Raw genomic sequence first — 44,406 nt, 5'->3', positions numbered from 1 at the left:
CGGGAAGATCTCCACGCCCAGCGCCTCGGCCTGCTGGCCCAGCCAGCGCGTGACGTTCGCGAGGCTGATCACGTAGTTGCCGTGGTTCTTGAAGTTGTCCGGCAGCGCCCAGTTGGGCACCGCCTTCGCGCCGCCTTCCGTGAGGAAAAGGAATTGATCTTCGGTCACGGGCACGTTCAGCGGCGCGCCTTGCTCCTTCCAGTCGGGAATGAGCTCGTCGATGGCGCGCGGGTCCATGACCGCGCCCGAGAGGATATGCGCTCCGATCTCCGAGCCTTTCTCCAGCACGCATACGCCGATCTCGACGCCCTTTTCTGCTGCCAGCTGCTTCAGGCGGATCGCCGCGGACAGGCCTGCCGGGCCGCCGCCTACGATCACCACGTCGTATTCCATCGACTCGCGTGGGCCGTATTGCGCGATCAAATCATTCGAGTTCATGCTGCGGTTTCCGTTTCAGACGGCATCGGGCCGATATCAGAACTGCTCTTCGGCGAGCGCGAGCACGCCTTCCCCGCCCCGTGCGCCCACCACCGCAGTCGCGAAGCCGTTGGCCTGCGACAGGACATGTTCGGCATAGAACTGCGCCATCGCGATCTTGGCGCCATAGAACGACGGATCGTCGGCGAGATTGCGCTGCGCGACGAGCAACGCGCGCCCAAGCTGCCAGCCGCACAGCACGATGCCCGCGAGTTTCAGATAGGGAACGCTCCCCATGAAGGTCCCGTTCGGATCGCGCTTGACGTTCTCGATCATGAAGTCCACGGCGCGCGCGAGCGCCTGTGCGCCCTGCTCCAGTTGCGCGCGCATCGAAGCGGCCGCCGCGCCGTCGACTTGCGCGAGCGACTCGGCCGTCTTCGCCACTTCTTCAAGCAGCGCCTTCGCGACCGCGCCGCCGTCGCGCACCGTCTTGCGGCCGATCAGATCGTTCGCCTGGATCGCCGTCGTGCCTTCATAGATCGCGAGAATGCGTGCGTCGCGATAGTGCTGCGCCGCGCCCGTTTCCTCGATGAAGCCCATGCCGCCGTGCACCTGCACGCCGAGGCTCGTGACCTCGTTGGCCATCTCGGTACTCCAGCCCTTCACGATGGGCACGAGGAACTCGTAGATCGCCTGATGCCGCGCGCGCACGCTTTCGTCCGGATGACGATGCGCGATATCGCAATGGCCTGCCGCCACATAGGCGAGCGCGCGTGCGCCCTCGGTCATCGAACGCATGGTGGCGAGCATGCGGCGCACGTCGGGGTGATGCATGATCGTCACCGACTCCTTGGCCGAGCCGTCCACCGGGCGGCTCTGCACGCGCTCCTTCGCGAACGCCGCCGCCTGCTGGTACGCGCGCTCGGCAATCGCCACGCCCTGCGTGCCCACGCCGAAGCGCGCCGCGTTCATCATCACGAACATGTACTCGAGGCCGCGGTTCTCTTCGCCCACGAGGTAGCCGATCGCGCCGCCGTTATCGCCGTATTGCAGCACGGCCGTCGGGCTCGCCTTGATGCCGAGCTTGTGCTCGATCGACACGCAATGCACGTCGTTGCGCGCGCCGAGCGAGCCGTCCTCGTTGACGAGGAACTTCGGCACGATGAACAGCGAAATGCCCTTCACGCCTTCGGGTGCGTTCGGCACGCGCGCCAGCACGAGATGGACGATGTTCTTCGCCATGTCGTGCTCGCCCCAGGTGATGAAGATCTTGGTGCCGAACACGCGGTACGAACCATCGGCCTGCGGCTCGGCGCGCGAGCGCACCATGGCCAGGTCGGAGCCGGCCTGCGGCTCGGTCAGGTTCATCGTCCCGGTCCATTCGCCCGAGATGAGCTTCGGCACGTAGCGGGCCTTCTGCTCTTCGGTGCCCGCGGTCAGCAGCGCCTCGATCGCGCCATCGGTCAAGAGCGGGCACAGCGCGAACGAGAGATTCGCCGCGTTGACCATCTCGTTGCACGGCGTGCCGATCAGCTTCGGCAGGCCCTGGCCGCCGAACTCGGCCGGATGTTGCAAACCTTGCCAGCCGCCTTCGGCGAACTGCTCGAACGCGGCCTTGAAGCCCGGCGTTGCCGTGACTTCACCGTCACGCCAGCTACTCGGCGCGCGGTCGCCTTCCACGTTCAGCGGCGCGAGCACTTCCCCGCACAGCTTCGCGGCTTCGTCCAGCACCGCCTGGGCGGTCTCGAAGCCAGCATCCTCGAAGCCGGGCAAAGTGGCGATTTCGTCGATGCCGGCCAGCTCTTTGAGCACGAACAGCATGTCCTTGACGGGGGCGTTGAAGTTCATGGCGAACCTTTCTATCAAGCGTGTATCTGGGGCCACGGTGCCGGGCGGCTGTCGGGCCGGCACGGCAGGGGCGATGTGCGATTGATCGTAGCGGCAAAGCCGGCCCGCGGAACTGTCCAAACCGGACCATCTAGTGACAAATCTGGCCACGCCGTACCTGACATCGGCGGCAAAAGCGCGAGCTATCAGGGTTGAACCTGGTGCGTTCAGCGCATCGCCCCCCCGGTGGTGGGGGTGGCGCCGCACGCGCGCGAGCGCTAGCGAAGCCGGGCGGGAATCAGCGCTGGATCGAACACGCCAGACACACGCTCGAGCATGAAGCCAGAAGCAAATTCTGGCCACCAGGGGCGCGATGCTCAGGGGCGCCCGCGATAAGTGCCGGGCGTGCTGCCGGTCCAGTGGCGGAAAGCGCGATGAAAGGCGCTGGGGTCGTCGAAGCCGATATCGGCGCCGATGGCGGCGATGGTGTCTTGCGTGTCGGTGAGGCGCTGGATCGCCACGTCGCGCCGCAAGTCGTCCTTGAGCACCTGAAACGAGGTGTCTTCGGACGCGAGCCGCCGGCACAGCGTGCGCACCGAACAGTGCAGATGCGCGGACGTCGCCTCGATCGTCGGCAAGTCGGGCAGCGTGCTGGCGAGATACTGGCGCACCTGATGGCTGACCCGTTGCTCACTGAACGACTCGAAGATCCACTCGCCGGGCGAGCGCGCGAGAAACTGGCGCAGATTGCGCTTGCTCTGCCGGATCGGCATGTCGAGGTAGGCAGCGCTGAAACGGAACAACGCGGTCTCGCAGCCAAAGCGCACCGGACACGAGAAAAAGTAGCGGTGATCAAGCGCGTGCGGCTGCCGCTCGCAGGCCAGGTCGACTTGAAGCAGCGGAATCTTCTGGCCGATCAACCAGGACGAAACGCCGTGCGCGAGCTTGAGCATCAGTTCCTGGCCGAGCGGACCGATGGGGCCGAACGCAGCATGCGGGCGCAGCTCGACCTGGGCCACGAGCTCGCTGCGGCGCGATTCGAGCCGCAAGTCGTCAATCACGATATGAAAGAACTGCCCGAAGCGATGCAGCGCCGTCTCGAGATTGCGCGCGTCCAGCAGGCTCAGGCAAAGGAATTTGAGCGTGCCGCTGCGTAACGGGCGGCTGAAGATGCCGGGCATTTCGTCGTCGAGCTCGATCGCCAGCAGGCGGTAGAGCGTGGAGAACTGCTCCTCCGTCACGCGTGCGCCCGGTTCGTCGAGCAACTCCTCGGGAATGCCCGCCTGCTCCAGATAGCGGCCCACGACTTCCGGCCGCGCGCGCGCAGCGGCAAGAAAGCCGCGTACGAGAGAGATGGGAACCGTCGAGCCGGTGAGTTGCATGCCAGGGTAACCGGCCGGATAGCCGAAACAGAATCGTTATTCGGAGTTGTGCTGCGGGGCGCGATTCGGCGCAAAGCGACATGATACGCCACCGCGAGCGGGACTCGGCCGGCCTCGTGATCGGCAAACTTAATCTGTCATGCGGAAAAATGCTGAGTCGTGATATTTTATCGACGCCTGTTGATATACGCTAAAAACCGATATTCAAAATGAATTTCCCGCCCACACAAATGCCCGCCAGCCAATAATTTCCGATATTCGAATGCGAAATCGATTCAACGCCGGTAAAAATAACATTCACATCGATAAATCAAAATGAAAAAAGGCGTCAATCTCCATCTTTATCTTCTGCTTGCGGTTATCAATACCGCCGTTTTTATATTCCTCTGGCACGGCGCCGGCCCGGACGGGCTCGATAACTTGCGCCTGCTGGACTGGGGAGCGAATTTCGCGCCGCTCACGCTCACAGGCGAGCCGTGGCGGCTGCTGACCAGTGCATTCCTGCACGGCAGCTGGACGCATCTGCTCCTCAACATGTACATGCTGATCGTGTTGGGAAGCGTGCTCGAGCGCGTGGTCGGCTCGCTCCGGTTTGCGTCGATTTATTTGCTTTGCGCGCTGGGCGGCAGTCTCCTCAGTGCGTTCTGGCATGGCTATCACGAGGTCCATGGCTTTCAGACCGTGTTCGGCGTCGTGGCCGCTAGCGCCGGCATTCGTCCTGTTGTGAGCGTGGGCGCGTCCGGCGCGCTCATGGGCCTCGCCAGCGCCGCCGGCGTCTGGGCGCTTTGCCAGTCTTCGGGCACGGCCAACGCCGCGAACGAGCAAAACGTGCGCATCCGCTTCAGCGCCATCGCACAGGTCATCGTGATCAACCTGATGTCCGGATTCGTCACCTCCGGCATCGATCAGGCCGCGCATGTGGGCGGCCTGATTGCGGGCCTGCTTGCCGGCGTCGTGCTTTACCCTTATGCGTCGATGCCCTCCTGGCTGCGCGGCGCCGTCTTGCCCGTGGTCGTGGGCGTGGCAGGCAGCGCCGCCATGGTCTGGGCCGCCCAGCATGGGCAAAGCGAAGACCTGCTCGACTGGAAAACCGAGGTGAACGCGCAGCGCGCCCAAGCCGTACAAGAACGCGTGGCCGCGGCGGCCAAAGTAGCGGCGCGGCAAGCGGCCATCAAGGAAGCGCAAACCATCGCCGAAATCGTGAAGGAAGACGCGCGCACGGCGCCCAAGCCAGTCTCAGCCGAGATCGCGGCAGGCACCGTCGTAAAGAAGCTCGGCAACCAGCCCGATGCCATGGTGGTTGGCGCATCCGGCAAGTATCTCTATGTCACGGACAACGGCGCGAACACGCTCAACGTCATCGACATCGAAAAGCATGAAGTGGTCAAGACGATTCGCGGTGGAGCATTCGACACCCGCCACGACAGTTGCACGGACAACTACTGCCGGGGCGTCGGCGCGACCGGCGTGGTCGTGAGCCCGGACGAACGCTATGCCTACGTGGCCTCCCTGCGCGCGGACAGCCTCGTGCGCATCGACCTGCAAAGCGGCACTGTCGTGGATGCCGTCGAGCTCGGCCGCTTTCCGCGCGCCGTGGTGGCGTCCTCCAGCTTCGACCGGCTCTATGTGCTCAACAGCGTCGACGACACAGTGTCCGTCGTCAGCCTCTCCCAATGGCCGAAAGTCATCGCCACGATCGCGCTTTCGAACCCGGAGGAGCGCATGGTCGGACCGTTTGGCCGCAGTCTGACGATGTGGCTGTCGCCGGACGACCAGCACCTCTTCACGAATACGACTGCGAAGAACGCGTTGCTCGAATTCGATACCAGGACGTTCCAGCAGGTTCACGAATATCCGATGGACGAACGCTTCGATCGCGCGATCAAGACGCACACGGGCGTCTGGCTCTATGGCGGCGGCACGCTCAAATGGGCAGACGCCTCGACGCTGGAAGTGCGCGAGACCTACCCGATCTGCGGATCGAACACGCGCATGATCGCAGCGAGCCGCGACGGCAGCTTCCTCGCCGTGGCCGACCCGGACGGAACCACGATGCGCGTGGTGAAAGTTGCCACGCGTCGTAGCATCGGCGCGTGGCCGATTGCGCGCGGCACCTATGAGGCGGCGTTTTCGAAAGATGGACAAACCCTCTTCGCCCTCGGCGCTGACTACAACACCAAGGGCTCCGGCTCGGTTTCGATCCTGAACAAGGCCAAGACCATGGAAGTCAGCAGCGCCCAGCAACAGGACGAATTCCTGTGCCCGCTCTCGACCGGCGAAGACTCGGCCGGGACTCCCGACACGTCGGACAATTGAGGCGCTGCCAGAAAATCAGCCACGAGTCTGGACGCCGGGTCGTGTCCAGATTTCCCGCCGCAGTTCATGCCGCAGTTCATGCCGCAGTTCATGCCGCCGTTCACACCGACCGGCCGGCGTTTCGCGACGCCAGCCGGCCGTTCGTCGCAAGGCGCTCGCATGTGAGCGCCGGCGCTCCGACCATAGGCGACATCGATTCGCTCGCTGAGCCAATACGGAGGTCGCCGCCATGTACGCCAGCCTGTTGCAACACGCGCCCCATTGGGTTTGGGGCGCGCTCGCCGCCCTGACTTTTGCCGGAATCCGCCAGTCGGTCCCGCGCCGCCGCTCGATCCGCAGTGCCACGTCCCTGCCGCTGCTGGTGACCGCCCTGTCGTTCTACGGCGTGGCGTCGGACTTCGCCCATCAGCCGCTCGCTCTCGCCGCGTGGGCACTCGGCGCCGCTGCGCTGTGCGCACTGGCGACACTGCGCGGCGCGTGGCGAGGCGTGCGCTGGTCGCCGGCCCACGACAGCCTCATCGTGCCCGGCAGCTGGCTTCCGCTCGCGCTCTACCTCGGCCTCTTCGGGGTGAAATTCGCCGTGGGCGTCGCGCTCGCGTTGCATACGGCCCTCATCGATGAAGCGCATTTTGCCTGCATGACGGGCTTCGTCTACGGCGCGTTCAGCGGTGTATTTCTCGCCCGCGGCTTTGCGATGATGCGTGTCGCGCGCGAGGTATTGATGCGTGGAGCCGCTCCGCTCTGACACCCCGTGCCAATGCATCGCTCGCCCGCGCCATGGCGAATTCGCGCATCGGCGCAAGCGCTACAATCCGCTGCATGCGGCAAGCGCTTGCCCGACCGCCCCGCCAGCGCCCTGCTTCAGAGCAAATCCGCGCCGAAACCACACCGCTTCCGGAAACCGATATGCACCCGTACACCAAAGCGCTCGCGTGGCTGTGGCGCGAACTGCGGATCGCCATTCCGATCGGCGCGCTCAGTACGCTGCTCTTCAGCACGCTCGCCGAGAACTCGCTGGTGTCGAACCTGAAGTACTCCTTCAGCATCACGCTCTGCATTCAGGCGCTGATCGAGAGCGGACGCTACGGCCTCGCGGCCCTCGTGAAGCGGCGTGGCGATGGCGAGCACCCGCAGGCAGGCGCGCAGCGCGTCTGGCCGGGCTGGCCACTGATGGCGCCCTGGCTGGTGTTTTCCGTGATCGTCGGCTACTTCGCGGGGCACGCGCTCGGCGACCGGCTCACGGGCGTGCATCGCGACGCGTTCGCGTTCTTTCGTAACACCGATGTGCTGCTGCCCGCCTTCGGCCCCACCTTCGCGCTATCCATCGGCTGCACCTGGTTTTTCTACACGCGCGGGCGCCTCGCGGCAATGGAAGCGCGCACGCAGACCGCGCTGCGCACCGCGGCCGAGAATCAGCTCAGGCTGCTCGTCTCCCAACTCGAGCCGCACATGCTCTTCAACACGCTCGCCAATCTGCGCGTGCTGATCGGCAGCGATCCGCCGCGCGCGCAAGCCATGCTCGATCACCTGAACGCCTTCCTGCGCGCGACGCTCGATGCCTCGCGCTCGGACTCGCACGCGCTTTCCGCCGAGTTCGCCCGGATTCGCGATTACCTCGACCTGATGCAGGTACGCATGGGCGCGAGGCTGAGCGCCACGCTCGATCTGCCCGAGGCCTTCGCCGCGCTGCCGGTGCCGCCGCTGTTGCTGCAGCCGCTGGTGGAAAATGCGCTCAAGCATGGGCTCGAGCCGAGCGTGGCGGGTGGTCAGATCGAAGTCTGCGCCCGACGTGAAGGCGATGCGCTGATCCTGAGCGTGCGCGATACGGGCGCGGGCCTCGCGGACGAACCCATGGACGGCTCGCAACCGGGTACGCACTTCGGCGTACGCCAGGTGCGCGAGCGGCTCGCCGCGTTGTACGGCGACGCGGCGCAATTCGAGCTCACGTCGCCCACCGACGGACGCGGCGGCGCGCTCGCAACCGTGCGCCTGCCGATCGCGCCTGCATGCTGATCAACGTGCTAATGCACTTGCCGATGAGCGCCGATATACACGCCGATGCATGACCCAGCCACCGAAACTGCGAACCGATCCATGCACGCCACCGCCCTGATAGCCGAAGACGAACCGCTGCTGGCCGCCAGCCTCCAGGCCGAGCTGCAGCGGCTCTGGCCGCAACTGAGCATCGTTGCGATGGTGGGCGATGGCGCGTCCGCGGTGCAGCAGTGCCTGGCCCTGCGCCCAGACCTCGTGTTTCTCGACATCAGGATGCCGGGGATGAGCGGGCTGGATGCCGCTCAGGCCATTGCGGAGGACTGGCCCGACGCAAACGGCGCGCCGCCGCTGCTGGTGTTCGTCACCGCATACGACGAGTACGCGGTGCGCGCGTTCGAGCGGTCCGCGCTCGATTACGTGCTCAAACCGGTGCAGTCCGAGCGCCTCGCGCAGACCTGCAAGCGGCTGCAGGCGGCGCTCGGTGTACGCGCGCAGCCGGGCACGGGTGATGCAGCGCTGCGCGCTACGCGCACGGCCGATCCGCAAGATCCGCACGAACCTCCCGATGCATTCGAGCCGCTCGTCGCGCAACTGCGCACGCTGCTGGGCATCACGGGCCCCCATGCGGCCCCCGCCGCCGAACCCCTGCGGATGATTCAGGCGAGCGCCGGCAACACCATCACCATGGTTCCCGTCGACGATGTGCTGTATTTCGAAGCGGCGGACAAATACGTGCGCGTGGTCACGGCTCAGCGCGAGCACCTGATCCGCCTGTCGCTGCGCGAGCTGCTGCTGCGGCTCGACCCACAGCGGTTCTGGCAAATCCATCGCGGCACGGTCGTGTGCGCGGACGCCATCGTCAGCGCGTCGCGCGACGAGGCCGGCAAGCTCACGCTCGAGCTACGCGGCCATCCGGCGTTGCTCAGCGTGAGCCGCCTTTATGCGGAGCGCTTCAAGGGAATGTGAGCCGGCAAACAGATCGATGCGCACGCATCGATCTGCGACGCCGGGAGGCCGCCCGGATCAGTGGCGCCTATGCGGCAGATGCAGATGCGGCAGACGCAGATGCGGCACCTTCGGCGCGTGCAGCTCGTCTTCCAGATACGCCTGCACGATGGCGTGGTACGAGGCGTCGGCCGGGAAATGGAGCGTTCGCGCACGCTTCGTGTTCCAGCTTGCCGGCCAGCTGCAGACGATCCGCTCCACGGTCGCGTCCGGCTCCCATTCGACGCGCGCGACGGCCGCCGGGCCGCCCACCTGGCTCAGCGTCTCCACCATCTCGTCGACGCTCGTCGAGATCCCCGGCAGATTGACGATACGCCGCTCGCCCAGCGCGGCCGCGTCGATCTCGCTGCCCGCCACGAGGCACTGAATCGCCATGCGCGGCGAGATCAGCAGCACGGGGGTCGCGCCGCTCACGGGGCACACCGTGGTCTCGCCGTTCAGCGGCTCGCGCATGATGGCGCTCGCGAACGACGATGCCGCGCCGTTAGGCTTGCCGGGCCGCACGCTGACGGTGGGCAGGCGTAGCGCACGCCCATCGACGAAACCACGCCGCGAGTAATCGCACAGCAGCAGTTCAGCGATGGCCTTTTGCGTGCCGTACGAGGACTCGGGATTGAGCGCGGTGTCGTCCTGGACCTCTTCGGGCAGCTCGCCGCCATACACCGCGACCGAGCTCGTGAACACCACGCGCGGCTTGTGTCCGCGCGCGCGACACACATCGAGCAGCGTGCGCGTGGCATCGACATTGATGCGCATGCCGAGTTCGAAATCGGCCTCGGCCTCGCTGCTGAGGATGGCCGCCAGATGAAAGATCACGGCCGTTTCGGCGTCGATCACGCGCTCCAGCACATCGCGCTGCGTGATGTCGCCGACCTCGATGCGCACGCGGGCGTCATCCGGTCTGGATGCCTGCGTCACGTCGAGCAGCACGAGCTCGGTGATCGGCTCGGGCGCCGCGCCCGCGCCTTGTGGCGTCATGCGCAATGCGCCGCGCGCAAGCAGCTCGCGCGCCAGACGCTGGCCCAGAAACCCCGCACCGCCGGTGATCAGCACTTTCATGTTCGAACGCTCCGTTCATGCATCATGGGACTCACAAAGGACATTCCCCGCGACGCGCGGCGCCGCTGCGAGACGTTCGAGAAGCGCGTGCTCGTTGTACGTCGTCGTCGGATTGGCGGTGAAGCGGGGCCTCGAAAAACTCCAGTCTAAAACGTGGACCGCGAGTGAGCCAATGATAAACCCGGATCGCGCTCGCGCCACGCCTTACGAGCTTCAAACGATCACATCCACGCTTCCTTACGAGCACATTCGTGCTCAGCGCGAAATTCAGCCCGAAGGCTCGCGCCTCGCCGGCGAGCGCATCGCACACTGGCTCAACGGCTCGCTGCGCGGATGCACGCTCTCGCCATGCGTCCGCAGCGCGCGATTCAGCAACGCACCACTTCCACCCAGTTTGCCCCCTTGCCGACCGGATACTGCCCGGCCTCGTGCAGAGCACCGGTCTGGGCGTCAATGCGGTAGACGCTCATGACTCGCGACAGCTGCCCCACTGCGAACAGATAGCGCCCGGACGGGTCGATATTGAAGCCGCGCGGCTGCTTTTGCGTGCCATACGTGCCGATGCGTGCGAGCTTGCCCGTGTCCGCCTCCACGCGAAACGCCGCGAGCGTGCTGGACGTGCGCTCGGATGCATAGAGGAAGCGCCCGTCCGGCGTGAGATGCAGATCGGCGCCCCAAGGCTTGTCGCCATGAAAATCGGGCGGCAGGATCGACACGGACTGGATGGGTTCCACGGCACCGCGCTCGGGGTCGAACGCGAGCGCGTGCAGCTTGCCATCGAGTTCGTCGAGCAGGTAGACGAAGCGCCCATCCGCCGGGAACACGAAATGACGCGGACCCGACCCGGCCGGCAACGCCCACGCAAGTGCCGGTGCTTCGGCGAGTTGCCCTGTCGATGCATTGAAATCGAGCCGCACTAGCTGATCCGCACCGAGCACCGCGGCGAACACGAAGCGATTGTCGGCCGTCGCGCGGATCGCATGCGCGCACGGCCCCGTGCCGACGATCTGCTGCACGCCGGCAGCCACGCCGTCGTCTTCAATGCGGTTCACCGCGAGCAAATTGCCGCCATACGAAGCAGCCAGCAGATAGCGCCCCGCGGCATCGACGGCGATATACGCCATGCTCCCGGCAAGTGACGCGCGCCCGAACTCGGTGAGGCGCCCGTCGAGCGGATCGATCGCGAAGCTCACCACGCAGTACGGTTGCGAGCGCAACGCCGCGTAGAGCCGGCGCCGGTCGGGCGAGAGCGCCATTGGCATGATCGCCCCGCCTGCCGGCACCGTCTGGACCGCGACGAGCCTGCCTGCCGCCTCGTCCATGCGGTCCATGCGGAACACCGAGATGTCCTCGCTCTCCGAGTTCGACACGTACACATACGTCGCGCCCGCCATTTGCTGCTCACCGTTGCCAGCCATGTTGTCCTTTTTGTCGTATTTGCCTCAACCGCCCGCCGGACGGCGCCGCCGCGACCGGCCACACCGCAAAGTTGCCCGACAACTTTTCAAACAATCCCACAACCACCGCGCCGCAACAATTCCACGTTTACCCGGAATTCACGCGTTAAATCGCGCAACCCAGTTGATCCAGCGATGAGCGCCATTGTAGGATGGCCACTGACAAGCCGACAACACGTCTTACAACATAACCCCGCAAACGGGCCATTCGCTCACTTTCGCTCACCTACCAAGGTCCATCCCCATGCCGTTGAGCCGCACCGCAACCCCGGCCGATGTCGCGACGCGTACGAAGGTCCGTTACCTCATCCTCGCGCTGATCTTCATCATCACGACGCTCAATTATGCGGACCGCGCCACGCTCTCGGTCACCGGCTCAGCGATGCGCACGGAGTTCGGCCTCGACGCCATCCGCATGGGGTATATCTTCTCGGCGTTCAGTTGGGCCTACGTGCTCTCGCAGGTGCCCGCGGGCTGGATCCTCGACCGCTTCGGCGCGCGCCGCGTCTATGCCGCCAGTATCTTCTTCTGGTCGCTCTTCACGTTGCTGCAAGGCGCGATCGGCGTGCTGGGCAGCGCGGCCGCCGCCGTCGCCGCCCTGTTCGTGCTGCGCTTTGCAATGGGCGTCGCGGAATCGCCCGCCTTCCCCGCCAACGCGAAAGTGGTCGCGAGCTGGTTTCCGACCCAGGAGCGCGGCACCGCGTCGGCCATCTTCAACTCGGCGCAGTACTTCGCGGCCGTGGTCTTCACGCCGCTGATGGCCTGGGTCACGCACGCATACGGCTGGCATCACGTGTATCTCATGATGGGCGTCGGAGGCCTCGTGCTCGCGTTGGTGTGGCTCAGGGTCATGAAGCATCCAGCAACCCATCCGCATGTGAACCGTCAGGAGCTGGAATACATCGAGCAAGGCGGCGGTCTCGTGTACGGCCATCAGCCGAAAGCGCGCGGCGAACGCACGACTGGCGACGGCTGGCAACGCGTGCGCCAGTTGCTCACGAACCGCATGCTGGTGGGCGTCTATCTCGCGCAGTTCTGCATCAACGTCCTCACGTATTTCTTTCTCACGTGGTTCCCGATCTACCTCGTGCAGGCGCGCGGCATGACGATCCTGCACGCGGGCATGGTGGCCTCGCTGCCCGCGGTCTGCGGCTTTCTCGGCGGCGTGCTCGGTGGCGTGATCTCCGACGCCTTGATTCGCGGCGGCCTTTCGCTCACCATGGCGCGCAAGGTGCCGATCGTGGGCGGCATGGCGCTTTCGGCCTGCATCGTCGGCTGCAACTACGTGCACAGCGACTGGATCGTGGTGGCGTTGATGTCGCTCGCGTTCTTCGGCAAGGGCGTGGGCGCGCTCGGCTGGGCCGTGGTCGCCGACACGGCGCCGAAAGAAGCCATCGGCCTCTCAGGCTCGATCTTCAACATGTTCGGCAACGCGGCCGGCATCGTCACCCCCATCGTGATCGGCTACCTCGTGGCGAAGACGGGCTCCTTCGACGGCGCGCTCGCGTTCGTGGGCGTCAATGCGGTGGTCACCGTGCTCAGCTATCTCGTGATCGTCAAGGAGATCAAGCGGGTCGAGCTGGTTTGAGCGGCGAATCCGTGACACCGGTGGAGCATCGCTGCACGAGCGCGCGCTTCCGAGCCCGCTTGCCGAATCAATTCACGTTGAAATGAACTCGGACGTCCTGATGGCTTTCCACAGGGTGGCCGTTCTCCATGGCAGGAAAGAAGCGCCACTGCCGAAGCGTGGTGAGCAGGATCTGATTGAGCCGCGGAATCTGCGTGGGCTTCAGGAGCTCGACGTCGAAGGTGCCGTCCGCATGGACGGCAAAGCGCGCGACAGCCACCGCCTGATAGCCCTGCTCGCGCAGATCGTCGGGCAATTCCGGCAGCGGTTGTGCCAGCAGCCACGCCTGCTGGCTGATGCCCCCGGACGAACTGGGCGCATGCTGGGGCTCACCCGACGCCGCCGTGCCGCCGCTGGTGGGCGGCATGTCCGGAGTCCCGGGCGCGGCTTTGGCCACGGGCGTTGCCGGTGCGCTCGCGTCATGCTGCGCGGGCCTCGTGTCCCGCGTAACCTCAGGCGCTGGAAGTGACGGCCGTATCGCACGCGGCACGTCGTGCACGGTGCTGCTGCGCGGCGTCTGCGATGAGCGCGCAGACACTGGCTTGCGATGAGACACAGCAGGTGCATCATCGTGCGGGACGCTCGGCTGCGCCGTCTCACTCGCGTGCGGCGCGCCCGGCAATTCGATCACCTGAAGCTCGATCGGCGGGCGCGGCGAGGCCGCGGACTGTTCACCGCCAATGAGCCAACGGGCATGCGCGAGAAAGAGCCACCATGCGGCGGCGGCGAACATCGCAGCAACGATGAAACGCGGCACGCTGCCATGCCCGCTGTCGTTGCCGGTCGCGTTGCCGGTCGTGCCGCCGGTCGTGTTGCCGCTATCGTGGCGACGTGACATCGGCGCGCTACTCACGATGCACGGCAACCAGAAAATGCTCTGCACCCGCCTTTCGCGCTTCGAGAATGGCCTTCACCACAACGCCATGCGAAGCGCCATCGTCCGCGGCCACGATCACATCGCCATCCTTGCGAAGCAGCTTCGCCACAGCGCGGTCCACCTCATCGAGCCGCACAGGCTGCTGATTCACGAAGACCTGATTGGCGCGATTCACGGCCAGCGTGAGCGGCTTGTCGGCTTGCATCGGCTGCGCCTGGCCGCTGGGCAGGTCGATATGCACCGCATCGAGCCTTTGCATCGCCAGGGTCGTGAGCATGAACGTGGCGAGCAGAAAGAACATCACGTCGATCATCGGAATGATCTCGATGCGGCCACGCCTCGATGTGCGCGCGCGACGCAGCTTCATGCGGCCGCTCCCGAACGTTCGCGCGCGAGCCGCATGGCCCCGAGCCGCGTGTTGGCGAAGCTCTCCAGCTCGTCCATGAGCCGGTCCATGCGGCGCGAAAAGTAGTTGAACGAAAAGAGCGAGACCAGCGCGATCACGAGCCCGATTGCGGTGGCCACAAGCGCCTGCGCGACGCCCCCCGACACGCCCGTGGGATTGACGAGACCATCGCCGCCGATGAGCCGGAACGAATGCATCATGCCGACGATCGTGCCGAGCAGCCCGAGCAGCGGCGCGGCCGTCACGATCGTCTCGAGCATCCAGAGGCCGCGGCTCATGTCACGCTGGATCTGCGAGGCGGCTGTGTCGACCTGCGTCTCGATGAACCAGATGGGCGCGCCGCGAGGGGCGAGCGCCTCGTCGAACAGCGCATCGAGGCGCCGCAGCACATGGCCATCGGGCAGCGCTCGCGCCGCTTCGTTGCGCGGCACGCTGGCGTAGCGCCACCACACCCAGGCACGATCGAACGTGACCGCAAGCGCGACGATCGCCAGCAAGCTCAGCGGGTAGACGACCCAGCCGCCGAGCTTCAATGCCTCGGCAACACTGTTCCAGTCGCTCATCATGGGGCTCCTTTACCTTTAAGCGGAAAGCAATCGATCAAAAGTGCCTGGTGAGGCCAGCGTAGATCGCGCGCTGCGGACCATACTGGGGCGCGCCCACGCCGATGCCAGAGCCGTCGCGCAGCTCGTAGACGCGGCCGAACGCATTGACGAGCACGAGCCGGGCGTCGAACTTGCCTATCATCGGCTCGTTGAAGCGCTGGATCACGCCCAGATTGACCTGCGCATACCATGGCAGGCGATCGGTGTTCGCAAAGCCGCTGCGCAGGCCGCTACCGACGATCGCATCGGCCGTGAGCGTCGTCATGCCGAGCGTCCAGGCGCCGCCGAACGACGCGGTGATGCGCTGGTCGTGATCGAGGTAGACCCAGTGGTTCGAGATATAGGCCAGCTCCTCGGCATCGAAATTGAACTGCGCCGATTCGATGTTCTTGCCCTGCGCCCGGCTGTACGCGACGTTCAGGTACGCGCTCACATTGTCCTGGTGGTAGCTCGACGTGAACTCCACGCCATAGACGCGCCCGTACTGATAGTTGAACGGCGTGAAGATGAGCGCGGTGCCGAACTGCCCTTCGTCGAGCAGATCGCGTGCGCGCTTGTAGTACGCATCAAGCCCGACGGTCAACGCGGGCGTCAGGCGCTGCGTGATGCCGATGTCGAAATAATCGTCGCGCTCCGGCTTCACTGGATCGTTCTGCGAGGTCAGGCTTTGATTAGTCGTGCCATTGAACTTGCTGATCGTCGAATCCGAAACGAGCTCGAACGCCGGCGGCGTGAAATAGCGCGCATAGCCCGCGTGCAACGTGGTGGCATTGGTCGGCTGGTACACGAGGCCGATGCGCGGGCTCAGCTGTCCGGCCTGCACGTACGCGTCCATGCGGTCGTAGCGCACGCCGTAGTTGAGTGTGAGCTTCGGCGCGAGCTTCCATTCGTCCTGCAGGTAGAGACTGTAGAGATAGCCCGTCCTGGTGTTCGAATCCTGCACGGTGAACGGCTGATCGGAGGTCTGGTTGCCGTTTGCATCGACGGGGAACACGGCCACGCTGTCGTCGAATACGGCGTGCTCCTGCTCGAACATGAGCCCGGCGCGCAGCGTGTGTCGATCGTTCAACCGATAAGTGAAGTCAGCCTGGACGCCGTTCGCCTGGTTGCTGTGGAAGTCCTGCGAGGCGACGCCATTGAAGATCAGGTCGCCCACCGGGTCCGGATTGAACTGAGTGCGCGTATAGCGCGTGAAGAGCGCGATCTGGTAGTCGAGCGCCTCGCCATTGGTGCCCTGCAGCGCCACGACCGCGAAATTGTTCAGTTCCGACTGCGTTTCGTTGAGATTCGCCGAATTGAAAGTGGACTGGCCGTTGAGCGTATAGACGGGTGTCAGCCCCGGCGTATTGGGAATCTCGAACTGATTGCTCGTGGCGCCGAACATCACGCTCACGCGCGTAAGCGGATTGAGCAGATACGACATGTAGCCGAAGCCGTTGCCCTGGCGCGTGTGGTCGTGCAGCGGGCTGCCGTCCGCGGTGGGCGCCTCGATGCCCAGATTGTTCTCCCCGAGCGAGCCGGAGAAGTAATAGCTGAACGGGCCGCTCGAGCCGAAGACATCGGCGCTCGTCTGAATGGTCTGGTGGCTGCCGCCGTACACGTCGATAGTGCCGCCATTGCCGGCGTCACCCGATTTCGTGCGGATATCGACGATGCCCGCCGTGCGATAGCCGTACTGCGCCGGCAACGCGCCCGTCACGAGATTCACCTGGTCGATGATGCGCGCGTCGAGCGATTGCCCGAAACCGCTGATGGGCTCCGGAATGATGATGCCGTTGAGGCGATATTGCAGATCCGCGTGATCGCCTCGCACGTGCAACTGGCCATACGAATCGTTGGCGACGCCGGGCGCCTGCAGCAGCACCTGATTGAGCGGCGTGTTCGCGCCTTGCGGCGAGTTGTCGATATCGGTCTGCGTGATCCGGTAGACGCTCGCGCCCACTTCGGGCTGAAGGCCGTTGCGGGCGCGGTCGAGGCGCTGCGCGTTGACGGTCACGTCGAGCGTGCTGTCTTTCTGGAGCACGACGGCGAGCGGCTCGGGCACGGTCCCCTGCGCCACGGTCGCGACGCGGGTGACGGCGCCGTATCCCTTTGCCTCGACCGTGACCGCATAAGTGCCTGGAGCGAGGTGGTCGAGACGAAAGTGCCCGGTTGCGTCGGCTGTCGTTTGGGCAACGGCATGGCCGCTGGCGTCCTGAAGCGAAATCTGCGCGTGGGCGGGTGCGTGGCCTTGCGCGTCGGCCACCGAGCCGGAAAGCGCGGCTTCGCCGCTGGCGGCGAATGCGGGGGTGCAAAGTGTACAGGCGAACAAAAGCCTACCGGCCTGCGTGATCAGCGAGCGGTTCATTGTCTTGTTGTGGTTCAGGGGTGGAAGTGCCTCGTCTGATGCGAGGACGCGCCGGATCTAAGCGAAGCGCATTTTCTGAGATGTTATAACATAACATTCAGGCGAAGCAATCCCTATTCACCGTGGCGATTCACAATGAGACTTTCTGCAAAGAAGGCGCTTTTGCGTTGAACCTGCCGGAATAAGCGGCTCGCGCGTGCGTTAGTTCGATCGAGCACGGCCACGCACGCGACGACAATGGCGCGCCAACGCGGCCCATGCGATCGATTGGAGAACAGTCATGATCTTGCTTTTGATTGCCTGGCTCGGCGGCGCCCTGACGATCGCGAGCCCCTGCATCCTGCCCGTCCTGCCTTTCGTGTTCGCACGCGCGGGCCAGCCATTTCTGCGCAACGGCCTGCCGATGCTGGTCGGCATGGCCGCGGCATTCAGCGCAGTCGGCGCGCTCGCCGCCGTGGGTGGCGGCTGGGCCGTCGCGGCCAACCAGTACGCGCGCTACGCCGCCCTCGCGCTGCTCGCGGTATTCGGGCTCGCCCTGCTGCTGCCCACGCTCGCCGAGCGCCTCACGCGCCCGCTCGTCTCGCTGGGCGAGCGGCTCTCAGCCTCTGCTGATGCGGCCCAGCACGGGCGCGCGAGCGTCGCGCCCTCGCTGCTGCTCGGCGTGGCGACCGGCCTGCTGTGGGCGCCGTGCGCAGGCCCCATTCTCGGCGTGATTCTGACCGGCGCCGCGCTGCAAGGCGCGAGCGCCCGCACTTCGCTACTGCTGTTCGCCTACGCACTCGGCGCGGCGTGCTCACTCGCGCTGGCGCTCGCCGTGGGCGGCAAGGTGTTCGCCGCGATGAAGCGCAGCCTCGGCGTGGGCGAGTGGATCCGGCGCGCGCTGGGTGTGGCGGTTCTCGCGGGCGTGGCCGCGATTGCATTGCATGTGGATACCGGCTTGCTTACGCGCGTCTCGCTCGCCGGCACCAATTAACTCGAACAGGACGTGCTCGACCGCCTCGCGCCCACGCGCACACAGGCGCTCGCACACGCCGACGCGCAACAGCCCACCGCACCACCCGCCGCCATCAAGACCTCCACGGCACAGTCCCAGGCGTTGCCCATCGAAGGCATGCTCCCCCCGCTCGACGGCGCGGTTCAATGGCTCAACTCGCCGCCGCTCACGGCCGCCGCCCTCAAGGGCAAGGTCGTGCTCGTCGACTTCTGGACCTACTCGTGCATCAACTGCCTGCGCGCGCTGCCGTACGTGAAGGCGTGGGCCGACAAGTACCGCGCCGCCGGGCTCGTCGTGATCGGCGTGCACGCGCCCGAGTTCGCCTTCGAAAAGGACATCGGCAACGTGCGCCGCGCGGTGGCCGAGCTCAAGATCGACTATCCCGTCGCCATCGACAATAACTATGCGATCTGGCGCGCCTTCGGCAACGAATACTGGCCCGCGCACTATTTCATCGACGCGCAGGGCAATATCCGCCATCATCACTTCGGCGAAGGCAACTATCAGGAATCCGAACAGGTCATCCGCGACTTGCTCACGCAGGCGGGCGCGCGCAATCTGCCGGGCGGCTTCGTCACCGACACGGCCACGGGTGCCCAGGCCGCGCCCGACATGAACGCAATGGAGTCGCCCGAGACGTATCTGGGCTACGAGAAGGCGCATGGCTTCGCCTCGCCCGGCGAGCCTGTCGCCGACGCCCCGCACCGCTACGCCGCCGGCCCGCTGGATCTGAATCAATGGGCGCTCACGGGCACGTGGACGCTCGGCGCCGAGCACACGGACCTCGACCACGCGGGCGGCAGCATCGTCTATCGCTTTCATGCGCGCGATCTGCATCTCGTGCTCGGCCCCGCCGCCGACGGCCATCCCGTGCGCTTTCGCGTGACGGTCGACGGCGCCGCGCCGGGCGCGAACCACGGCGCCGATGTCGATGCGAACGGCGACGGCGTGGTGACGGAGCAGCGTCTCTATCAGCTGGTGCGCCAGCATGGCGAGATTGCCGATCGCACCTTCGAAATCCGCTTTCTCGATCCCGGCGTGCGTGCTTATTCGTTCACGTTCGGCTAGAAGCGGTGGCGGATGCCCGCCGTGATGCGCGTTTGGCTCACCTGCGGCGCGGGCGTCGCGCAGTCAGCCGACCTTTGCGGTTTGCGCCGCCGGAATATGACGGCGCACCATGGCAAGCGCTAACAGCACGGCCGCCATGGCGGCGCCGAGCATCAGCAGATAGGCCGACGCGCCGCCCGCGGTAATGACGGCCGCGCCCGCGAACGCGCTGAGAATCGCACCGACGCGTCCGAACGCGAGCGCCGACGCCGTACCGGTCGCGCGCACGCTAGTGGGATACACGTAGGCGCACAATGCATACATCGTCGATTGCACCGCGTTCACGAACAGCCCGTGCAAGCCGAGCCCGAAGATCAGGAGCCCTGTGTGCTGCGTGGCGCCCACGCCGAGCAGTATCCAGGCGCTCGCCGCACCGCCCGCGCAGCACAGCAGCAACGGCCAGCGCGAGCCGTAGCGTGTGATCGCGAGCGCACAGGCGAGCGCGCCGATCACGCCGCCCAGGTTGTAGGCGCTGAGTCCGTAGCCCGCGAGCGAGACCGAAAGCCCTTCGGCCGTGAGCATCGAGGGCAGCCAGCTAAACGCGCTGTACACCGCGAGCAGGCACATGAAGAATGCCGCCCAGATCGCGGCGGTATCGCGTTCGCGGCCGTCTCGAAAGAGCGCCGTAAAGCCGACATGCTTTTCCGCTTTCTGCTCGCGCACATCGGTGAACGTGGCGTCCGGCGCGACTTCGCGCGCCATGCGGCCGAGCAGGCGGGCCAGCTCGGGCCAGCGGCGGGCGCGGCGCGCAAGAAAGCGCGGCGACTCGGGCAAAGCGGCGAGCAGCGCGACCGCCAGCACGAGCGGGAGCACGCCGCCCGCGACGAACAGGCCGCGCCAGCCATAGACCGGCAACACCTGTCCCGCGAACAGTCCCGCGAGCATGCCGCCGAGCGGCACGCAGACGATTGTCGCCGTGACCGCGAACGTACGGTTGCGCGCGGGTGTGTACTCCGCGGTCATCGTCGTCGCGCTGGGCAGCGCGCCGCCGATGCCGAGCCCCGCCACGAAGCGCAGTGCGGCAATCGTCGCGACGTTCGGCGCGAGGCTGATCGCGCAGGTGGCCACGCCGAACACGAGCACGCTGCCGATGACCGCCCAGCGCCGACCGAAGCGGTCGGCGAAAAGTCCGGCAACCGCGCTGCCAATGCCCATGCCGACGAGGCCCGACGCTACCACCGGCGCGAACGCATTGCGCGTGACGCCCCATTCCTTCATGAGCGTCGGAATCGCGAAGCCGATCAGTTGGCCGTCGAAGCCGTCGACGACGATCGACAGCGCCGCGAGCACGACGACGAACTTCTGGAGCAGCGTGAAGGGCCCGTCGTCGAGCGCATGGCCAATGTCAACGGTCCTGCCGTCGAGCGCCACATTCCCGCGTGAGGTCACGCCCTCCGTGGATACGTAGTTCATCGAAATGTCTCCATGTCTTGTTATGCGCCCGTGAGCGCTTTCCGATGCTTTGTGGATCGCGTCAGTATGGCCGCCCGCGTGCGCGCCGGGCATTGCCTCGTTACGCAAAAGTCATGACGTTCGGGCATGACTTGCCCCTCTTGCCCCCTCTTGCCCCCTCTTGCCCCTCTTGCGCGCCATGCGTCCTCCGACGCACGGATTCGGGGCGCAGGCTCAACGCGCGAGTTCAATGTGAATTGCGCGCCTCCACGAGCCGCACGAGATGCAGCAAGGTTTCCGTGCACGGCGCCGCGATGGGCACCGCCCGCGCCGCCGCGACGACCGCGCCGTTGATCGACTCGATCTCGGTCTTGCGACCCGCCAGCACGTCCTGCAACATCGACGGCCGATGCGCGCGATGGTGCGCGAGCGCGTGCAATACGGTTTCGCCGATATGCGATTCGTCCACGGCCACGCCGTGTGCGCGCGCCACGCCGGCCACCTCCGCCACGATCTTCAGCGCAAGTGTTTCGCCGTCCGGCACGTTCGAAAGCTCGCCCACCGTGCACTGCGTCACCGCGCAGAGGCTGTTGAGCGCCGCGTTGAACGCGACCTTCTCCCAGATCGCGCTCCACACGTCGGGGTCGGCCGTGCATTGCAGGCCTGCTGCGTTCAGGGCGTTCACGATGCGCGCGAGGCTCGCGCTCGCCGCACTGTCCGCACTGGTGTCGCCCGCCGCGCTCATCATCCGGATCGCGCCCGCGCCGTGCGAATCGACCCGCCCCGGTCCCGGCTTGTCGGCGGGCCAGGTCGTCATGCCCACCATGATGCGTGCGCGCGGCACGCTGCGCTCGAGGCGCTCGACATTTCCAAGGCCGTTCTGCAGCGAGAGCACCGCCGTTTGCGCTCCGAGCAGCGCCCGCGACGCGGCGAGCGCGGCCTCCGTATGCATCGTCTTGGTAAAGACGATCAGCAGCTCCGGGGCGTGCGCCGCCTGTTCGGGGCGGCATGCGCGCAGATTCCTCACGACACGCTCGCCCGCGTCGGTGACAAGACTGAGGCCGTCGCGGCGGATCGCGTCGAGGTGCGCGTCGTCGATATCGACGAGCGTCACGTCGTGCCCCGCCTCGGCCAGCAGTCCGCCAAAGAGCGAGCCCATCGCCCCCGCGCCCAGAATCGCGATTTTCATAGCTTCACTCATTTCGTCATCCTGATCAGAATGGATAGTGGCGCGGCCCGGTCTGCAGCGTGACCCAGCGTAAATCGGTGAATTCGGCGATACCCGCCTTGCCGCCGAAATGCCCAAAGCCGCTCGCCTTCACGCCGCCGAACGGCATCTGCGCTTCGTCATGCACGGTCGGCCCATTGATGTGGCAGATGCCCGACTCGATGCGTCTCGCCACGTTCAGCGCGCGCGCCGTGTCACGGCTGAACACCGCCGCGGAGAGCCCATACTCGTTGTCGTTCGCGCAGGCGATGGCGGCCTCTTCGCCGTGCACGCGCACAATGCCTTTCACGGGCCCGAACGATTCCTCGTGATAGATGCGCATGGCGGGCGTCACGCGGTCGAGCAGCGTGGCGGGCATGAGCGTGCTCGTGGCCTTGCCGCCGCACACGAGCGTCGCGCCGCGTGCGAGCGCATCGTCGATCAGCGCGTTGCAGCGCTCGACGGTGCGCATGTCGACAACCGACCCGAGCACGACCGCCCCGCCCTCGCGCGGATCGCCTAGCGGCAAGGCGCGGGCGCGCTCGCCCAGCTTGTCGACAAAAGCGTCGGCGATGCTTTCGTCGACGATGATGCGCTCCGTGGACATGCAGATCTGCCCTGAATTCGCGAACGCGCCGAAGACCGCCGCGTCCACGGCCGCGTCGAGATCGGCGTCGTCGAGCACCACGAGCGGCGCCTTGCCGCCGAGCTCTAGCACGGCGGGCTTCAGATGCCTCGCGCAGGTCTCGGCGATGATGCGCCCCACGCGCGTCGAGCCCGTGAAGTTCACGCGGCGCACGCGCGGATGCGCGATCATCGCGTCGACAATCTGCGCGGCGTCCTCCGGCGCATTCGTCACGAAATTCACGGTGCCGCGCGGCAAGCCCGCCTCCTGCATCGCCTCGATGATGAGCCCGTGCGTGGCAGGACAAATCTCGGAGCCCTTGAGCACAACCGTATTGCCGCAGGCGAGCGGCAGCGCGATGGCACGCACGGCGAGAATCACCGGCGCATTCCACGGCGCCATGCCAAGCACGACGCCCGCGGGTTGGCGCACGCCCATCGCCAGGCTGCCCGGCACGTCGGAAGGAATCAGCTCGCCCGCGATCTGCGTGGTGAGCGCGGCCGCTTCGATCAGCCCCGCCGCGGCGAGGTGGACGTTGAAGCCGGCCCACAGCGCCGATGCGCCGGTTTCGGCGGCCATCGCGGCCGCGAAGGCATCGGCTTTGGCCTCTAGCGCATGCGCGGCCTTCGTGAGCAGCGCGCGGCGCTCGCCGGGCCCGAGCACGGACCACGCAGCAAACGCGGCGGCGGCGGCATCGACGGCCGCAAGGGCGTCGGCGACGGTCGCGGCGGGCGCGCGCGACGCCACTTCGCCATCCAGCGGATTGCGGCGCTCGAAGGTGGCGCCGTTGCGTGAGCGCATCGGCGCGCCGTCGATCAGCATCGACACGGTCTTCATAGTCTGTCTCCTTTCTCGAACTGCTTAGTGACAATCGTGAGGCATGCCTGAGGATCTCAGGCGAGGACGATCTCGACGAGCGCGGGGCCACTCGCGACGAGCGCCGCGCGCAGCACGCCGGCGAGATGCGCCGCTTCAGTCACGCGCACGCCGGTGCAGCCCATACCCGCCGCGAGCGTCACGAAATCGAGGCCTGGCAGATCGGTGCCCTGCACGGGATCCTCCTTCGCGAAGCCGAACACGGGTGCAAAGTCCTGCAACGCGGCATAGCGCGTGTTATTCAGGATGACGAACGTAATCGGCAGATTCATCTGCACGGCGCTCCAGATGGCCTGGATCGAATACATGCTGGATCCGTCGCCGATCAGGGCGGTCACGCGCTCGCCCGGCCGCGCCAGCGCCACGCCCACCGCTGCGGGCATGCCGTAACCGAGGCCACCGCTGTCCATCGTGAGGAACGTGCCTGCGCGGGCCATCGGCAGATAAGCCTGCATCACCGGGCGCGCGCTTGGCGCCTCCTCCACGACGATGCCGTGCGGATCGCGCACCTCGGCAAGCGTCTGCAACGCGAATGCGACCGACATGCGCTCGCCCGCCGCTTCGGGCGGCAAGGCGCGCGGCGGCAGCACTCGCGGCGCTGGTAACTCGCGCGCGCAAGGGGCGGTCGGCGCGGGGCGCGCGAGCAGGTCCTGCACGCCGAGCCGCACATTGCCGACCGCGATGAGGCCTTCGGGCGTCCATGCGGCCACGCCGGGGTCGTCGATGAGCTGGCACAGTTGCGCGCCCGGCGGGACGTGCGGCCCTTGCCCCTCGACGTGATATGTGAACGCGGGCGCGCCAATCGCGAAGATCGCGTCGTGGCCGTCGAGCAATTCGACAATGCGCTCGCGCATGGCCGGCAGAAAACCCGCGAAAAGCCGATGCGTTTCGGGGAAGCTGCAGCGGCCCGTCATGGGAGCCACGAAAACGCGCGCGCGATGGCGCTCTGCGAGTTGCACGACGTCCTCGGCTGCACCCGCGCGGTCGACGGCCCCGCCCACCACGAACGCGGGCCGCTCGCACGCGTCGAGCAACGCGCCGATGCGCGCCATCATCGCGGGCTCAGGGCGCGTCGTGCAAGCAAGCGCGCGCGACGGCACGGGGTCGGCCGGCTGATCCCAGTCGTCGACTGGAATCGACACGAACACAGGACCGCGCGGCTCCTGCATCGCGATGGAATAGGCACGCGCAATGGCGAGCGGCACGTCCTGCGCGCGCGCGGGCTCGATGCTCCATTTCACATAGGGCTTGGGAAGCTCGGTCGCCTGCGTGGCGGCGAGAAACGGATCGAAGGGCAGGATCGAGCGGGCCTGCTGGCCCGCCGTGACGACGAGCGGCGTGCGGTTGCGAAACGCCGTGAAAATATTGCCCATCGCGTTGCCGACGCCGGCCGCCGAGTGCAGGTTCACGAGCGCCGCGTTGCCGGTGGCCTGCGCATAGCCATCCGCCATCCCGACGACCACGGCCTCATGAAGCCCGAGCACATAACGGAAATCGGCGGGAAAGTCGCGGAACATCGGCAGCTCGGTCGAGCCGGGGTTCGCGAAGACCGACGTCATGCCCACGCGGCGCGCGAAGTCGATCACCGCGTCGCGCACGGTCCACGCCGCCGTGGCCCCGGCCGGGGTCGTATTGCCGGTATCGCCGGTATTGCCGGAGCGCTGCGCCCCTTCCTGCCCTGAATTCTGTTGCGGCGCGCTGCCTGTCATGCGAGGCCTCCTTTGAGATGGGCGCGTTTGATTGACGAGCCATTATCGATGCGCCTCGGGTAACCACAAATTGCCGAATTTGCGAAAAGGCATTACGTTCAGGCATGACTTACAACCTCCAGCAACTCCATGCCTTCGCAACCATCGTCGCCTGCGGCAGTCTCGGCCGCGCCGCCGACACCCTGCACATCACGCAGCCGGCGTTGAGCCGCGCGATCCGCCGTCTCGAGGAGCAGGTGGGCGCGCCGCTCTTCGAGCGGCATTCGCGTGGCATGCATCTGACCGCCGTGGGTGAAGCGCTACTGCCGCATGCCATTCTCTTGCAGCGCGAAGCCGAGCAAGCGCGCGAGGAGATCGACGCCATGCGCGGCCTCGCGCGCGGCACGATCCGTGTGGGCGCGGTGGGCAGCATCGCGAGCCTCGTGCTGCCGCTCGCGGTGAGCGGCGTGCTCGCGAAGTGGCCGAACCTGCGCGTGGAAATCATCGAAGGCGTGTGGGACCGGCTCGCCGACGCACTCGTCAAACGCGAGATCGATCTCGCGCTGAGCATGGTGGTGCCGGACACGGATGAGATTGCGGCCATTGCCGATTGCCGCTGGGAAGACGCGAGCTACGTGGTGGCCGCGCTCGACCATCCGCTGCGCAGCAAGCCCGGCCTCACGCTCGCCGACACGCTCCACGAGCAATGGGCCATCCCGCCGCGCGGCACGGGGCCGTTCGAGCACATGCAGCAGGCGTTCGCAGCGCTTGGGCTCGGTTTGCCCAATGTCGTCGTCGAGACGCGCTCGATCACGGTGCTCAAGAGTCTCGTCGCGCGCTCGGGCTTTCTGAGCTGGATGGCCTCGACGATGTATGTGACCGAAAGCAAGGCGGGCGTATTCGATACGCTCGACATGCCCGGCGTGGTGGGACGGCGCACGCTGACCGCGTTCCGGCGCCGCCAGGGCATCCTGCCGAGCCCTGCCGTCAAACTGCTCGAACAATTGCGCTTGTTGACGGCCGAGGGCGTGTAGCGTCGTGTCCGCGCGCGAACGGGCGAGGCCTGCCATCGAGTCGCGGCGCGAGCTGGCGAATGCACCGCGTCGCTATGTTCGCGCCGGGGTCGTTGCGGCCCGCGCGAGCAGCACCTCGCGGTCGCGCGCGTTCTGCGTGAGCGCAGCGGCGCGCTCGAATTCGGCGCGCGCCTCGCTCGCGCGGCCCAGTTTCGCCAGCAGATCGCCGCGCGTGGCGGGCAGCCAGGGGTAGTGGCGCAAGGCGGGCGCCTCGCACAGCATGTCGACGATGGCGAGCGCCGCTTGCGGCCCGTACGCCATGCCGACCGCCACCGCGCGATTGAGTTGCACCACGGGAGAAGGGTCGATGCGCAAGAGCGCGTCGTAGAGCGCTACGATGCGCATCCAGTCGGTTTCCTGCGTGCTCGGCGCGCGCGCATGGCAGGCGGCGAGCGCGGCCTGCAGCGCGTAGGGGCCGAGCGTTGCGGTGGCGCCCCGTTGCGCCGATTGATCTGCCGACAGCACCGCCATTTGAGCGGCCGTATGAGCCGGTGTTTGAGCCGGCGTTTGAGCGCCCGTTTGAGCAGGCGTTCGAGGCGTCGATTGAGCGCCCGTTTGGGCCGGCGTTCGAGGCGCCGATTGAGCGCCCATTTGAGCCGATGTTCGGGGCGCCGACTGCGCGCCCAACAGCGCCACAGCTAGCGCCGCACATTGCTCCGCACGCGCGAGTGCGGCAAAGCCGCGCCGGATCAGCAGCGCATCCCAGCGCGCACGGTTCTGGTCGGCGAGCAGCACGGCGCGGCCTTGCCTGTCCACCCGTGCAGGCAAGCGGGACACCTGCAGCTCCAGCAGCGCTGTGAGCCCATGCACTTCGGATTCCTCAGGTACCAGTTCGCCCAGCATGCGGGCGAGGCGCAGCGCTTCTTCGCAGAGCGCCGGCCGCATCCAGTCGGCGCCCGCCGTCGCCGCGTAACCTTCGTTGAAAATCAGGTAGATGACTTCGAGCACCGAAGCGAGCCGCGCCGCACGCGCTGCCTTGTCCGGCACCTCGAACGGCACTTTCGCTTCAGCGAGCGTGCGCTTCGCACGCACGATGCGCTGCGCGACAGTGGCCTCGGAGACAAGAAACGCGCGCGCGATCTCAGCCGTAGTCAGCCCGCCCAGCAGGCGCAACGTGAGCGCCACGCGGCCCTCGCGCGGCAGCACCGGATGACTTGCCACGAACAGGAGCCGCAACAGGTCGTCGCCGATCTCGTCTTCGCGCGCGGCGTCCAGCGCCTCAACAAAGTCGGGCGCGAAATGCGCCTCGAGCGCTTCGAGGTCCGCGCCCAGCGCTTCGTGTGCGCGCGCATGCGAGGCGGCCCGCCGCAAGCGGTCAAGTGCGCGGTGCTTCGCGGCGGTCATCAGCCATGCTCCCGGGTTGGCGGGGATGCCGCTCGCGGGCCAGCTTTCGAGCGCCGCGACGAGCGCGTCCTGTGCAGCATCCTCGGCGAGGCCCACGTCGCCCAGCAGGCGAGCGGCGTGGGCGATCACCTTTGCGGATTCGATGCGCCAGACCGCGGCGATCGCGCGGTGCGTCGCGGCATGTCCAGCGGCATCGTCATGCCCGTGGCTCTCTGGGCCCTCGGGGCCCTGCTCATGCATCACGCGCCGTGCGCCCCTTTCTCCACCGCCTCCGGCGACATCCACATCAGTTCCCAGATGTGCCCGTCGGGGTCTTCGAAGCTGCGGCCGTACATTGCGTCGCCGCAGTCCATCGGCGGGCGCTTCGAGCTGCCGCCCGCCGCCAGCGCCTTTTCCACGAGCGCGTTGACTTCGTCGCGCGACTCGCACGAGAGGCACACGAGCACTTCGGTCTGCTCGCGCGCGTCGACGAGCGCCTTGTCGGTGAAGGTGCGCATGAAGTCGGTGGTGAGCAGCATCGCGAAGATGTTCTCGCCGATCACCATGCAGGCGGCCTGGTCATTGGTGAATTTGGGCTCGAACGTGAAGCCGACTTTGCCGAAAAAGTCCATCGAGCGCTTCAGGTCGCGCACGCCCAGATTGACGAAGATGTGCTTGTGCATAATCGTGTCCTTTATAGATTACTTCGGATTGCCTGGTGGTTGAGTGAGTGGATTGCTTACTTGGCATTGCTCCCGACTTCGAGCTTGCGAAAGCGTTCGATGCCCTCGCACGGCGCGAAATCGTCGAGTTCGAAAAGTTGGCGCACTTCGATCTCGCCATCGGCGTGCTTGCCGAACGGCGCCGGGAAGCGCCGCGCCCATTCGAGCGCTTCGTCGCGCGAGCGCACCTGGATCAGCGTGTAGCCGGCGATCAGCTCCTTCGTCTCGGCGAACGGCCCGTCGACGATGGCGGGCTTGCCGTCGGTGTAGTGCACGCGAAAGCCGCGCGCGCTCGGTTGCAGGCCCGAGGCGTCGAGCAGCACGCCCGCCTTGGCCAGTTCCTCGTGGTAGGCGGCCATCTCGGCGAACATCTCCGGGTCGTCGGGGGTCTCGCCGGATTCGCTCATCGCGTTGGCGCGCACCATGATCATGAATCGCATTGCTTGCTCCTGGCTATGTGAGGTAAAGGAGGCGACATCGTTTCGATGCGCTCACTCATACGACGCGCAACGCCCACGCAAATCGACATCGCCCGACAATTTTTTTGCGCTCCCCAGGGAAACTACCTGGAAACGTGCCGGTTGTCAGTCTTCAGGCGGCTCGCGAAAGCACGGCCCGGTCTCGCGCACCTCGACACTCGCCCACTGCGCCGCCGGGCACTCGCGCGCGATGGCGAGCGCCTCCTCGCGCGTTGCGCTATTGATCAGAAAAAAGCCGCCTATCATTTCCTTGACCTCCGCGAACGGGCCGTCGAGCACGCTCGCCCGCCCTTCGCGCACCTGCACGCGGGCAGCCTCCTTGTCGGAGACCAGCGATTGTGCGTCGAGCAGCACGCCACGCGTGGTGAGGTCGTCGGCGAAGCGCAGCATGCGCGCGTAGAGCGCCTCGCCTTCGGCCTGGGTGCGCGCCTCGCGCTGACCGCGCGGCTCGGTGATGAGCAGCATGTATGCCATGAAGTGCCGATTCCATTGAGTGAGTGCATTGCGGGCGCTCGAAGTCCATGGGCGCGCCGGTGAAAGCAACCGAAAGCATAGCGCAGGAAAACGACACACCCTTGGAACTCGCCCCCGCTCCGGCAACGCCGTGCCGGAGGCATGCCCGCCGGGTGCCGGGATTTCCCCAGGCTGACACGTGGCGCTTTCCAGCATTAAATAAATCAACTTGATTTATTTAGTCGCCAGCAACCCCTGCTGGCGTAACCGGAGGAGACACGTGAGAAGTCCGCATGTCGGTCAGGGCAGCAACTCGGCCAATGTCCGCCGCTTCAACGAGCGCCTGCTGCTGCAGGCGCTGCGGCGCGCCGGCGAGGCCTCGAAGGCCGATCTCGCCCGCCTTGCGAATCTCACCAGCACGGCCGTGGGCAGCATCATCACATCGCTCACGGAAAGCGGGCTGATCGAGATGAGCGGGCGGCGTCTGGACGGTGGACGCGGCCAGCCCGCCTCGCTCCTGCGCCTTTCGCCGCGCGGCGCATTCGCCATCGGCGTGCGTCTGGACCGGACCAACATCGAAACCGTGCTGGTGGACTTCGCGGGCCAGATGATCGAGCGCCGCTCGCACGACATGCTGCTGCCGCCGCCCGCCCTCGCGCAGGAAATCGTCCAGCAGGATATCCGCGAACTCTCAGGATTGCTCAGCAAGGCCGAGCGCAGCCGTCTCGCGGGCATTGGCGTGGCACAGCCGTACAACCTCGACAGCTGGATGCGCGAGCTGGGCCTGCCCGCCGACACGTTCCGCGTGTGGAGCGACGTCGATTTCGCGGGCCAACTGAGCCAGGCGGTCGGGCTGCCCGTGTTCAGCGAAAACGACGGCAACGCCGCCGCCATCGCCGAGATCTTCTACGGCTGCGGGCGCCAGCGCGATGACTTCCTCTATCTCTTTCTCGGCCCGGCGATTGGCGGCGGCATCGCCATCGACGGCGACTGCGTGCGCGGCCTCACCGGCAACGCGGGCGACTTCGCTGTGATGCCCGTGCCGCCGAGCGCCCTGCCTTCGGCGCCCAAGCCAGCGGCCAAGTGGGACATCCTGCTTTCGCGCGCCTCGCTCATCGCGCTGCGCCGCCATCTGCAATACCACGGCGAGAAAGTGGAAAACCGCGCCGATATCGAGGCGTGCATCGCGCGCGGCCATCCGGCGGTCGAGGAATGGCTCGAGGACTGCATCGACGCGCTCGCGCCCGCATTGCGCTCCGCGCTGTGCGTGCTCGACGTGCCGGCCGTGGTGCTCGACGCCGACGTGGACGCGGGCCTCATCGACACGCTCATGCAGCGCCTGCGCGTGGCCGTGGCGGCCACCGCGCCTGAGGCGCGCGGCACGCCCACGCTGGTGCGCGGCACCTTCGGCCCCGACGCGGGTGCGCTCGGCGCCGCCACGCTGCCCATGTTCTACAACTTTTCGCCACGTGCGGGCATCCTGATGGGCGCCGGCGCACAAACGCAGGAGACGAGCCATGTCGCGCTCTGAATCGACGCCCCCGCTGCTGGAAATGCGGGGCATCAGCAAGACGTTTCCCGGTGTGCGCGCGCTAGACAAAGTGCGCCTCTCGGTCTGGCCCGGCGAGGTGCACTCGCTGATGGGCGAGAACGGCGCGGGCAAATCCACGCTCATGAAGATTCTCTCGGGCGCCTATCAGGCCGACCCTGGCGGCGAGATCCTGCTCGACGGCAAGACAGTCGTGATCGACGGCCCGCTCGCCGCGCGCGAGCTGGGCGTGGCCGTCATTTACCAGGAACTGAGCCTCGCGCCGAATCTTTCCGTTGCCGAAAACATCTACGCGGGCCGTGAGCTGCGCCGTGGCGGCGGCCGCTTCGGCATGGTCGACCGCGCCGCCATGGAGCGCGGCTGCGAAGACGTGCTCAAGCGCCTGGGCGCCAGCTTCTGGCCCACGACGCTGGTGGGTTCGCTCTCGATCGCCGAGCGCCAGCTGGTGGAAATCGCACGCGCCGTGCATAGCGACGCACGCATCATCGTGATGGACGAGCCCACCACGCCGCTCTCCTCGCGCGAGACCGAGCGCCTGTTCAAGCTCGTGCGCCAGTTGCGCGAGGACGGGCTCGCGATCATCTACATCAGCCACCGCATGGCCGAGATCTACGAGCTCTCCGACCGCGTTTCGGTACTGCGCGACGGCAGCTACGTGGGCACGCTGATGCGCGACGAGCTCAGCGCGGAAAGCCTCGTGAGCATGATGGTTGGCCGCGATATTTCGGGCTTCTACAAGAAAGAGCATGCGCCCTATGACCCCGGCAAGGTGGTGCTCACCGTGCGCGACGTGGCCGACCACAACCGCGTGCGCGGCTGCAGCCTCGACCTGCATTCGGGCGAGGTGCTGGGCATCGCGGGCCTCGTGGGCGCGGGCCGCACCGAGCTTGCGCGCCTCATCTTCGGCGCGGAGCCGCGTGCGCGCGGCGATATCGCCATCGACGGCCGCACGCTCACCGTGCACGGGCCGCGCGACGCCATCGAAGCGGGCCTCGTCTATCTGACCGAGGACCGCAAGCATCAAGGGCTCTTTCTCGACATGAGCGTGCGCGACAACATCAACGTGTCCGTGGCCGGGCGCGACGCGCGCTTCGGGGTGCTCGACCTCGCGCGCGGCTCTTCTCGCGCGAAGGATTCCATCCGCGCGCTCTCGATTCGCGTGCCCAGCCCCCGCGTGAATGTAGGCGCGCTCTCGGGCGGCAATCAGCAGAAGGTGCTGCTCTCGCGCCTGCTGGAAACGAAGCCGCGCGTGCTGATCCTCGACGAGCCGACGCGCGGCGTGGACATCGGCGCGAAGTCGGAGATCTACCGCATCATCAACGACCTCGCCAGGACCGGCGTGGGCATCATCGTGATTTCGAGCGAACTGCCCGAGATCATCGGCGTGGCCGACCGCGTGCTCGTCATGCGCGAAGGCGAATTCGCCGGAGAACTGGGCGGCTACACCGGCAAGCCCATCACCCAGGAAGCCATCATCGAACTCGCCACCGGCTCGCAAGGCGCGCTGGACGAGGCCGCCTGATTCTGACGCAAGCGTCGAAGAGATATTGAGGAGCACTACATCATGAAGAGCATTCTTCCCCGCCATGGCGTTGCAGCGTCGCCCGCGCAACCGGCCCAGGCCACTCGCAGTACCGCCGTCGACGGCCATCGCGCACGCGTGAAATCGATCATGCGCACGGCGGGCATGCTGCCCGTGCTCGTGCTGCTGTGCATCGGCTTCGGCTTCCTGACCGACGGCTTCGCCACGCTGCAGAACCTCTCGATCGTCACGCAGCAGGCGTCGATCAACATCGTGCTCGCCGCCGGCATGACCTTCGTGATTCTCACGGGCGGCATCGACCTCTCGGTGGGCTCGATACTCGCCGCATCGGCGGTCGCGGCCATGCTCTGCTCGAACATCGCGGGCTGGGGCTGGCTCGGCATTCCCGCCGCGCTGGGCGTGGGCCTCGGCTTCGGCCTCATCAACGGCGCGCTGATCTCGGTGCTGCGCCTGCCGCCCTTCATCGTCACGCTGGGCTCGCTCACTGCCGTGCGCGGCATCGCTCGCCTGATGGGCCACGACACCACCCTCTTCAACCCGGAACTGTCGTTCGCCTTCATCGGCAACGGCACGGTGTTCGGCGTGCCCTGGCTCGTCATCATCGCGCTCGTGGTGGTGGCCGTCTCGTGGTTCGTGCTGCGCCGCACGGTGCTCGGCCTGCATATCTACTCGGTGGGCGGCAACCCCGAAGCCGCGCGTCTCTCCGGTATCAAGGTCCGCGGCATCGAGCTGTTCGTCTACGCGGTCTCGGGCCTGCTCGCCGGCCTCGGCGCGGTGATGTCGGCCGCCCGCCTCTACGCCGCAAACGGCCTGCAGCTCGGCCAGTCGTACGAACTCGACGCCATCGCCGCGGTGATCCTGGGCGGCACGAGTTTCGTGGGCGGCGTGGGCTCGATCGTCGGCACGCTGATCGGCGCGCTCATCATCGCGGTGCTCTCGAATGGCCTCGTGCTGCTCGGCGTCTCGGACATCTGGCAATACATCATCAAGGGCCTCGTGATCGTCGGCGCTGTGGCGCTCGACCGCTATCGCCAGCGCGGCTCGGCGCGCACCTGAAAGCGCTCACGGACCCGCGTCCGGAACCCGAAACTTCCTGGTTAAAAGCGGGCGCAGACGGTCCTCCTGCACCCGCACCGCTCCACACACAACTGGACCCCTCTGGAGACGTACTCATGTTCAAGAAAAAGGCTGCATTCGCGGTTCGCGCCGCTGCCGCACTCACGCTTGGCTTCGCCCTGCAAGGCGCGCACGCCGCCGACAAGCAACTGAAGTCGATCGGCATCACCGTAGGCTCGCTTGGCAATCCTTACTTCGTGACCATCGTGCAGGGCGCGGAGGCAAAAGCCAGGCAGCTCAACCCGAACGCGAAAGTCACGGCCGTGTCCGCCGACTACGACCTGAACAAGCAGTTCACGCAGATCGACAACTTCATCTCCGCGCACGTCGACATGATCCTGCTGAACGCCTCCGATCCCAAGGCGATCGAGCCGGCCGTGCGCAAGGCCCGCGCCGCGGGCATCGTGGTGGTGGCCGTGGACGTGGCTGCCGCGGGCGCCAACGCCACCGTGCAGACCGATAACGTCAAGGCCGGCCAGATCTCGTGCGAGTACCTGTCGAAAAAGATCAATGGCAAGGGTAACGTGATCATCGAGAACGGCCCGCAGGTCTCCGCCGTGATCGACCGCGTGAACGGCTGCAAGCAAGTGCTCGCGAAGTCGCCCGGCATCAAGATCCTCTCCGACGACCAGGACGGCAAGGGCTCGCGCGAAGGCGGCATGAATACGATGCAGGGCTATCTCACGCGCTTCCCGCAGCTTGCCGGCGTGTTCACCATCAACGATCCGCAGGCCGTGGGCAGCGACCTGGCCGCGAAGCAACTGCACCGCAACGGCATTGTGATCACCTCGGTGGACGGCGCGCCCGATATCGAATCGGCACTGAAGACCGACACGCTCGTGCAGGCTTCGGCAAGCCAGGATCCGTGGAAGATGGCGCAGACGGCCGTGCAAGTGGGCTACGACATCATGAATGGCAAGAATCCCGCCAATCCGATGATCGAGATGACGCCACAACTCATTACGCGTGACAACGTCAGCAGCTACAAGGGCTGGACCTCGCCGCACTGAGCTTTAGCTCCCCCACCTGCTCCTCATGTTTCAAGCGGGCGGCTGCGATAGCCGCCCGTTTTTTTTGAGTCAGTGCCGCGCCGTCACCGCCGGGTCGGCGGACACCTCGCTCCCGGCGCGGCTGTACCAGCGGCTGAAGACGTCGGCCGGCATCGGCTTCGCGTAGAGGAAGCCCTGAATGTAGTGCGTGCCGCGTGCGCGCAGATACTCGAACTGCGCCTGCGAGGCCACGCCCTCGGCCACGAGGCGCGCGCCCAGGCTGTGCGCGAGGCCAATGATCGCATCGAGCACGACGGCGCTGCGCCCCTCGGCATCGATCGTCAGCACAAAGCCCCGGTCGATCTTCAGGATATCGAATGGAAATTTCTCGAGATACGAGAGCGCGCAGAAGCCCGTGCCGAAGTCGTCGATCGCCACCTGCACGCCCTCGGCGCGCAATGCCTCCAGATTGCGCCGCGCATGCTCGGTGTTGCGCATGATCGAGCGCTCGGTGATCTCCAGCACCGTCTGGATCCGGCGTCCTGCGATCACGCCCATGAAGCGCCGCACGTCGGGCAGCAGATCCGCGCCCGAGAGATGCTCAGGCGCGAAGTTGATGCCCAGGTGAAAGCCGGGCCGCGTGCCCCACAGCATGACGTCGCGCGCAATCAGCTTCAGCAGATGCTGCGTGAGCGGCACGATCACCCCGTCTTCCTCAGCGCCGGGAATGAACTCGTCGGGACGCACCGCGCCCATGCCCGGTCGGACCCAGCGCAGCAGCGCCTCGGCCCCTTCGCACCGCCCCGACTCGACGCCATAAAGCGGTTGATACTCGACATGGAATTCGCCCGCGCGCATCGCGCGCAGCAACTGCTCGCGGCGCGACTGGCGGTTGCGCTGCGCGCGGTGCACGAGCCACGCGAGCAGCCCCGAGAACGCCGCGACCCACGGCATGTAGCGCAGGAGCAAAGCGCCCCATGCCTTGTTCAGGTGCGCGGGCTCGCCGTAGAGGCGCAGATCGATCACGCTGCTGGCGAACAGCTTGCGTGTGTCGGCGACGACCGGGCTGGAGGCTATCGGGGCATCGCCGCTCGCCTCGCGCAGCGAGGTGCCGGTGCCTACGCGCAGCTCGGCCTCGCGATACGCGGAAAGCGGCGCGGCCGCGTGCAGCAGGTCGAGCAGATATTGCGAGTCGACCACGGCGATGACGGCGCGTGCGCCCGGCGCACGCACGCCCACCAGCAGCGCCGGGCGATCGGTCACCATCGGCGTGCGGGGCACGATCGCGAGCCAGTCGCCGCGCGGCATGCGCCCGTCGCCGGCCGTGAAGACGTGTGCCGCGATCGACTGCTGGCCGAGCGCCGAGGAGCAGGCGAGGCGGTCGCCATCGACGATATTGAGCGTGCGAATATAGGGCTGAGTGGCCGTGCCGAGCGTGAGCGCGGCCGCAAGCTTCGAGCACGGCTCGGCCGCGCGCGGCACGAAGCCCTGTGCCGCATCGCGCGCGCGCCCGACAATCGCCATGACCTGATTGACGACGAAGTTGGAAGCGAGCTCGGCCTCGCTGCGCACGAGGCGCGCCGCTTCGTAACGCGTGAATGCCACGCACAGCAGCACCGGCAGCGCCGCGGCGAACACCATCACCCCGACCTGCGAGGCGCGCGCCCAAATGCGCCTCGCGCTGGACTGCGCGCTGGGCTGCAATTTCGGCGACGCCCTGGAATCGAACTCCGGCAAATGCGCCTCCCTGCCACCAGGCGGCGGCCTCCAGCGACACCCTTTGAGCGCAGGCGACGGCATGCGCCGCGAACGCGGCAAAGGCCGCCGGGCCCACCGGCACACGAAAAGTATCGACCTGCCGGAACGTTACACCAAGGGTCAGAATGAAGAGCTGACCGTGCCGTGCACGGACGCCGCCCGCTCGCCGGAAGCGGCGCGGCTCAGGCGCACTCGATGCGGTTACGCCCGTCCTTCTTCGCGCGATAAAGCGCGACGTCGCTGCGCGAGAGTGCGGCTTCGGCGCTTGGGTCGCCGGCGTGCATCTGGGTGACGCCGATGCTGACCGTGAGCGCCACCGTGCCGGCCCCGCACTCGAGCGGCTCGCGCGCGATGCGGTCCTGGATGCGGCGCGCGAGCGCGCACGCGCCGTCGAGATCGGCGCCGTCCAGCAAGACCGCGAACTCCTCGCCGCCGATGCGCCCGGCCACGTCGCCCGCGCGCAAGTGCATACGCAGGACCCCGGCGAAATGGCGCAAGGCTTCGTCGCCTACTGCGTGGCCGAAGCGGTCGTTGATCGACTTGAAATGATCGAGGTCGCACATGAGCACGGCCATGCCCGCGCTGCTCGCCCTGCCCGCGCGGCGCAACAGCGCGTGCTGCGCGTCGAGCCGCGCCATGAAGTGGCGCCGGTTCGCGAGGCCCGTGAGGCCGTCGGTCGTGGCGAATTCGTGCAGCTCGGCCTCGATGCGCTTGCGCTCCGTGACATCGGTAATGAAGCCGTGCCAGACGATGGTGCCGTCGGCGAGGCGCTGCGGCTTCGCATCGCCCTGCCGCCAGCGCAGCCCCTGGCGCGGCAGGCACACGCGGTATTCGAGGTGCCACGGCGCGAGCGTGGCCGCAGAGGCCGCGAACGACGCACGCCAGGCTTCAAGATCGTCGGGGTGGATGAGCGCCTCGAGCGCGCGCGTGTGCGCCGCGACTTGCACCGGCGCGAGCTCGTAGATCTCCGCAATACCCGCACTCGCGTAGGGAAAGCACATGTGCCCGTCCGGCGTGCGGCGGCACTGAAACACGAGGCCCGGCACCTCGTTCGTGAGATTGGTGACGAGGCTGGCCGACTCGCGCAGGCGCTCGGCCATCTCGTGCATCGACGTCACATCGGTCGTGGTGCCGATCATGCGCAGCGCCCGGCCTTCGCCGTCGCGCGCGGTGACCTTGCCGCGGCTGCAGATCCATTTGTAGCTGCCGTCCTTGCAGCGGATGCGGTGCTCCACTTCGTACTGATCGGTGCGGCCTTCGAAGTGGGCCTGCATCGTCGCCTTCACGTAGTCGAGGTCGTCGGGATGCAGGCGCTGGTAGCTGTCTTCGATGCGGTTGGTCACCTCGTCATCGGCATAGCCGAGCATCGCTTTCCAGCCTGTGGAATAGCGGATTTCCCCGGCGGCCACATCGCGGTCCCAGATGCCCGTGCCGCTGCCCGCGATGGCGAGCGCGAGCAGACGCTCGCGGGCGCGCAGCGCTTCGAGCTCTTGATACAGCCCGGCTTCGGGCAGCGGCGATGCGGCGATCGCACCATGCGCGGCTTCGTGCGCGCCCTGCGCTTCGATGATCGTTTCCTGCGCCGCCAGCGCCGCGATCACGCGCGCGAAGTCGTCGAGGCTTGCGCGTTGCGTGAGTGACAGCTCGCGCGGTGCATGGTCGAGCAGGCACAGGCTGCCCAGATGATCGCCATTCGCGCCGGAGAGCGGCCACGCGGCGACGAAGCGCAGCGGCAGCGCGCTCGCCCGGGACAGGCACGCCTGCCATGCGGGGTCCGTCCCGAGATCGCTGATGATCAACGGCTCACCCGCGTTGGCGATGTCGCGTGGCTCCAGCGTGCCGTTTGTGCCGATCGTCTGCTGTGCACGCCGGATTTCGAACAGCGCCTCGCGCAACGGCGCCGCAACGCCCGACGTGACGACGCCCATCACCTCCACACCGGCGCCAGGCCAAACCGGCGCGCCCGCCGCCGCATCGCCGGGCAGCACGCACGCAGCCGCCACGGCGAAATGTCGGGCGACGAGGCGCATCAGCGCATCCAGCAGGGAATCGAGACTGCTCGCGGCGCTCGCCCCCGCGCCTTGCTCGCCGAGCGCGCGGTCGTTGCCATGCGCGTCGCAGGCCGGCGCCGTGGGCGGGACGATCGTGGGTTCGTCGGCAGGCTGGGGAACGGGCATGGCGCGCGCGGTGACAAGGAAGTCGGGCGCCCAGTATACAGTGCGCATTTTTCACCCGGCCGGCACGCGACAGATCGAGCCGGGCTGAGCGCCGGCATTCGTTGCAGACGCATCAGAACGCGTCGCATCGCCACCGCGATCGTGACGCATCCGGACGCCGCGCGAGGCAGACAACGCGTCTTCCGGACGATTGCCGTCCACGCTCGCGCGGCACGCGCTTTTCACCTTCATATCGACCTGATCGTCCATCAAATCGTCACACCGCGAAGCGCAGGAGAAGCGCGCGCCAAGCGGTAAAAACGCAGTCAAAAAGCAGTCCTGAACCCGACGCCAGCCTTTCCGTTCGCTACCGGACAAACCCTCCCCCCCACTCTGCGCGCCGTGTGACTACACTATTTTTGACGGCGCCCGCTTGCATCACAAATGCATTCCGGCCTGCGCCCGTCAGCACGATTGCCACTGGGAGGTGTGCTGTGCTCCGCCTGATTTTCGCCCGCACCTCGCGCCCCGCGGCCGCGCTCACGCTGGCGCTCGCCAGCACTTTTTGCCCTCCGGCCAACGCGGCGACACCCGTCCCGCCGCCCACCGGATCGAAGACCAACCCCCCTGCCACAGACAAGCCCGCTGCGGTGAGCCCGGCCGAGCGCGACACCGCCTTACGCGCGAGCGTCACTCCCGCTGCCATGGCGACACCGGACTTCTTCTCGCTCGCCGAGCGCTACGGTCCCGCCGTCGTGCACGTGATCGCACGCGGCACCGACGATCAGACCGCGCCGCCCGAGCAGGAAGCCATCGACGCCGACGACCCGTTCTTCGCGTTCTTCAAGCGCGTGCCGCAGCCGCCCACCGACGGCCAGCCCCGCGCCCCGCGCGCGATGACGGGCGTGGGCTCCGGCTTCATCGTCAGCCGCAACGGGCTCGTGCTCACCACGGCGCACGTCGTGGACAACGCCGAAGAAGTGACCGTGCTGCTGACCGACAAGCGCGAGTTCAAGGCGCAGGTGGTCGCCGTCGATCCGCAGAGCGACGTGGCCGTGCTGCAGATCGAGAACGCGCACAATCTGCCGTTCGTGAAGCTCGGCGATTCGTCGAAGGTGCGCGCAGGCGAGCCGGTGCTGTCGATCGGCTCGCCCGACAGCTTCCAGAACACCGTGACGACGGGCATCGTCAGCGCCACCTCGCGCACGCTGCCCAACGGCAGCGCGTTCCCGTTCCTGCAGACCGATGTGGCGGTCAACCCCGACAACTCCGGCGGGCCGCTGTTCAATCGCGCGGGCGAAGTGATCGGCATCGACGTGCAGCTCTACGCCGACAGCGGCCACTACGAGGGCCTGACGTTTGCGATTCCGATCGAAGCGGCGAACCAGTTCCGCGCGCAGTTGCAGGCTGCGCTCAAGGCGGCGCCCGCTGCCGCCGCCGCTGCCGCCGCCACTGCCGACCCAGCCGACGCAGGCGGCTTGGGCAATGCCCGCACGACCCGCACCTTCGGCATGCAGGTCGAGGACGTGAGCCCGGGGATCGCGGCGGCGCTCGGCTTGCCGCGCGCAAGTGGCGCCCTCGTCGACACCGTCGATCCGGGCTCGCCGGCCGCTGTTGCGGGCGTGAATGCCGGCGACGTCATTATTCGGGTGGGCGACAAGCCGGTCGACGGGGCCGCTGCGCTCGCCGAACAGCTCGCGGCCGTGCCGCCTGCCACGAAAGCCTCGCTCGGGGTGATCCGCAACCGGCAGCCGGCGCAGGCGGGCTTCAAGAACGCCGCCGTCGAGCCGAAGACGGCGCAAACGAAAAAGGTGAGGAAGGCGGTGCCGCTGGCACCGGCGACACAGGCGGCGCAGGCAGCGCAGCCGGCACAAACGACACAAGCGGCACAAGCAGCACAAGCAGCACAAGTTGCGCAGCCGGCCCAAGTAGCCCAGGCGGCGCGGCCTGCAGCAACCGCAGACGCGCCTGCCGCGCCGAACGTGGTCGCCGTGCCAGCCGTCGCCGCCACGCCAGCGGCAGCCGATGCGGCGGCCGTGAACGACGTCAGGGCCGTGAAAGCGGTGATGACGGACGCGAGCCCCCAACCCGCCGCCGCCCCGGCGCCGGGCCACGCCGCCGATCGGCTCGGCCTCATCATGCACGCCCTGACCGAGGACGAGAAGCTCTCGACCGGGCTTCCGCTGGGGCTGATGGTGGACGAGGCGATCGGCCCCGCCGCGAAAGCGGGCGTGCGGCCCGGCGACGTCGTGCTGACGCTCGACGAAACGCTGGTCGAAACGCAGGATCAGGCCGCAGCCCTCGAGGCAAAGGCGACGAGGAGCATGGAGGTGCTGATCCAGCGAAACCGTGCTCGCAGCTTCGTTGCGGTGAAGCTCAGGTGAGGATGCGGCGCACGAAGCCCTTCATTGCCGATTGCTACATGAGGATACAAAGCCGCGCGGAATAACTCCTGCGCACGGTGTGTTCGTGTCTATGTCGGCCGCGTTGAATCGAACGACTCGATTGCGGCCGCAAGACCCATCCACACGATCAGGAGTTCGAAATGTCTATCCGTCGCGTATTGCTTGCCACGTTCGTCGCCGCCGCCTCCATGGGCGCCATCGCCAGCGCTTCCGCCCAAGGCCTGAGCCGCGATCAGGTCCGCCAGCAGTTGAACGACACCGAAGCCAACGGCTCGCGCTTCGTCACCGATGCGTCGTACCCCGACGTCAGCCCGGTCTTCGCGAATCAGGTTGCGCAAAGCGCAGCGCCGCACGCCGACAGCGGCAGGGGCATGCCGACGGCCGGAACGAGCGACTCGGGCGCGCCCCATATGGCCTGCGTGGGGCCGGTGAGTTTCTGCAACATCTACGCGGGAAGTTGATGCGCGAGAAGTCGATGCGCAAACGTCCAGTGCGTGCAACGGCGATACCCCGCTCATGGAGAGCGGGGTATCGCCGTTGGCATGCGAATATCGCGAACGGTCAGGGGCTTGCGCAGAGGAGCCGCTTACGCATGCTCAGCGGCACGCTCAGCGCGGCGTCAATTGCGCGTAGACATCGTGGGCGAGCTGCAGCAGCACCTTGCGGTCGATACCGCCCGACAGCGCATAGCCAAAGTCGCCATCGATCCAGTAGAACACGTTCACGGGACCGTCCTGATAGAGCTTGAACGCAGTCGTGTTACTGCTTGCCTTGCGGTGCGAGATGCACAGCGTCACGCGTTCGCCCTGGGCGTTGTGATACATGAACTGCGCGACATCGCCGTCAGCGCCTGGCAGCAAACGCCCGCCCGAGAGCTCGAAGCCGCTCTTTTCCAGCATCGGCGCATGCACGTTGGTGCCGAGCCGGTTCGCGAGCCACTGCACGAAGTCCTGCTCCTGGCGCGCGCCCATCGAGTCCGGCCGCTCCACCTCGGGCATGTAGACCACGTGCGCGAGCGCGGCCTCGTGCACGAAGCTCATGGTGGAGTCCGCGCTCACCGTATGCAGTTCTGCATGCGGGTCGCCGCGGCCCGCTGCGCCGCCCAGCATGTCCGCGCCGTAGTGCGTGCCCCAGCCGATGCCCACGCCCATGACCAGCGCCGCCGCGAGGCCCGCGAACTTCGGCCAGTTTGCGGCTTCGCGCGCGTGGCGCCTGGCCGGCCCAGCGGATTCGGCATGTGCTGCGGCTGCGGATTCGACGCGCAGACGCGCGGGCAACGGTTCGCTCAGCACACGGTCGTAACGCTCGTGCAGCAGATTGTTTAGCGCGAAGAAGTCGCTCGCGCGCGCCGCAAGCTCCGGATTGCGTTCAAGCTCGCGCTCGACGTCCGCGCGGCGTGCTTGCGCCAGCGTGCCGTCCACGTAGGCGTGGATCTCGTCTTCGGTCACGGGGTTATGTTGCTCGCTCATCGCACCACCTTCAGATTCGCACGCGGGACGGAACCGGCCATGAGCGCGCGCAGGCGCTCACGCCCTCTCGAAAGCCGCGACATCACCGTACCGATGGGGATGTCGAGTGCCAGCGCCACGTCGGCGTAACTCATTTCCTCCAATCCAACCAATAGCACCACCTCGCGCTGCTCGACCGGCAGCCGCTGCAGCGCAAAGTCGAGATCGCGCACCTCGAGCGTCCCGGTCTGGGTCGCGGGCACCGCGTAGTCGGTCTCGGGCACGCTCTCGTCGTCCACGCTCACGTGCGTGCCGCGCGCCGCCGACTTGCGCACCTGATTCACGAAGAGGTTGTGCATGATCGTGAAAAGCCAGGCGCGCAGGTCCGTGCCCGCGCGAAACAGCGCCGTGCGCCCGAGCGCGCGCTCGAGCGTGTCCTGCACGAGATCGTCGGCGAGCTCGCGGTTATTGACCAGCGCGCGCGCATAACGCCTCAGGCGCGGCACGTGTTCTATCAGCTCGTCACGGATGTCCATGTTCCATCCTCGCCGTCCTCATCTGAGCGCTCATCGTGGGGGCGCCTCATTCCCGGCCGCAGCCTCGCGGGCCGGCTGCTCCTGCGAGGCGAGATCCGCCGCGCGCATCAGGCCGCGCGTCTGCGCATCGCCCGCCAGCACCCAGCGCTCGCCATGCCCGGTCCACCCGAGCAAGCGCAGATTGCCGACGCGCCGGGCGCTCCATTGCGGCTCGGCATGCGCGAACCACGCGCGCGAGGCGAGCAGCACGACCGGCTTGCCTTCACCGTTTTCGTAGACCCAGCGGCCGGCTCGCGCGAAAAGCCCGAGTTCGACCGTGCCGGAAGCCACGAGCCGCAAGCCCGCCGGCGCGAGGTCGAAAGGCGCGGGGACGCTGGCCGGAGGCACCGGCACGAGCGAATCGGCGAGCGGCGCGCCGGGCGAATCCTGCGCGGACGCCGCTGCGTCGGGACCGTTGCCGGTCTCCATGAGCGCCATCACCGCCGCGTCGTTCAGTACCTGGGCACTGGGCTCGGAAACGGCAAGCCACGCCAGCGCCGCGCCGGCCAGCAGGCAGGCGAGCGCAAGCGCGGCAGCCCGGGGGCGAGCGACGCCACCAGGCGCGGCCCTGCGTCGACGCGCCGGCGCGGGCCGCCGCGTTTCGGACAGCGCTTCGGGATCGTGTTCAGCCTCGCCGAATGAGTGACGAAGCTGGGCATTGAGCCGCCGGTAGAACAGGATCCGATGCCATTCGCCGGGGCGCGCCGCCAGGTAGCGGCGCACACGCGCGATCCGGTCATGCGCCAGCGAACCGTCTGTGTAGGCGTGGATGTCGCCTTCGGATACCGGCCGCTCGTCGTGCAGCCTCTGCAAAGCCATGATATGCCGCCGCGTTGGTTGGAGACGATCAACTAACACGCGCGCCTGGGCGCTTATTCCGCGCGGGGCCCAATTTTATGGCTTGCGATGGGTGCGGCTTTGCGCTCGCGGCTCCGGGTATGCGCGCGCGCTGCTAAGGCCACGCCCTCCTCGCAACGCATCGCCCTGCAGCGGCCGTCCTTTGCCGGGTATCAGTTAGATGCGTCTTTTTCGCAATCTTATGCATTTTGAATCGTCGGATCGGCTGTATTTCGGAGTTTTCTCCTGTTCAAGCTAATACACCCTCTTTCAGGATAGATATCTGCGGGTGGTGGGGTCTGCCGCCCTCGCATCGCAGAGTCTCTCTTCGGAAGGAAGCGGCATATGAAGGACGCAGTGACAGGACGTGAGGTGGCACAGCTTGGCGACACCACCGATCACGGCGGCGAGGTCATCCAGGCCGCGTTGAATCTCACCCATCGGGGCAAACCGGTCGCGCTCGACGGGCATCTCGTCAGGTGCCCGAAGTGTGGCGGCGATTTCGCCATCGTCGCGACGGGCAAGCGCACGCATGGCGGTGTGCGTGTGGCGTTCATTGGCGATCAGACTGCATGCGGTGCCACGCTCGTGAAGGCGGCAGCATGAGCACGCGATCGGGACCACTTGGACGATATCGCATGCTTGGCATGCGGGGTCGCGCAATTCCTGAGCGCGAAATACTCGGTCAAGGCGGCGCATTGCTGCATGAATCATCGTTGATTCCCCGGCGTATATCGGGTCACGAAGGGATTGGCTGTCTCTTCGAGTATC

35 protein-coding genes and 2 pseudogenes are annotated in these 44,406 nt (G+C 66.9%); 14 read left to right on the top strand and 23 right to left on the bottom strand.

Annotated features, from left to right (window positions below):
• The 3 genes from EYW47_RS41930 to EYW47_RS20230 form a co-directional block, all read right to left on the bottom strand.
• A partial coding sequence (locus tag EYW47_RS41930; RefSeq protein ID WP_240763816.1) for an NAD(P)/FAD-dependent oxidoreductase occupies nucleotides 1–438 on the bottom strand: 438 nt, incomplete at its 3' end.
• Nucleotides 439–474: 36 nt separating this feature from the next.
• Complete coding sequence (locus EYW47_RS20235) at nucleotides 475–2,265, bottom strand: acyl-CoA dehydrogenase (RefSeq protein ID WP_133196625.1); 1,791 nt, start codon at nucleotides 2,263–2,265, stop codon at nucleotides 475–477.
• A 356-nt stretch (nucleotides 2,266–2,621) separates the two neighbouring features.
• Entirely contained in the window at nucleotides 2,622–3,626 is a 1,005-nt protein-coding gene (locus EYW47_RS20230; protein WP_133196624.1) for an AraC family transcriptional regulator, read from the bottom strand.
• A gap of 315 nt (nucleotides 3,627–3,941) precedes the next feature.
• Here EYW47_RS20230 and EYW47_RS20225 point away from each other — a divergent pair, with 315 nt between their 5' ends.
• From EYW47_RS20225 to EYW47_RS20210, 4 genes are all read left to right on the top strand, one after another.
• Nucleotides 3,942–5,942 (top strand): rhomboid family intramembrane serine protease, encoded by a 2,001-nt coding sequence (locus EYW47_RS20225; protein WP_133196623.1) that lies wholly within the window; start codon nucleotides 3,942–3,944, stop codon nucleotides 5,940–5,942.
• Nucleotides 5,943–6,171: 229 nt separating this feature from the next.
• The gene (locus EYW47_RS20220; protein WP_133196622.1) at nucleotides 6,172–6,687 is read left to right on the top strand and encodes a DUF6622 family protein; all 516 of its coding nucleotides are present in this window, start codon (nucleotides 6,172–6,174) and stop codon (nucleotides 6,685–6,687) included.
• 161 nt (nucleotides 6,688–6,848) lie between these two features.
• Nucleotides 6,849–7,955 (top strand): sensor histidine kinase, encoded by a 1,107-nt coding sequence (locus tag EYW47_RS20215; RefSeq protein WP_133196621.1) that lies wholly within the window; start codon nucleotides 6,849–6,851, stop codon nucleotides 7,953–7,955.
• 81 nt (nucleotides 7,956–8,036) lie between these two features.
• The gene (locus tag EYW47_RS20210) at nucleotides 8,037–8,903 is read left to right on the top strand and encodes a LytR/AlgR family response regulator transcription factor (protein WP_133196620.1); all 867 of its coding nucleotides are present in this window, start codon (nucleotides 8,037–8,039) and stop codon (nucleotides 8,901–8,903) included.
• 57 nt (nucleotides 8,904–8,960) lie between these two features.
• Here EYW47_RS20210 and denD read toward each other — a convergent pair whose 3' ends face one another.
• Nucleotides 8,961–10,001: a D-erythronate dehydrogenase gene (denD, locus tag EYW47_RS20205; RefSeq protein ID WP_133196619.1), complete on the bottom strand. Its 1,041-nt coding sequence runs from the start codon at nucleotides 9,999–10,001 to the stop codon at nucleotides 8,961–8,963.
• A 368-nt stretch (nucleotides 10,002–10,369) separates the two neighbouring features.
• Nucleotides 10,370–11,419, bottom strand: coding sequence for a lactonase family protein (locus tag EYW47_RS20200; RefSeq protein WP_133196618.1), 1,050 nt, complete (start codon nucleotides 11,417–11,419; stop codon nucleotides 10,370–10,372).
• A 283-nt stretch (nucleotides 11,420–11,702) separates the two neighbouring features.
• Here EYW47_RS20200 and EYW47_RS20195 point away from each other — a divergent pair, with 283 nt between their 5' ends.
• Nucleotides 11,703–13,046 carry an MFS transporter gene (locus EYW47_RS20195; protein ID WP_133196617.1) on the top strand — a complete coding sequence of 448 codons (1,344 nt, stop codon included), beginning with the start codon at nucleotides 11,703–11,705 and terminating at the stop codon, nucleotides 13,044–13,046.
• Nucleotides 13,047–13,113: 67 nt separating this feature from the next.
• Here EYW47_RS20195 and EYW47_RS41925 read toward each other — a convergent pair whose 3' ends face one another.
• The 4 genes from EYW47_RS41925 to EYW47_RS20175 are packed head-to-tail and all read right to left on the bottom strand — an operon-like array spanning nucleotide 13,114 to nucleotide 17,320.
• The gene (locus EYW47_RS41925) at nucleotides 13,114–13,923 is read right to left on the bottom strand and encodes an energy transducer TonB (RefSeq protein ID WP_240763815.1); all 810 of its coding nucleotides are present in this window, start codon (nucleotides 13,921–13,923) and stop codon (nucleotides 13,114–13,116) included.
• A gap of 7 nt (nucleotides 13,924–13,930) precedes the next feature.
• Nucleotides 13,931–14,329 carry an ExbD/TolR family protein gene (locus EYW47_RS20185; protein ID WP_133196616.1) on the bottom strand — a complete coding sequence of 133 codons (399 nt, stop codon included), beginning with the start codon at nucleotides 14,327–14,329 and terminating at the stop codon, nucleotides 13,931–13,933.
• Nucleotides 14,326–14,931: a MotA/TolQ/ExbB proton channel family protein gene (locus tag EYW47_RS20180; protein WP_133196615.1), complete on the bottom strand. Its 606-nt coding sequence runs from the start codon at nucleotides 14,929–14,931 to the stop codon at nucleotides 14,326–14,328. The genes EYW47_RS20185 and EYW47_RS20180 overlap by 4 nt, the downstream gene beginning before the upstream one ends.
• Nucleotides 14,932–14,968: 37 nt before the next feature.
• On the bottom strand, nucleotides 14,969–17,320 hold the full coding sequence (locus tag EYW47_RS20175; protein WP_133196614.1) for a TonB-dependent receptor: 2,352 nt from the start codon (nucleotides 17,318–17,320) through the stop codon (nucleotides 14,969–14,971).
• A gap of 280 nt (nucleotides 17,321–17,600) precedes the next feature.
• On the opposite strand from EYW47_RS20175, the pseudogene EYW47_RS20170 reads away from it, so the two are divergent.
• A pseudogene (locus EYW47_RS20170) lies at nucleotides 17,601–19,382 on the top strand (cytochrome c biogenesis protein DipZ).
• A gap of 63 nt (nucleotides 19,383–19,445) precedes the next feature.
• Here EYW47_RS20170 and EYW47_RS20165 read toward each other — a convergent pair.
• The 4 genes from EYW47_RS20165 to mdlC all read right to left on the bottom strand — a co-directional run bounded on the left by EYW47_RS20165 (nucleotide 19,446) and on the right by mdlC (nucleotide 25,230).
• Nucleotides 19,446–20,834 carry an MFS transporter gene (locus tag EYW47_RS20165; RefSeq protein ID WP_133196613.1) on the bottom strand — a complete coding sequence of 463 codons (1,389 nt, stop codon included), beginning with the start codon at nucleotides 20,832–20,834 and terminating at the stop codon, nucleotides 19,446–19,448.
• A gap of 226 nt (nucleotides 20,835–21,060) precedes the next feature.
• Nucleotides 21,061–22,002 (bottom strand): ketopantoate reductase family protein, encoded by a 942-nt coding sequence (locus EYW47_RS20160; protein WP_133196612.1) that lies wholly within the window; start codon nucleotides 22,000–22,002, stop codon nucleotides 21,061–21,063.
• 25 nt (nucleotides 22,003–22,027) lie between these two features.
• Nucleotides 22,028–23,482 (bottom strand): aldehyde dehydrogenase, encoded by a 1,455-nt coding sequence (locus EYW47_RS20155; protein ID WP_133196611.1) that lies wholly within the window; start codon nucleotides 23,480–23,482, stop codon nucleotides 22,028–22,030.
• A gap of 56 nt (nucleotides 23,483–23,538) precedes the next feature.
• On the bottom strand, nucleotides 23,539–25,230 hold the full coding sequence (gene mdlC, locus EYW47_RS20150; RefSeq protein ID WP_133196610.1) for a benzoylformate decarboxylase: 1,692 nt from the start codon (nucleotides 25,228–25,230) through the stop codon (nucleotides 23,539–23,541).
• A 104-nt stretch (nucleotides 25,231–25,334) separates the two neighbouring features.
• Here mdlC and EYW47_RS20145 point away from each other — a divergent pair, with 104 nt between their 5' ends.
• Nucleotides 25,335–26,243, top strand: coding sequence for a LysR family transcriptional regulator (locus tag EYW47_RS20145; RefSeq protein WP_133196609.1), 909 nt, complete (start codon nucleotides 25,335–25,337; stop codon nucleotides 26,241–26,243).
• A 72-nt stretch (nucleotides 26,244–26,315) separates the two neighbouring features.
• Here EYW47_RS20145 and EYW47_RS41920 read toward each other — a convergent pair whose 3' ends face one another.
• The 4 genes from EYW47_RS41920 to EYW47_RS20120 all read right to left on the bottom strand — a co-directional run bounded on the left by EYW47_RS41920 (nucleotide 26,316) and on the right by EYW47_RS20120 (nucleotide 29,280).
• Nucleotides 26,316–27,866 carry a sigma-70 family RNA polymerase sigma factor gene (locus EYW47_RS41920; protein ID WP_240763830.1) on the bottom strand — a complete coding sequence of 517 codons (1,551 nt, stop codon included), beginning with the start codon at nucleotides 27,864–27,866 and terminating at the stop codon, nucleotides 26,316–26,318.
• Nucleotides 27,866–28,288, bottom strand: a complete 423-nt coding sequence (locus EYW47_RS20130; RefSeq protein WP_028217525.1) for a VOC family protein — start codon at nucleotides 28,286–28,288, stop codon at nucleotides 27,866–27,868. Before EYW47_RS20130 ends, EYW47_RS41920 begins: the two co-directional genes overlap by 1 nt.
• A 56-nt stretch (nucleotides 28,289–28,344) precedes the next feature.
• Nucleotides 28,345–28,767, bottom strand: coding sequence for a YciI family protein (locus EYW47_RS20125; RefSeq protein ID WP_133196608.1), 423 nt, complete (start codon nucleotides 28,765–28,767; stop codon nucleotides 28,345–28,347).
• Nucleotides 28,768–28,911: 144 nt separating this feature from the next.
• On the bottom strand, nucleotides 28,912–29,280 hold the full coding sequence (locus EYW47_RS20120; RefSeq protein ID WP_133196607.1) for a YciI family protein: 369 nt from the start codon (nucleotides 29,278–29,280) through the stop codon (nucleotides 28,912–28,914).
• Nucleotides 29,281–29,539: 259 nt separating this feature from the next.
• On the opposite strand from EYW47_RS20120, the gene EYW47_RS20115 reads away from it, so the two are divergent.
• The 4 genes and pseudogenes from EYW47_RS20115 to EYW47_RS20100 all read left to right on the top strand — a co-directional run bounded on the left by EYW47_RS20115 (nucleotide 29,540) and on the right by EYW47_RS20100 (nucleotide 34,477).
• Complete coding sequence (locus EYW47_RS20115) at nucleotides 29,540–30,790, top strand: ROK family transcriptional regulator (protein WP_133196606.1); 1,251 nt, start codon at nucleotides 29,540–29,542, stop codon at nucleotides 30,788–30,790.
• A complete protein-coding gene (locus tag EYW47_RS20110; RefSeq protein WP_133196605.1) occupies nucleotides 30,777–32,330 on the top strand; it encodes a sugar ABC transporter ATP-binding protein in 1,554 nt (517 codons plus the stop codon). The genes EYW47_RS20115 and EYW47_RS20110 overlap by 14 nt, the downstream gene beginning before the upstream one ends.
• A gap of 117 nt (nucleotides 32,331–32,447) precedes the next feature.
• A pseudogene (locus EYW47_RS20105) lies at nucleotides 32,448–33,407 on the top strand (ABC transporter permease subunit); the annotation flags it as partial.
• Between the two features lie 116 nt (nucleotides 33,408–33,523).
• The gene (locus EYW47_RS20100) at nucleotides 33,524–34,477 is read left to right on the top strand and encodes an ABC transporter substrate-binding protein (protein WP_133196603.1); all 954 of its coding nucleotides are present in this window, start codon (nucleotides 33,524–33,526) and stop codon (nucleotides 34,475–34,477) included.
• Nucleotides 34,478–34,546: 69 nt separating this feature from the next.
• On the opposite strand, the gene EYW47_RS20095 is transcribed toward EYW47_RS20100, so the two are convergent.
• From EYW47_RS20095 to EYW47_RS20085, 3 genes are all read right to left on the bottom strand, one after another.
• Nucleotides 34,547–36,193 (bottom strand): EAL domain-containing protein, encoded by a 1,647-nt coding sequence (locus EYW47_RS20095; protein WP_165976624.1) that lies wholly within the window; start codon nucleotides 36,191–36,193, stop codon nucleotides 34,547–34,549.
• A gap of 203 nt (nucleotides 36,194–36,396) precedes the next feature.
• A complete protein-coding gene (locus tag EYW47_RS20090; RefSeq protein WP_240763814.1) occupies nucleotides 36,397–38,391 on the bottom strand; it encodes a sensor domain-containing diguanylate cyclase in 1,995 nt (664 codons plus the stop codon).
• A 51-nt stretch (nucleotides 38,392–38,442) separates the two neighbouring features.
• Nucleotides 38,443–38,640, bottom strand: a complete 198-nt coding sequence (locus tag EYW47_RS20085) for a hypothetical protein (protein ID WP_133196601.1) — start codon at nucleotides 38,638–38,640, stop codon at nucleotides 38,443–38,445.
• A gap of 224 nt (nucleotides 38,641–38,864) precedes the next feature.
• Here EYW47_RS20085 and EYW47_RS41915 point away from each other — a divergent pair, with 224 nt between their 5' ends.
• Complete coding sequence (locus EYW47_RS41915; RefSeq protein WP_240763813.1) at nucleotides 38,865–40,754, top strand: trypsin-like peptidase domain-containing protein; 1,890 nt, start codon at nucleotides 38,865–38,867, stop codon at nucleotides 40,752–40,754.
• A gap of 161 nt (nucleotides 40,755–40,915) precedes the next feature.
• Entirely contained in the window at nucleotides 40,916–41,236 is a 321-nt protein-coding gene (locus EYW47_RS20075; RefSeq protein WP_133196600.1) for a DUF4148 domain-containing protein, read from the top strand.
• A gap of 147 nt (nucleotides 41,237–41,383) precedes the next feature.
• Here the strand turns inward: EYW47_RS20075 and EYW47_RS20070 are convergent, their stop codons facing one another.
• The 3 genes from EYW47_RS20070 to EYW47_RS20060 are packed head-to-tail and all read right to left on the bottom strand — an operon-like array spanning nucleotide 41,384 to nucleotide 43,617.
• On the bottom strand, nucleotides 41,384–42,244 hold the full coding sequence (locus EYW47_RS20070; RefSeq protein WP_133196599.1) for an anti-sigma factor family protein: 861 nt from the start codon (nucleotides 42,242–42,244) through the stop codon (nucleotides 41,384–41,386).
• Nucleotides 42,241–42,759 (bottom strand): sigma-70 family RNA polymerase sigma factor, encoded by a 519-nt coding sequence (locus EYW47_RS20065; protein WP_133196598.1) that lies wholly within the window; start codon nucleotides 42,757–42,759, stop codon nucleotides 42,241–42,243. The genes EYW47_RS20070 and EYW47_RS20065 overlap by 4 nt, the downstream gene beginning before the upstream one ends.
• A 30-nt stretch (nucleotides 42,760–42,789) precedes the next feature.
• The gene (locus EYW47_RS20060) at nucleotides 42,790–43,617 is read right to left on the bottom strand and encodes an anti-sigma factor family protein (protein WP_133196597.1); all 828 of its coding nucleotides are present in this window, start codon (nucleotides 43,615–43,617) and stop codon (nucleotides 42,790–42,792) included.
• A gap of 363 nt (nucleotides 43,618–43,980) precedes the next feature.
• On the opposite strand from EYW47_RS20060, the gene EYW47_RS20055 reads away from it, so the two are divergent.
• Nucleotides 43,981–44,241 carry a PAAR domain-containing protein gene (locus tag EYW47_RS20055; RefSeq protein WP_133196596.1) on the top strand — a complete coding sequence of 87 codons (261 nt, stop codon included), beginning with the start codon at nucleotides 43,981–43,983 and terminating at the stop codon, nucleotides 44,239–44,241.
• Nucleotides 44,242–44,406 lie beyond the last annotated feature (165 nt).

This window comes from Paraburkholderia silviterrae (genome assembly GCF_004353915.1).
Classification (GTDB): domain Bacteria; phylum Pseudomonadota; class Gammaproteobacteria; order Burkholderiales; family Burkholderiaceae; genus Paraburkholderia; species Paraburkholderia silviterrae.
This window is presented reverse-complemented; position numbering and strand designations above follow the sequence as displayed.

Coding starts and splice junctions, on each gene's coding strand:
- mdlC (WP_133196610.1), bottom strand. CDS start 25,230: ATGACAGGCAGCGCGCCGCAACAGAATTCAGGGCAGGAAGGGGCGCAG.
- EYW47_RS20090 (WP_240763814.1), bottom strand. CDS start 38,391: ATGCCCGTTCCCCAGCCTGCCGACGAACCCACGATCGTCCCGCCCACG.
- EYW47_RS20175 (WP_133196614.1), bottom strand. CDS start 17,320: ATGAACCGCTCGCTGATCACGCAGGCCGGTAGGCTTTTGTTCGCCTGT.
- EYW47_RS20215 (WP_133196621.1), top strand. CDS start 6,849: ATGCACCCGTACACCAAAGCGCTCGCGTGGCTGTGGCGCGAACTGCGG.
- EYW47_RS20165 (WP_133196613.1), bottom strand. CDS start 20,834: ATGAACTACGTATCCACGGAGGGCGTGACCTCACGCGGGAATGTGGCG.
- EYW47_RS20160 (WP_133196612.1), bottom strand. CDS start 22,002: ATGAAAATCGCGATTCTGGGCGCGGGGGCGATGGGCTCGCTCTTTGGC.
- EYW47_RS20120 (WP_133196607.1), bottom strand. CDS start 29,280: ATGGCATACATGCTGCTCATCACCGAGCCGCGCGGTCAGCGCGAGGCG.
- EYW47_RS20110 (WP_133196605.1), top strand. CDS start 30,777: ATGTCGCGCTCTGAATCGACGCCCCCGCTGCTGGAAATGCGGGGCATC.
- EYW47_RS41925 (WP_240763815.1), bottom strand. CDS start 13,923: ATGTCACGTCGCCACGATAGCGGCAACACGACCGGCGGCACGACCGGC.
- EYW47_RS20145 (WP_133196609.1), top strand. CDS start 25,335: ATGACTTACAACCTCCAGCAACTCCATGCCTTCGCAACCATCGTCGCC.
- EYW47_RS20055 (WP_133196596.1), top strand. CDS start 43,981: ATGAAGGACGCAGTGACAGGACGTGAGGTGGCACAGCTTGGCGACACC.
- EYW47_RS20185 (WP_133196616.1), bottom strand. CDS start 14,329: ATGAAGCTGCGTCGCGCGCGCACATCGAGGCGTGGCCGCATCGAGATC.
- EYW47_RS20070 (WP_133196599.1), bottom strand. CDS start 42,244: ATGAGCGAGCAACATAACCCCGTGACCGAAGACGAGATCCACGCCTAC.
- EYW47_RS20100 (WP_133196603.1), top strand. CDS start 33,524: ATGTTCAAGAAAAAGGCTGCATTCGCGGTTCGCGCCGCTGCCGCACTC.
- EYW47_RS20200 (WP_133196618.1), bottom strand. CDS start 11,419: ATGGCTGGCAACGGTGAGCAGCAAATGGCGGGCGCGACGTATGTGTAC.
- EYW47_RS20155 (WP_133196611.1), bottom strand. CDS start 23,482: ATGAAGACCGTGTCGATGCTGATCGACGGCGCGCCGATGCGCTCACGC.
- EYW47_RS20180 (WP_133196615.1), bottom strand. CDS start 14,931: ATGAGCGACTGGAACAGTGTTGCCGAGGCATTGAAGCTCGGCGGCTGG.
- EYW47_RS20085 (WP_133196601.1), bottom strand. CDS start 38,640: ATGGACGATCAGGTCGATATGAAGGTGAAAAGCGCGTGCCGCGCGAGC.
- EYW47_RS20235 (WP_133196625.1), bottom strand. CDS start 2,265: ATGAACTTCAACGCCCCCGTCAAGGACATGCTGTTCGTGCTCAAAGAG.
- EYW47_RS20195 (WP_133196617.1), top strand. CDS start 11,703: ATGCCGTTGAGCCGCACCGCAACCCCGGCCGATGTCGCGACGCGTACG.
- EYW47_RS20065 (WP_133196598.1), bottom strand. CDS start 42,759: ATGGACATCCGTGACGAGCTGATAGAACACGTGCCGCGCCTGAGGCGT.
- EYW47_RS20125 (WP_133196608.1), bottom strand. CDS start 28,767: ATGCGATTCATGATCATGGTGCGCGCCAACGCGATGAGCGAATCCGGC.
- EYW47_RS20230 (WP_133196624.1), bottom strand. CDS start 3,626: ATGCAACTCACCGGCTCGACGGTTCCCATCTCTCTCGTACGCGGCTTT.
- denD (WP_133196619.1), bottom strand. CDS start 10,001: ATGAAAGTGCTGATCACCGGCGGTGCGGGGTTTCTGGGCCAGCGTCTG.
- EYW47_RS20130 (WP_028217525.1), bottom strand. CDS start 28,288: ATGCACAAGCACATCTTCGTCAATCTGGGCGTGCGCGACCTGAAGCGC.
- EYW47_RS20220 (WP_133196622.1), top strand. CDS start 6,172: ATGTACGCCAGCCTGTTGCAACACGCGCCCCATTGGGTTTGGGGCGCG.
- EYW47_RS20060 (WP_133196597.1), bottom strand. CDS start 43,617: ATGGCTTTGCAGAGGCTGCACGACGAGCGGCCGGTATCCGAAGGCGAC.
- EYW47_RS20075 (WP_133196600.1), top strand. CDS start 40,916: ATGTCTATCCGTCGCGTATTGCTTGCCACGTTCGTCGCCGCCGCCTCC.
- EYW47_RS20225 (WP_133196623.1), top strand. CDS start 3,942: ATGAAAAAAGGCGTCAATCTCCATCTTTATCTTCTGCTTGCGGTTATC.
- EYW47_RS41920 (WP_240763830.1), bottom strand. CDS start 27,866: ATGCATGAGCAGGGCCCCGAGGGCCCAGAGAGCCACGGGCATGACGAT.
- EYW47_RS20210 (WP_133196620.1), top strand. CDS start 8,037: ATGCACGCCACCGCCCTGATAGCCGAAGACGAACCGCTGCTGGCCGCC.